Here is a 55,653-nt window from a genome sequence, read left to right as displayed (position 1 = left end):
GTTCCTTGATGTCCAGGCCGCTGCCGAGCCAGGGCTCCAGAAGGCGTGCGGTGGCGGCTTCGTCGACGATCTGACCACTCTTCGTGCCGACGAAGGTCAGCGCGATATCGCGGGCCTGGACGAGGGCCTTTTCCATGTCCAGATTGTCGTCCGGCTTGATCTGAATGGTGACTTCGCGGGAAATCTGGCTTTCCCAGCTCGCTGCCGTCGAGCGAACCATGCTGACGCCGCCGAGCGTTAGGCAGGCGAGGAAGGCCATGATGGCAATGACAACCATCAGCGCATTGCCCTGAATGTTTGATGGCGGCAGGATCGGTGCCGTGGGGCGCACGCGCATCTCCGGCCGCTTGGGCTGTTGGGCGGCAGCGGCGGGCGCCTTCGCGCGGGTCCTGGTGGGCGTTTTAGTCATAAATATCGAGATGCCCTTCCGAGAGGATCATGCGGCGGGCTTCCACCTGGTCCATCAGCGAGAGATCGTGGGTGGCGATCACCACTGCGGTGCCTAGACGGTTGAGTTCCATGAAGAGGTTCAGAAGGCGTTTGGCCATCGGCGGATCGACATTGCCGGTCGGCTCGTCGGCGAGCAGCACTTCCGGCCGATCCATCAGCGCGCGGGCGATCGCAGCACGCTGTTTCTCGCCACCCGAGAGCACCGGCGGCAGCACGTTGATGCGTTCGCCGAGCCCGACCCATTTCAAAAGTTCCAGCACGTCGGTCTTGTAGGTGCTTTCATCCTTGCCGCGCACGCGAAGCGGCAGGGCCACATTCTCATAGGTCGTCAGATGGTCGAGGAGACGAAAATCCTGAAAGACGATGCCGACGCGGCGACGCAGCAGCGGCAGCTCCGGACGAGGGATCTCGGATATGTCGCGCCCGAACATGCGGATCAGGCCGCGGGTCGGCTGCAGCGACATGAAGAGCAGGCGCAGCAGCGTGGTCTTGCCGGCGCCGGACGGGCCAGTCAGAAACTGGAAGGACTTTTTCGGGATGTCGAAAGTCAGGTCCCGGAGAATTTCCGGGCCCATACCATATCGCAAACCGACATTCTCGAAATGGATCAACGGGGTAGCTCAGTCTTTCGTGGTTTCACCGCATGACTTGTTAACCAACACCGTTAACAGCGGGTAAATTTTGCCGGAAAGACGCCCGTTTGATGGCGATCTTTGCGAAGCATTAACCATTGAAATTTACGACTGGGCTGGATTCGTTTCAATGCCAAGATTGTCTTAGGCAGCGAAACCATGTGGACATCCGAGAGGTCGCCACCATGGAAGCATCCTCCTTCAGACGACCGGCCGCCGGCCGGGCCTATGATTTTCTGCCGCCGGAGCGGGTTATCCGCCAACCCCGCCGCATGCCGCGCACGGATGACGTAGCCGATGCCGAATTCGTGGTCGTCGGTGAGGCGCGGCCGCAAGGTGCATCTGCCAGTGCCCGCGACGCGACCCAAAACGACAATCGCCGTCGTAGCGTTCCGCCCGAGACGCAGCCTCCGGTCTGGCTTGCCACCGCTGCCGCGGTCTTGCGTGGCATGGAGGTCTGGCTGCAACAGGCGTCGCTTCGGGGCTTTGCGGCACTGGTGATCTCGCTCTTCGTGCTGGTCTTCGGACTTGCCGGCGGGTTCTCCGGACTTTTGAAGAGTGGAGCGTCGCCGGCTACTACGCTCCACTTTTCGCATGTGACGATTACCCCGCGCGACGCCAATGGCATGCGCATCCTGCTGATCAACGGCATCGTCGAGAATGAAAGCGGCGTGACACAACAGGTCAAGCCGATCCGCGCCGATCTCGTCGCCGACGAGCGATTGACCGCCAGTATCGTCATCGCACCGCCGACGGATGCCATTTATGCAGGCCAGAGCCGCGGCTTTTCAGCCCGCGTGCAGCATGCCGGCGGCAAGGTGCCGGAGGTGCGGCTTTCGTTCATGCCATGAGCGCGAGGCGCGTTTTTGGATTGATCGATGGGAAAAACCTGTCTCTCCGGGGTGTTTCGCCGGAATTAATGTGCTAACGGCTTACCCTTCATTTTACGGAGCAAGCCTTTATGCCTGTCGTGCGCGGAAAAAACATCGAGCCGCTCTTCACTGCCGAGCAGATAGCCGAGCGCAATCATTCCATGGCGCAGGATATCGCCGCCGGTCCGACGAAGGACCTGCTGGTCATCGCCGTGCTCAAGGGCTCCTTTATTTTTGCGGCCGACCTGCTGCGCGCTCTGCATGATACCGGCCTTGCTCCCGAGGTCGAATTCATCACGCTCTCGAGCTATGGCGCGGGCACGGTTTCGCAGGGCGTACGGATCGTCAAGGACATCGACAGCGACGTGAAGGACCGTGATGTCCTGCTGATCGACGACATCCTCGAATCCGGCCGTACGCTGCGGTTTGCCAAGGAATTGCTCTATGAGCGCGGCGCGCGCAACGTGACGATCGCCGTACTGCTCGACAAGCGGGTCAAGCGCAAGGAAGAGCTGGAAGCGGACTATGTCGGCTTCGAATGCCCCGACTATTTCGTCGTCGGCTACGGTATGGACGTTGCCTATGCTTTCCGCGAGCTGCCCTTCGTCGGCGTGGTTACCGGTGACGCGTAAGGCGTCCTGCTTCAAGACGGCTTGTTAACCATTCCGTCGATCCGCCGCGCGTGTTTACCGATCGCTAGGGAACGGCGTGCGATCTCGGTCGCGGGGCATGACGACGGAGCAATGCACAGATGGCAAAAATTCTGATCACGGAAGACGAGGATTCCCTTCGTACTTTCGTAGCCCGGGCACTACGCCTTGACGGTCATGAGACCGATGAAGCCGCCGACGGGGCGGAAGGGCTGGAAAAGTTGAAGGGCGGCAGCTACGACCTGCTGCTTTCAGATATCCGTATGCCGGTCATGGACGGCATCGAACTGGCGCATCAGGCGAAGGACGCCTTTCCGGCGCTGAAAATCCTGCTGATGACGGGCTATGCCGAACAGCGCGAACGGGCCGACGACCTCGCTGAAAAGATCATCGATGTCGTGCCGAAGCCGTTCGCCTTGCCAGACATCCGCAAGGCCGTGGCACGGGCGCTAGTGGCCTGACGTTTATGGCCCGGGCGTGCCTCCGAGGCACGCCAAAAGCCTCATCCTCCCAGCATCACTGAATATCCAGCAGCCGTTCGAGATATTGTCGCTCAATCGCCTGGGTCGGATTGTTGCCGAGCTTTTCGCGGATAGCGTCCAGAATCTCTCGGGCGCGCTGAACGTCGATCTCGTCGGGTATCTTCACATCGTTGTTCATGTCCGGCCCGAGGTCGGTCTGGCGCGGGCGGCCGAGCGGATCGCGGCCGTTCTGGTTGCCCTGGCCGAGTTGGCCGTTCGGGCCCTGCTGTCCTTGTTGACCCTGCTGCGCCTGCATCATCTGGCTCATCATGTCACGTGCGCCCTGTCGCAGGGCTTCGAGAGCCCGGCCCTGGCCTTCCACGGCGCTGCTGCCGTTGCCCTGGCCGAGGTCACGGCCGGCACCTTCCATCTCGCGCTGTGCCTGACCGAAGCCTTCGCCTGGCTTCATACCCATATCGCCAAGGCTCTTCTGCAGTTCCTGCAACTGCTTGCCGAGTGCATCCTGCTGGCCACGGAGCTGCTTTAACGCTTCGCGCAGTTGCTCGGCCGTCATCTGGTCGCCGGGCTGTTGGCCTTGCTGCTCCTGCTGGCCCTGCTGTTGTTGCTGCTGGCCTTCCTCGCCCGGCATCATGTCGTCCATGTTGGGATCGCCGCGCTGCATGCGGTCGCGAAGCTGCTGGTCGAGGCGGAAAGTCTCGTCCATCAGCTTCTGCTGGTCGCGCAGGATCTGGCCGAGCTTGTTCATCTGCTGCGTCAGCTGGCTGTTTTCCTGCTGCTGGCCGCGCTGCGGACGGGCCGTCTGCAGGTTGTTCATCAGCCGCTGCAGGTCGGAGAGCATCTGCTGGGCGGCATCGCGATTGCCGGAGCGTGCCAGGTTTTCGATCTGGTCCATCATGCGCTGCAGATCCTGCTGGCGCAGGAAATTCTGGGCATTCTGGTTCGGCTGCATTGGCATGTTCTGCAGGCGCTGGGCGAGCTCGTTCATATAATCCTGCATCGCCTTGCGCAGCTCATCCATCAGTTTCTTGATTTCGGCATCAGGAGCATTGCGGTTCAGCGCATCGGCAAGGTTCTGCTGGGCGTCGCGCAGTCGCCGTTCGGCCAGCGAAAGATCACCTTCCTCGATGCCGAGGGCGATGTCCCAGAGATATTGGGCTGTATCCTTGAGCTGCTCATCACCCTTGGCGAGCTTCATGCGGGTCAGCGCGGACTCGATCAGCAGGTAATGGGTGGTGTTCGGGATCGTCTCCTCGGGCCGGATTGTCAGGGCTTCGTTGAGCGCGATCGCCTCGGGCATCTTGCGGGTATCGAGAGCGAAGGTCTGGCGCTCTTCGGCGACAGCCGCAGCCAGCGGCTCGCTGAACGGACGCGACGGCATGATCATCTCATAGGGCGGGCTGCGGCCCGTCTGTCCGGCAGCATCCTTGGCGACGAGGGTGATGCGCACGCGTTTGCCGGCCAGCGGATGTTCGGTCAGGTTCTTGCTCGTCAGGCCCTTGCCGTCACGCGCGTTGCGGCGGGGAATGTCCAGCCGGAACTCCGGCAGCGGGTAGAGCGGTGTTGCGGCCGGATCGGATTCGACCGGCACGATCTCGGCATGAGCCTCCTGCACGCCGTAATCGTCCTTCACCGTGAAGCCGATTTCCAGCGCGCCGTTGACGGCGCGGCGCGGCATGCCGTCGAAGGCGATTTCCGGCGCCTTGTCGGGCAGCACGTCGAAATTCCAGGTGCGGTCGTTTGCCTGCAGTGCGCCATTCTCCTCAAGCTTCATGATGTGCGTCTGCGCCATCAACTGAGGTGCGACTGGAGCGCCCGAAACCTGTTGGGCATCGGCATTTGTGGCTGGCTGCTGCGGCCGGGTGTCTTCCTGAACAGCGATTTCCTGGCTTTCGCCATTGGCCTTCCTGAACAGCACCTTCTCGGCCGATTGGCCGCCGCTGACGCGCACCGTCAGGCTGGAAAACTGCGGAACACCGATCGGCGCCTGTTCACTGCCATCGGCCGTCAGATAGATCGGCGCGCGGCCAGTATAGGAGGGCGGGGTCACCCATGCGTCGACACGCACGGCCGGATTGCTCGTAACCTGTGCAGGTGCAGGCTGAAATGCATCGGCGACAGAGCCGCCGTTGATGGACAGCGAATAACCGAAGGCGGTGACAACAAGCAGCGCTGGAATTGCACGCAACGCGAAGCGGTCGTGCCGGGCGATATCGGGTCGCGGCAGGCCGGCGTCCAATGTCGCGATCTTCCGCGCCATGCGCGTCTGGTGTTCACGCCACAGGGCGCGGGAGAAAGGCGTATCGAAGGCGGGCTCATCCCCCTGCACCATGACTGGCTGGTGCGGCAGGCCGTTACGCTCTTCCAGCATGCGGTCGGCATCGACAACCTGTGGCCAGCGAAGATTACGGAACGGCAGCAGGGAAACAAGGAAGCCAGCGGCAAAGGCGATCAGCAGGAGGATGCGCAGCCAGTCCGGTACAAAGCGGAAGAAGCCGAACCAGGAGACCGAGAGATAAATCGCGATGACGGAAAGGGCGGGCACCAGCAACGGAAGGACCTGCTCGGCAAAAAGCACGATCCGGGCCAAGAAACGCTTTGCCGCCACCAGCCGCGCAAGAGAGGGTTGAAGCGCGAATGCGCCTTTCTTCTGCCTTGCGGGGCTTGTCATCAATCCGGTCTCCGCGATCTGGTGTTCAGGGAACAGAGGGCGCTTCCGGCGATTGCTGGGCAATACGCTCACGAAAGAAAAGGATAACACTCTTTGTGGCGAAGGCGAGGGCGAGCACCGGTCAATACCGGTTTTTCGCGTGTGGTCGCCAAAAAGTGATTGCGACTTTTAGTCCAGCCAAGCCGGAACGGAATCGAGACCGATCAACTCCGAATAAGTGCGGCGAGGACGAACCACATGGAATTCGTCACCCTTGACCAGTACTTCAGGCACCAGAAGGCGGCTATTATAGGTGCCAGCCTGGACCGCGCCATAGGCGCCGGCCGTGCTGACGGCCAGGAGGTCGGCCGGCTTCGGGGTCGCCATTTCCCGGTCCAGAGCGAGGTAATCGCCGGTCTCACAGACGGGGCCGACGACATCGGCGCGGATGCGCGGCGCGTTGGCGGCCGAAATCACCACGGGGCGGATCTCATGATAGGCCTCATAGAGTGTCGGGCGGATAAGGTCGTTCATCGCGCCGTCGACGATCACAAAGGTCTTCTCGCCGCCATCCTTCACGTAGATGACTTCGGTCACGAGGATACCGGCATTGCCGACGATCAGGCGGCCAGGCTCGGTAATGATCTTACAGTTCAGCGCGCGAAGCTGGTTCTTGACGATCGCGGCATAGGCGTCCGGCAGTGGCGGCGGGTTGTTGTCGTCCTTGTAGGGAATGCCGAGGCCGCCGCCGATATCGACGTGGTGGATGTTATGGCCGTCGGCGCGCAACGTGTTGACCAGATCGTGCAGCAGCTTGAAGGCATCGTCGAAGGGCTGCAGCTCGGTGATCTGGCTGCCGATATGCATGTCGATGCCGGTTACTTCGATGCCGGGCAGGCTGGCGGCGCGGGCATAGATGGCGCGGGCGCGCTCCCAGGAGATGCCGAACTTGTTTTCCTTCTTGCCGGTCGAAATCTTCGCATGGGTGCGGGCATCGACATCGGGATTGATGCGGAAGGAAACGGGCGCCTTCTTGCCGGCGCGCACGGCACGCTGATTGAGGACTTCGAGTTCCGGTTCGGATTCGACGTTGAAGCAGTAGATGCCGGCTTCGAGTGCGTAATCCATCTCATTCGGTGTCTTGCCGACGCCGGAGAACATGATGCGATTGGCGGGAATTCCGGCGGCAAGCGCGCGGCGCAACTCGCCCTCGGAAACCACGTCGATGCCGGCGCCGAGCCGGCCGAGCGTCTTCAGCACGGCCTGGTTCGAATTGGCCTTCATCGCGTAGCAGACCATGGAATCGACATCGCCGAAAGCCTCGGAGAAGACCCGGTAATGGCGCTCGAGCGTTGCTGTCGAATAGACGTAGAAGGGCGTGCCGACCGCCTTGGCGATCTCGGGAACGGGAACGTTCTCGGCGTAGAGAATGCCGTCGCGGTACTCGAAATGGTTCACGGTAGCCGGGCCTTAGAGAAGGGGATCGAGAATGAAGGGCTTATCGACGGTGCCAGGCTGTTTCGTCGGCTTGGAAACATCGCCACCCTTCGTCGCGTTGGCGCTCGGCGGATCGAGGTCGCCCTTGCGGCCGCATCCGGCAACGGCAAGGCCGATGACGGCAAAAACCACCGTAAGGCGGATGAAATGCGGCAAGCTCATCTGCATGAATATCCTCATATCGGGCACGGGGCACTGGCTGGCATCTTCATAGCGAAGTTTATCAGCCTTGTGCACCCCGATTGTTGAAGCTTCGGCCTGTGTGCATTTCCGGGCGGCGGACGGTCTCCATTTCGCCCGGAAATGACTTAATTGCGAGCGCGCCAATAGGCGATCTGCTTCCTGACTTCCGAAGGTGCCGTACCGCCGAAGCTTTTGCGGCTGGCGACCGAAGCTTCGACCGTCAGCACGTCATAGACCTTGTCGGTGATGGCGGGATTGATCGCCTGCAGATCGGCAAGCGGAAGCTCCGAGAGATCGCAGCCCTTGCTTTCGGCAAGTGCGACAGCACGGCCGGTGACATGGTGGGCGTCGCGGAAGGGAAGGCCCGCCTCGCGCACTAGCCAGTCGGCGAGATCCGTCGCGGTCGAATAACCGGATCCGGCAGCCGCTTTCATTCTGACAGTGTTGATCGTCATGTCGCGCACCATGCCGGTCATGGCGGCAATCGCCAGTTCTAGGTTTTCGGCGGCGTCGAAGACCTGTTCCTTGTCTTCCTGCATGTCCTTGGAATAGGCGAGCGGCAGGCCCTTCATGATCGTCAGCAGGGCGATCAGCGAGCCGTTGATGCGACCGGTCTTGGCGCGCACCAGCTCGGCCGCATCAGGGTTCTTCTTCTGCGGCATGATGGAGGAGCCGGTCGAGAAGGCGTCGGAGAGGCGAACGAAGCCGAATTGCGGCGTCGACCAGATGACGATTTCTTCGGCGAGGCGCGAAAGATGCACGGCGCAGATCGCGGCAATCGCCAGGAATTCGATGGCGAAATCGCGGTCGGAAACGGTGTCTATCGAGTTGCGGGTCGGCTCGCGGAAGCCGAGAGCCTTGGCCGTCATGTGACGGTCAATCGGATAGCCGGTGCCGGCGAGCGCTGCCGCACCGATCGGGCTTTCGTCCAGATGTTCAATCGCATGGCGAACGCGCGAGCGATCGCGGCCGAACATTTCCACATAAGCCATGCAGTGGTGGCCGAAGGTGACCGGCTGGGCGGTCTGAAGATGCGTGAAGCCGGGCATGACGCTGTCGGCATGTTCTTCGGCGCGGTCGAGGAAGGCGGCGATCAGGTTGGTCAGCATGGCCTCGGTTTTCTGCAGCTCTTCTTTCACCCAGAGGCGGAAGTCGAGCGCTACCTGGTCATTGCGCGAGCGGGCAGTATGAAGGCGACCGGCGGCGGGGCCGATCAGGGTCGCGAGCCGGGCCTCGACATTCATATGGATGTCTTCGAGCTGACGAGAGAACTCGAAATTGCCGCTTTCGATTTCTGACAGGATCGTGTTTAGCCCGTGAACGATCTTGTCCTTATCGTCGGCAGAAATGATGCCCTGATGGGCGAGCATCGTGGCGTGGGCGATCGATCCGCGGATATCCTGGGCAAACAGCTTCTTGTCGAAACCGATCGAGGCATTTATCTCCTCCATGATCGCATCGGGGCCGGAGGCGAAACGTCCGCCCCACATCTGGTTGGAGGATTTGGTGTCCGTGTTGTCCTCGGCCATGGAAGATGCCCGTCCTGGAGAATGAAATGACGACGAAAAAACCCTTCGGCCTGCCGTCGGTGAAACTGATCGCAATCGCTGCCGTTGCTGGCATTGTTGCCGGTGCGGCAGCGGTATACGTGAAGGAGACGGGCATTGGCAATGGTATCGGCGATACGGCTTCGGCCGAGTGCCCGCTGACGAAGGAGCGCGCCGCCAATCTGACGCCGCTCATGAAGGGCCAGGTTGCCGCAATGGTTGCCGCCAACCAGCCGAAGAAGCTTGGAACCGTCGCCTTCAACGGCCCTGACGGTAAGCCGATGACGCTCGATCATTTCTCCGGCAAGACCGTGCTTCTCAATCTCTGGGCCACATGGTGCGTGCCCTGCCGTGAGGAGATGCCGGCGCTGAATGCGCTGGAGAAAGAGATGGGCAGCGACAAGTTCCAGGTCGTGCCGGTCAATATCGATACCGGCGACGACGAAAAGCCGAGGGCGTTCCTCAGTGAAATCGGCGTCGATGCGCTACAGCTCTATCGCGACAACACGATCGGCGTCTTTAACAGCCTGAAGAAGGAGGGCCTGGCCTTCGGTCTTCCGGTGACGCTCCTGCTTGATGACAAGGGCTGCCTGATCTCAGCCATGAATGGCCCGGCTGCCTGGGACAGCGAGGATGCCAAGGCGCTGATCAAAGGTGCGGTGGGTTCGTAAGAGCGGCCGTCAGGAGTCGCCGGCGCCGCGAATGAGGAAGACGCCTGCAAGTCCGATCAGGACGCCGCACTGCAGCAGGAACATCGGCAATTCGCTCGACATGGCATTTTCCTTCCGTTCGACGGAAGGAAAGCATGTCTCGGGCGTTTGTTCCATTCACCCGTTCTGATGACGGACGAGCCTAGCGCGTCGGAACCGGCGTTTCGCCACGATAATCGTAGAAGCCGCGACCGGATTTGCGGCCGAGCCAGCCGGCTTCGACATATTTCACAAGCAGCGGGCAAGGGCGGTATTTGCTGTCGGCGAGGCCGTCATGCAGCACCTGCATGATCGAGAGGCAGGTATCGAGCCCGATGAAATCGGCAAGCTGCAGCGGCCCCATCGGATGGTTGGCACCGAGCTTCATGGCGGTGTCGATCGCATCGACCGTGCCGACGCCCTCGTACAGCGTATAGATCGCTTCGTTGATCATCGGCAGCAGGATGCGATTGACGATGAAGGCCGGGAAATCCTCGGCGACTGTGACCGTCTTTTCCAGCGAAGCGACGAATTCCCGGGCGGCAGAGAAGGTTGCTTCCTCGGTCGCGATGCCGCGCACCAGCTCCACGAGCTTCATGACCGGAACCGGGTTCATGAAATGGATGCCCATGAAGCGCTCGGGGCGGTCTGTCGCGGACGCAAGACGTGTGATCGACAGCGAGGAGGTGTTGGTGGCAAGGATAGCTTCCGGCTTCAGTACCGGACAGACCTGCGCGTAAATCTTGCGCTTGACACTTTCATCCTCGGTCGCCGCCTCGATCACAAGATCGGAGGGAGCGAGATCGTTGACATCGGCTGAACCGGTGATGTGCGCAAGCGCTGCGCTGCGCTCTTCATCCGTCATCTTGCCGTTCGTCACCTGACGCGCAAAATTGCCGTTGATGGTGGCAAGGCCGGACTCGATACGATCCTGCGACAGATCGTAGATGTGAACCTTGTATCCTGCGGCGGCCGAAACATGCGCGATGCCGCAGCCCATCTGGCCCGCACCAATGATACCAATATTCTTCAACACCGCGCTCATCTCCAACCCCCGCCCGGCATACACCCCCGCGCTGCCGGTATTTTTATATGAAATTGCCGGACGAAAGATCGCCCGGCAAAAGTAGTAGACCGATAGAAGACAATTTTCCAGTCATTCGCAAGTGCGAAAAGAAGGCAATCTGCCCGATCAGAGGGCTTTTTCGAGCTCCGGCAGGACATCGAAGAGATCGGCGACAAGTCCATAGTCGGCAATCTGGAAGATCGGAGCCTCCTCGTCCTTGTTGATCGCGACAATGACCTTTGAGTCTTTCATGCCGGCGAGATGCTGGATAGCGCCTGAGATGCCGCAGGCGATGTAGAGCTGCGGGGCGACGACCTTGCCAGTCTGGCCGACCTGCCAGTCGTTCGGGGCGTAGCCGGCATCGACGGCGGCGCGCGATGCACCGACGGCAGCACCGAGCTTATCGGCGACCGGCAGGATGACTTCCTTGAACTTTTCGGCTGAACCGAGCGCACGACCGCCGGAAATGATGATCTTGGCGGAGGTCAGTTCCGGTCGCTCGGAGGCCGACAGTGCGTCGGACACGAAATTCGAAAGGCTTGGACCAGAAACCGCCGGAATTACTTCGACGGTAGCCGAGCCGCCCTCGGAAGCGGAGGCGAAAGAGGCAGTGCGCACGGTGATGACCTTCTTGGCGTCGGTCGCCTGCACCGTCTGGATCGCATTGCCGGCATAGATCGGGCGCTTGAAGGTGTCGGGCGAAACCACTTCGATGATTTCAGAGACCTGGGCGGCATCGAGCAGCGCCGCGACACGCGGCATAACGTTCTTGCCGGTGGAGGTGGCAGCGGCGACGATGGTGTCATAGCTGCCAGCCAGCGAAATGATCAGGTCGGCGAGCGGTTCGGCAAGGTTGTTGGCGAGCTCGTCGCTTTCGGCGAGCAGCACCTTGGAGACGCCGGAAAGCTTGGCAGCCGCGTCGGCGGCTGCCTTTGCGCCCTTACCGGCGACGAGGATGTGAACATCTCCGCCGATCTGAGACGCAGCCGTCAGGGCCTTGGCAGTCTGGTCGGAAAGGCTCGCGTTGTCGTGGTCAGCCAGAAGAAGAATGGCCATTATCGTGTTCTCCCTTTCCAGATCTCAGAGTACGCCGGCTTCGTTCTTGAGCTTGTCGATAAGCTCGGCGACCGATTTCACCTTCACGCCTGCCTTGCGGCCGGATGGTTCTTCCGTCTTCAGCACCTTGAGGCGCGGCGCGGTGGAAACGCCGAAATCAGCCGGGCTCGTCTTGTCGAGCGGCTTCTTTTTCGCCTTCATGATGTTCGGTAGCGTAGCATAGCGCGGCTCGTTCAAGCGCAGGTCGGTCGTCACGACGGCCGGAAGCTTGACCTTGATGGTCTGCAGGCCGCCATCGATCTCACGGGTGACCGTCGCCGTTGCAGATTCTCCAGCGCCGGCGATCTCGACCTTGGAGGCGAAGGTCGCCTGGGCGGAGCCGAGAAGGGCTGCAAGCATCTGGCCGGTCTGGTTGGAATCATCGTCGATTGCCTGCTTGCCGACAATGATGAGGCCTGGCTTTTCAGCGTCTGCAACGCCCTTGAGGATCTTTGCGACTGCGAGCGGCTCGACAGCGTCATCGGTTTCAACGAGGATGGCGCGGTCGGCGCCCATGGCGAGCGCGGTTCGCAAAGTTTCCTCGGCCTTGGCCGGGCCGATCGAGACGACGACCACTTCCTCGGCCTTGCCGGCTTCCTTCAGGCGAAGGGCCTCCTCAACCGAAATCTCGTCGAACGGGTTCATCGACATCTTGACGTTGGCAAGGTCGACGCCCGATCCATCCGGCTTGACACGGATCTTCACGTTGTAATCGACAACGCGCTTGACTGGGACGAGAATTTTCATGGGGTCCTTCCTTCGAACAGAGATGGGCCTTCAACAGAGACTTCTGGGAAAATGCGCGCTTGGACGCTGCTCCGATTGTCGAATGGCGACATGGATACGCGTTTTTCCTCCAAATACAACGCTTCCGTGACGCAGCCAGCCGATTTGGATGGCAATATATTAACGTTTACGTTCACGTCAATATTAAAGCTTGTCCCGTCCCCAGGGCAGGCGCGGCGGCACGGGCATGCCGGAGGCGGTGACACGGATGGGGACCGGCCGATCGCGAACGGCACGTGGTGTGACGATCTGCCGGTCGAAGAGCGGCACGCCTGGCCGGCGCAGGATGAAAATGAGCAGGGCGCCAGCGATAATGCCGCCGACATGCGCGCCCCACGAGACATTCCCGTCAGGATCGATCAGCAGCATGAAAAACTGCTGACCAACCCAGAGCAGGAGTGGGATGAAGGCCGGTAGCGGTAGTGGCACGCGGAAGAAGACCAGCACCCAGACCCGCACGCGCGGATGCAGCATCAGATAGGCCGCCACCACGCCGGAAATTGCGCCCGATGCACCGACGAGGGGCGCTTCCGATGTCGTCGACAGCAGGCCGTGGCAAAGGGCACCGGCCGCAGCGCAGGCGAGGTAGAAGACGAGGAAGCGCAGATGTCCCATTGCATCCTCGACATTGTCGCCGAAGACCCAGAGGAAGATCATGTTGCCGGCAAGATGCCAGAAGCTCGTATGGATGAAGGAATAGGTGATGTACGTAGCGGCTTCCGGCACGATCTCCAGTCCCGGCGCCAGCATCGCATGGCCGAAGATGATAGCCGGGATATAGCCGAGGCCGATGGTTGCCGCCTGCGCGACCTGATCGCTTTCGACTGCCGTGAAGATCCAGGCGGCTATGTTTGCCGCCATCAGGCCGAGTGTGACCCACTGAACCTTAATGTGTTTCAGCGTATTGGCATCGTGCAGCGGTATGAACATGAAGGCCTGCCCCCGGGCGATCGTGACGGCTGCGAACCTACCTGTTTTTTCCGGGAACCCAAAGCACATCTGCCTTGCCACCATTATTTGCATGACGGGCGGCTACGAACAGGAAATCCGAGAGGCGGTTGACGTATTGGAGTGCTGCGGCGTTGACGATTTCTCCGTCGCTTCGGGCAAGCGCCACCATCAGCCGTTCGGCGCGGCGCGCGATCGTGCGGGCGAGGTGCAGATGGGCGGCCGCAGCGCTGCCGCCGGGCAAAACGAAGGATTTCAGCGGCTGCAGGTCGGCATTCAGCCCGTCGATATCCTGCTCCAGCCGTGTGACCTGGCTTTCGACGACGCGCAGCGGCTCGTAAGCCGGCGGCTCAGCGGTTTCAGGCGTGGCGAGATCGGCGCCGAGATCGAAGAGGTCGTTCTGGATCAGCGCCAGCATGGCGTCGAGTTCGGCCAGGTCTGCCGTATGCAGCCTTGCGACGCCGATGGCCGAATTGGTTTCGTCGATGGTTCCGTAGGCCTCGACGCGCAGGTCGTGCTTGGCGCGGCGTGGACCGGAGACCAACGCGGTCGTGCCGTCATCGCCGGTTCTGGTGTAGATCTTGTTGAGCTTTACCATCGGCGGCTCGCAGATCAGCTCGGGCGTCCGCCGCCGGTCAGCCAGAGCGTCAGCATGATCAGGACGACGGCGATCGCCTGCAGCAGCACGCGCAGCTGCATCAGCTTGTTGGAAAGGTTCGCATCGCCACCTTTCATCATGTTGAACAGGCCGCGGATCAACACAAGAGCGACGAGGCCCATGACGATGATCGCGATGACATAGGTGACTGTGGACATGGCAGTCTCTTTTCTTCTTCAGTCCGTCCAGCGCATCAGGCGGTAGAAGAGATTGGCCGGAAGCAGCCTCTTCAACAATATGCCCTGTTTAGCCGGAATCGTTACGGGATAATGTGGCTTCGGATTTTTCGAGTTCAATGCACGCGTCAATACTGCATAGACCGCCTCGGGGCCAAGTTTGTGGCGGTTGACCGGACCTGAGCCTTCAAGGCGGGCAAGCTGTCTGCGGTATTCGACCGCATGGGGCGAGTTTTCCAGGTCGACATGTTCTTTGATCTTTGCCAGCGCGTTTGCCGTAAAGCGGCTGGTGATCGGTCCCGGCTCAATCAGGCTCACATGAATGCCGCTTCCCTGCAGTTCCATGCGCAGGGTGATGCTCAAGCCTTCGAGCGCGAATTTCGACGCCGTGTAGGCGCCGCGATAGCGGTAGGGCAGGAGGCCGAGAATCGAGGAACATTGCACGATGCGGCCCTGGCCGCGCCGGCGCATGAAGGGAATGACCAGCCTGGTCAGCTCGTGCCAGCCAAAAACATTGGTCTCGAACTGGTCGCGCAGCGCCTGCGTCGACAGATCTTCCACCGCTCCCGGCTGCCCATAGGCGCCATTGTTGAACAGTGCATCGATCCTGCCTCCGCTGCGCTCGGCCACTGCACCCACCAGTGCCGAGATCGTCTCAGGCTGTGTGTAGTCCATCAGGAAAGCTTCGATGCCGTCTGCTTCAAGCGACGACAGATCCTCCACCTTGCGCACTGTGGCGAAGACACGCCAGCCGTCCGCTTTCAGGGCGCGCGCGCAATAGGCGCCGATGCCGGAAGAGCATCCGGTCACGACGATGGTGCGCTGATCGGCCATTCAATGATTCCTGTACAAAGTGGGACTCGTTTCCCATATTCGCAGGAAGGATACAATTGGGAAGCTGAATGCCGAAATTCCTGCGCACGCTGTACGATGTGATCTATGATGCCATCTGCCACCTCATCGACGATGACGGTTTTGCTATGGCAAGCCATGTAGCGCTTTCCAGCCTGCTTGCAGTCTTTCCCTTCCTGATCTTCGGCACGGCACTCGCCAATTTTCTTGGTGCCGACCAATTTTCGACTTATGCGATCCACTTCATCTTTGACACTTGGCCGGAGGCAATCGCCAAACCGCTTTCGGATCAACTTATCGAAGTTCTGACAATCCCCCGTGGCGGTCTTCTCACGATCTCCGTACTGGCGGCCGCTTATTTCGCTTCGAATGGCGTAGAGGCACTGCGCATCTCTCTCAACCGCGCCTACCGGGTGCAGGAAACCAGGCCGTGGTACCTGACACGTCTTTTCAGCCTCGGTTATGTTCTTGTTGCGGTCATTATTGTAGCCGCCATCAGTATCTTGCTCGTCGCCGTTCCCGTCGGTCTCAATTATGCGCGCGATTGGCTCCTGCATAACGACACTCTCGAAGTGCTTCCAGAAGTCGTGCGCCAATGGTTGCCAACGGCCGTCGACACGCTCGAAATCGTCTTCGGCTGGCGTATTTATGGAACACTGGTGCTCCTGACACTCGGCCTTTTGGTCGTCCATCTCTGGCTGCCTTCGGGCAAACGCCGCGTGTTCGACGTCGTTCCGGGTGTATTTCTGACCCTGCTGCTTTGGCTCGCCGGCGCACTGATCTTTGCTTATTATCTCGCGACCTTCGCCAATTACACCGCCACCTATGCCGGCCTGGCATCCGTCATGATCGTGCTGATCTTCCTCTACATGGTGGGCGTCATCTTCATCGTCGGTGCGGAGATCAATGCGGCATTGATGAAGTTTAGGGTGTTGCGCAATTTCTCACGCACCTTTTCGGTGGTCGGGCGTGACCGCGTTGCCGATTCAAAGCCCGACAAGGCGGCGAATACCGGCAGCTGACAGCCCCTTCGCACGTAGTTCCGCCAGGCCGGTATCGCCCTGGCTTTTGGAAAGCTTCCGGCCCTCTCCATCCACGACGAGGCGATGATGATGATAGGCCGGTTGCGGCAGGTTGAGCAGCCTCTGCAGCAACCTGTGCACCGAGGTGGCGTGGAAAAGGTCGAGTCCACGCACGACATGGGTCACGCCCTGCAGCGCATCATCGATGACGACCGACAGATGATAGCTGGAGGGCGCATCCGAGCGCGAGAGAACGACATCGCCCCAGGCGGCAGGCTCGGCCAGGATTTCACCTTTTCTTTCGTCGCCGGTTTCCGTCCAGAACAGCGGTTCGCCGATCAGATCCATTGCCCGGTGCATGTCCAGACGCCAAGCATGTTTCAAGCCGGAGGCCAGCATTGTGCCGCGCTCGTCCTCGCTGCGGTCGCGGTCGTCAGCTGGATAATGCGGTGTGCCGTCGGGATCACGCGGCCAGGGGCGGTTGACCCGCTCGTAAGCCGCAACGCGGGTTTTGACCTCACCGCGCGTCAGGAAGGAGGGGTAGACCAGTCCGCGTTCGATCAGCGAATCAAGGGCTGCCTGATATTCGGAAAAATGTTCCGACTGGCGGCGCACCGGCTGCTCCCATTCGATCTCAAGCCATTGGAGATCGGCGTAGATGCCGGCTTCGAATTCGGGTGTGCAGCGCGTCAGATCGATGTCTTCAATGCGCAGCAGCAGCCGGCCTTCTATGGCTCTTGCCATGTCGTCGTTGAGGAAAGCCGACAGCGCGTGACCGAGATGCAGAGGCCCATTTGGGCTCGGGGCGAAACGGAAGACGGGTTTTTGACGCGGAGTCGTGATCATGCTTTCTTCTGACATGGATTTGAAGCGATCGCGAGGCAAGGTGCGGGTCATCAGCAATGGAAAGGATATTGAAGAGGGGCTTGCCGCTCTTCTTGTTCTCGATCCACGGCTCGTGGCGATTGCCAGGGAGGCCGGCCCTGTCCCACTGAGGCTGCGCGAGCCGGGCTTTGCCGGCCTTGCTCATATCATCGTTTCGCAGATGGTATCGCGCGCCAGCGCCGAGGCGATCTGGCGGCGCATGCAGCCGGCGAGCGGACTGCTAAGTGCGGAATCCTACATATTGCTTCATCCCGATGCCTGGCGCGAGTTTGGGCTATCGCGCGCCAAGGCCGATACGCTGACGCGGATTGCGCAAGCGGTCGCATCCGGACGAATCAATCTGCAGACCCTGGTCCAAAAACCGCCTGGCGAAGCGCTCGCAGAACTGACGGCTCAGAAGGGAATCGGGCCATGGACGGCAGAGGTCTATCTGATGTTCTGCGGCGGCCATGTGGACGTATTTCCGGCGGGTGATGTGGCGCTTCAGGCGGCGGTCGCTGCGGCATTCGGTCTCGCTGAACGCCCGCAAGCCAAAGTACTTACAGGGCTTGCAGAAATCTGGTCACCCTGGCGTTCGGTCGCAGCCCGGCTTTTCTGGGCTTATTACGCCGCAAAAATGCGTCGCGACGTGCTGCCGATCGGCTAACGGACACTCTCCCTCAATTTGCCTTTATCCCCTGAATTTATTGGACTTCACAATCCTGTAACAACCGGCCTAATATACAGGTGCAGATGCCGAATCGATCCAGGAGGGCTCCTTGACGATTGCAGTCTCACCACAGGCCCTGCCAGCGCTCGTCCTGAACGCTGACTACCGGCCACTGAGTTATTACCCCTTGTCGCTCTGGTCCTGGCAGGACGCGATCAAGGCGGTATTTCTCGACCGTGTGAACATTATCGCGGAATATGAGCATGAGGTTTCCTCACCGAGCTTCTCGATGCGGCTGCCGAGTGTCGTGTGTCTAAAAACTTACGTTCAGCCGTCCCGCAATCCCGCCTTCACCCGCTTCAACGTCTTCTTGCGCGACAGGTTCGAGTGCCAGTATTGCGGCGCTCATGACGATCTGACCTTCGACCACGTCATCCCGCGCGCTCATGGCGGCGAGACGACCTGGGAGAATGTCGTGGCGGCCTGTTCGCCCTGCAATCTGCGCAAGGGCAGCAAGCTTCCGAAGCAGGCAAGCATGTTCCCTGCGCAGAAGCCGTACCAGCCGACCGTGCAGGATCTGCACAATAACGGCCGGCTCTTCCCGCCGAACTATCTGCATGACAGCTGGCTCGACTACCTCTACTGGGATACCGAGCTGCAGCCGTGATGCATTGGTTCGAAGTCCTGGGTTTACGCAGTCGTTAGCTGCGCATTTCTGCGCGACGTGCTTTAAGCGCTTACGCGGTCTTCTTCACGCTCCAGAAGGCGAAGGCTGCGAGGATCAGGCTTGCGATCACATTCCAGCCCGCAAAGGACAGGCCGAGAACGCGCAGCGCCGCATCCGTGCAGGACGGCCCCTTGATCGTGTTCAGCTCGCCCAGCAGATCGCCGGCATTGGTGGTCATGCTGTTTGCGGTGGTCGAGCAGGTGGCCGGGCCTGCCCAGAAGTGCCATTCCACGCCTGCGTGATAGACGCCCATGCCGGCGCCGACGAGCATCAGGATGCCGACGGCAAGAATGATGGCGCGCGTCATCCAGTTCGGCAGGCCGATGAGGGCGGCCACCGCGCCGACGATCGCGATCGGAATCCCATAATAATAGGGCTGGCGCTGCAGCAGGCAGAGCGCACAGGGAATATAGCCGCCAATATACTGGAAGCCGAGGGCCGTTCCGACGACCACTGCCATGGCAACGGCAAGCAGCAGCGAGAGGGTGAAGCCAGGGCGGGCAAACGGCGAGGTGGTGGCATTCATGGCGGAACTCCGCGAAGTTGGCTCAGTGGGCAAAGTATCGGTAGGCGATATATAGCACGATCACGACCGCCGCGCCGATGCCCACGATCTGGCCAAGGCGCTTCTCGATGAAGTGGCGGATCGGCTCGCCGTAACGACGCAGCAGCCAGGCAAGGAACAGGAAGCGGGCGCCGCGGGCGATGATCGCCGAAACGATGAAGAGCGGCAGGCTGACATGGATGACGCCTGATAGAATCGTGACGATCTTGATCGGCGGCAGATGCGCGAGACCCGAGGTGACGAGCAGCAGCAGGATCGTCTCGTAAGTGACGTAGGATTTCATCTGCTCGAATTGATCGAGCTTTCCATAGAATTCCAGAACCGGGCGTGCCACGGTTTCGTAGGCAAAATAGCCAAGCGCCCAGCCGGCGATGCCGCCCAGCACCGATGCGACAGTGGCGACGAGTGCATAGCGATAGGAGCGTTCAGGCTTGGCAAGCGCCATCGGCAGGAAGAGCACATCAGCGGGAACCAGAAAGACGGAGCTTTCGACGAAGGCGATGACGGCGAGCCAGACTTCGGCTGATTTCTTCGAGGCCAGAGACATGGTCCAGTCGTAAAGTCTGCGGAGCATCCGTTCCCTTTCTCTGTTGCGACGCACAAAGCATTAGGGGGCGATCATGACGCTGTAAATGCTCGGGCTGTGCCTTCGCGGCGTTCGCGCTGAAAATTTTCGTGATCTGATGCAGGCATTCCCTCCCAAGATCTTGCGGGATGGCAAAAGCGCCAAACTACGTCAGGCTGGGTTGTCGTTCGACGAATCCGGGCATGTCATGAAATTCAGGGTCATAGAGGGCGGGCTGAGTTCCGCAGGGGAGCGGGATAGGCAAGCGAGCGGTCGGGGGCCGGAGCGCGAGGATATCAGGCGTGAGGCGGCTCGTCGTTTGAACGCCAGCGGCTATCACCGTTCCCGCATTATGGAAGCAGCCGGCGTGCCGATGCCACCGGCGTTCCAATATTTCGCCATGCAGATCGATTTCGCTGCAGATGCTATCTGCCGCCTCGATCCCATCCCGGCCGATTTTCGTTCTGATCTTTACTGGCCGAAGCTGGATGAAACGGCGACAGCGTGATCGAGTTTGCGCTCCGACCGCTTACGACAGGTCCATGGATTTTTCCCACTGCTGGCGCATGACGTTCATTTCGGTGCGCTTCTGCGCCATTTCGCTGACGATGGCGCGAAGGTTGGGGTGGCGAGACATGAACATGTTGAAGTCACGCCGCTCCAGCACTTCGAACTGGCAGAAATCGACGGCGATGACATCGGCCGTGCGGCGTCCGCCGCTCAGCAGCGCCATTTCGCCGAAGAAGGCGCCGGGCTCAAGCCGCACCGCGCCGCTTGCCAACCGCACCTCCACCGCGCCGGAGGAGATGAAATACATGCTGTCGCCGCGGTCGCCGCGGCGGATGACGCGTTCACCGGGCGAGGCGAGTTTGGGGTTGAACAGCAAGAGCAGTTCCTCAAGCGCATCCTCGCCAACTTCGGAGAAAAGCGGGAAGGTCTCGACCAGCTGCTGGATACGCAGATGATGCTGGCGTGCGCGCTCCTCGCCGAGCGCCCTGATCTTTTCCAATTCCCGTGCCAGGGCGTCCTGGTTTTTCCGGCCGTAGCTTTCATGTAGGCGCGGCCATTTCACCCTGATCTTGCGGTTCAGCTTCTCGGCCACGAAGATGACGAGCGGGTTCAGCGTGATGGAAAGGATTGCGGCGGCAAGGATCAGATCCTGTCCTTCATGTGGCAGGAGCCCGAGCGAAACGCCGAGGCCGGCAAGGATGAAGGAGAATTCGCCGATCTGGGCAAGGCCGCCGGCGGCCGTCAGGCCCATGCCGATCGGATAGCGCAACAGGACGACAATACCGAAAGAGATGATTGCCTTGCCGACGATGATCAGTGCCAAAGCACTGATCACAGCCAGAGGATGCTGCACAATGATCGACGGATCGAAGAGCATGCCGACGGAAACGAAAAACAGCACCGAGAAGGCATTCTGCAGCGGCAGGGAATCGGCGGCGGCGCGATGGCTGAGATGGGATTCGCTCATGACTACGCCGGCGAAGAAGGCGCCGAGCGCGAAGGAAACGCCAAAGATTGCCGCCGAACCGAAGGCAATGCCGAGCGCGATGGCGAGCACGGTGAGCGTGAAGAGTTCACGCGAGCCGGTGCGGGCAATCAGCGTCAAAAGCCAGGGCACGATGCGCGGCCCAAGGAAGATCGCCATGGCGGCAAAGGCTGCGACTTTGAGCAAGGTGAGTGCGATGGTGACCGAAAGCGGCAGGTCGAGGCCATGCGAGGCAGTGTCGCTCGCATGCCCGCCCAGAAGTTCGGCGAGGGCCGGCAATAGCACGAGCGCCAGTACCATCGCGAGATCCTCGACGATCAACCAGCCGACGGCCACGCGCCCGCCGGCGGTATTGACGAGGTTGCGCTCTTCCAGCGCTTTCAGGAGCACGACCGTACTGGCAACCGAAAGGCTGAGGCCGAAGACGATGCCGGCGCCGAGGCTCCAGCCCCAGAGTTCGCCGAGGCCGACGCCGAGCAGGGTGGCAAACAGGATCTGGCCAATCGCGCCCGGCACGGCGATGCCGCGAACGGCCAACAGGTCGGATGCGGAGAAATGCAGACCGACGCCAAACATCAGCAGGATCACGCCCATTTCGGCGAGCTGGCTCGCAAGCTCCGTGTCAGCCACAAAGCCCGGTGTGAACGGTCCCATGAGAATGCCGGCGAAGAGATAGCCGACCAGTGGCGGCAGCCGCAGCCTGTCGGCGCAATAGCCAAGAACCGCCGCAAAGACGAAGCTTATGGCTACCGTCGCAATCAATCCCGCTTCCTGATGCATCAGCCCTCTCAAAATGCCTCGCGGCCGGCACTTTAGGATGAAGCACCGGCAAAGTTAAAGAGTTGATTTGGATGGATTAGACCTAAATGGCCGGCTTTTTGAGCCGAACCACTAAGCTCCCGTGTCGTTGCCTATACATGACGACAAGGAGAAGAGAGATGCGAAAGATCATCATCAACTGTGCAATCGCTGTCCTTGCCCTGGGCTCGGCCGCAGCGCCTGCAATGGCAGGCAGCGTGACGGTCATGCGCGAGCGTGCCTATGACGGTTATGACCACTATGACCGTGACCGCGCTCGGCCCGGCGTTACCATCAGTGATCGCGGCATTACGTTCGGCGCGGTGCGCGAACGGGATCGCTGGCGCGATTGGGACCGTGACCGTTGCGTCACGCGCAGCGTGACCCGTCAGACAGATGAAGGCACTGTCACAAAAACGGTCAGACGGTGTGATTGAACAGCAGGCTGAGGGGCCGGCATCCCACTCCGCCGGAACTTCGGCATCGTCTGCCAAGGCTCATGCCCTCGCCCTCTGGGGCGTGGGCGAAGTTTAAAATCCATTTATTTAGAGATATTTGGTGCCCCATGCCGGGGTCGAACCAGCACTTCTTTCGAAACTCGATTTTGAGTCGAGCGCGTCTACCAATTCCGCCAATGGGGCAGCGAAATACGAGGCGGCTGTCTAACATGCGTTCGCCCGCGCGTGCAAGACGGCGGGCGAAGTTTTGGCGTTTGGAAATCGAGGTTTAGTGGGCGACTGCCTCACTTGGGGCAGTGAGGCTGGATTTCTTCAGTGTGATCGCGAGGACCGAGGCCAGCAGGCAGAAGGCGCCGGCAATGAAGAAGGCCGGCAGGTAGCTTTCCAGGGCCGTGCGCGACAGGCCTGCGCCATAAGCCGCGGTGGCAGCACCAAGCTGATGACCGGCAAAGACCCAGCCGAAGACGAGGCCGGCTTTTTCACGGCCGAAGCGGTCGGCGGCGATCTTGACAGTCGGCGGCACGGTGGCGATCCAGTCCAGGCCATAGAAGACGGCGAAGATGGACAGGCCGTAGAAGCTGAAATCGCTGAAAGGCAGGAAGAGCAGCGAGAGGCCACGCAGGCCGTAGTACCAGAAGAGCAGCCAGCGATTGTCGAAGCGGTCGGAGAGCCAGCCGGAGCCGATCGTGCCGAAGAAATCGAAGATGCCCATGACGGCGAGAACGCTGGCGGCTGCGACCGGCATGATGCCGAAGTCGCCGCAGAGTGTGACGAAATGCGTCTGGATGAGGCCGTTGGTGCTGAGCCCGCAGATGAAGAAGGTGGCAAACAGGATCCAGAAGGTCGAGGTCGTCGAAATGTCCCTGAGAACCGTGATCGGCGTTACAAGCGCTGCGCCGAGCGTGCCTCGGGCCGGGGCCGGCGCAACCTGGGTTTCGCCGACCGAGGGCAGGTTTACGTCCGAGGGGCGGTCGCGCATGAAGAGCAGCACGAGAAGAGCGGCGACCATGATCATGGCGCAGACGAAGAAGACGGTGGCACGCCAGCCGTAGCGTTCGGTCAGCTCCGCCATCAGTGGCAGGAAAACGAGCTGGCCGGTTGCCGAACTTGCCGAGAGCATGCCGACGACAAGGCCGCGATGCTTGACGAACCAGCGTGTGGAAATCGTGGCTGCCAGCACCATGGCCGTCAGCCCGGTTCCGAAGCCGACGACGATGCCCCAGAGCGCCAGCAGATGCCAAAGCTTGGTCATGAACAGCGAGCCAACGAAGCCAGCGCCGATGAGGGCCAGCGCAAAGACGATGACCTTGCGGACGCCGAAATAGTTCATGAAGGCTGCCGCAAACGGACCCATCAGGCCGAAGAGGATCAGGCGGATGGCAAGGGCGGAGGAAATCTGCGAGGTTTCCCAGCCGAATTCGTCCTGCAGCGGCTTGATGAGGACACCCGGCGCGCCCATTGCGCCGGCGGTTACCAGCATGGTCAGGAAGGTGGCGCCAACGACCACCCATCCATAGTGAATGTTTCGCCGGGCAAGGGATGATGCAAGGACTGCAGAGACCATGGGCAAATTCCGTTTGTGACGTGAGGACCATATAGAAGGCCGCTTTACATGACGGCCATCATATTTGTTGCGTATTGATGATGGACATCATATAAATTGTCAAGCGACCATTTCCGGAGACGAAAAATGCGGGTCAGCCGCGAGAAATTTGCAGAAAACCGCGAGAAGATCCTGACGGCGGCCAGCGTGCTCTTCCGCGAGAATGGGTTCGATGGCGTCGGCGTCGCCGACATCATGAAGGCTGCAGGCCTTACGCATGGCGGTTTTTACGGCCATTTCGAATCGAAGGACGACCTTGCTCTGGAGGTCAGCCGCAAGCTGATCGAGCGTGTGGAAGAACGTTGGCTTGAGCTGATCGCCGCTGAACCAGACAAGCCGCTTCAGGCGCTGCTCGATCACTACATCCATTGGCGCACGGTTGATGATCCCGGCGGAAGCTGCGTGTTCGCCTCGTTGATCCAGGAAGTCAGCCGCAGCGAAGGTGCGGTTCGTGCGACCTTCAGTGAGGGGTTGTCCGCGCTGGTCGATGTGCTGAAGGAGGTGGTGCCGGGTGCGACCGAGGAAGAGCGCCGCGCCAATGCGACATCGACGCTTTCATCGATGATGGGCGCCGTCATTCTTGCCCGCGCGGTCGAGGATCGGGCGCTCGCCGAGCAGTTTCTGGTCACGATGCGCCGCAAGCTCGACCCGGCGCAGTAATCCCAAAGCATTCACGCAATTCCGGACGCAAAACCGCTCCGCGCTTTTACTGGAATTGCTTAGTTTCGGAAGGCGATCATCGCATGGCCCTCGACGATTTCGGTGAAGGTGCCGTCCGGCGCCAAAGCGGCGAGCTCGCTGCGGAAAGCTGCCTCGAATTCCTCTGTCTTGTCGCCTAGCGCCTGTGGAGAGGTGACGGACATGGAAAAGGCGCGGCCGATGATATCCTCCGTCCCGATTACCCGTTCGTTGACGATGCCGATACGTTCAAGGCTGCGGAAGGGGGAGCGCAGCAGGACCGCCTCATGCGGTCCGAATTCCGGCGTGCGGCGTAGTTTACGCTCGGCGCTTTTTTCCGGCGAATAGGTCTCCGACAGCTGATGCAGCACATCACGCCAATCCGGTGTCGCTGCGATATGCCTGTCGGAGAAGAGAACGACAGCTCCGCCCGGCGCGATGAGCTCGTCGAGCGCTACCAGCGTCGCCGGGCGGTCCATCCAATGGAAGGAGCGGCCCAGGACAGCAAGTTTCAGCGGGGCCAGATCCGGGTTGAGATCGTAAGAGGAGCCCTGGATGAGCCTCATGTTCACGGCGGCTTCGGCCGCATTTTCGCGCGCGGCATCCAGCATTTCCGGCTCGGGATCGACCCCGATCACATCAGCGCCAGCGAGGCGTGCGAAGGCGACGCCGAGCGGTCCTGGTCCGCAGCCGAGATCGAGCACACGATCGCCGGGTTTCAGGCCGGTGCGTTCGGCGACGCGTTCGATCAGCCTGTCCGGATAGGGGACACGGAAGCGGTTGTAGTAGACGGCAGTGGTACGAAAGCGGGGGGCTTCGAAAGGAACGATAGTCATGCGGACGGTCCTCTGTTTGCCGCAAACCGCTAAGGCTCAACTGTGACCGGCTCGTGATGGTTTCTTGGATCGCACACGCGTGGCCTCGAACGAGGCGACGTTTTCGGCCACCCAACGCCAGAGCGGCATGATCTGCTTCAATAGGTCGCGGCCGAACTCACACAGCGGGCAATCGCCTGGAAGTCCGGATATCGGGAAAGGAATGAGCCTCCTCCACATCGGCGGAGAGAGGCTATCACGCGGCGGCTTATTTGAAGCCGGCGACGTTATGCGGGATGTAGGGTGCTTCGAGTGCGGCGATATCATCGGCGCTGAGTTTCACAGTCAGCGCGCCGACGGCGTCCGTCAGGTGTTGCGCCTTGGAAGCGCCGATGATCGGGGCGGTGACTGCGCTCTTCTGTAGGATCCACGCGGTGGCGACCTGCGCGCGGGAAACGCCATGGGCCCTGGCGATTTCGGCAACCTTTTCGACGATCTTGCGATCGGCCTCTTCGGCCTGCTTATAGAGCGTCTTGCCGAATTCATCGGTTTCGCTGCGGTTGGTCTTCTCATCCCAGTCACGGGTCAGGCGACCGCGGGCAAGCGGGCTCCAGGGAATGACGGCGATCTTCTGGTCCTCGCAGAAAGGCAGCATTTCACGTTCTTCCTCGCGGTAGAGCAGGTTTACGTGGTCCTGCATGCTGACGAATTCCGTCCAGCCATTGAGGCGCGAGGTGTAGAGCGCCTTGGCGAACTGCCAGGAATACATGGAAGAAGCGCCGATATAACGCGCCTTGCCTGATTTCACGATGTCATGAAGGGCTTCCAGCGTTTCCTCGATCGGTGTCGTATAGTCCCAGCGGTGGATCTGGTAGAGGTCGACGTAATCAGTGCCGAGGCGGCGCAGGCTGTTGTCTATTTCGTCGAAGATCGCCTTGCGCGACAGGCCGGCGCCATTCGGCCCGGGCCGCATGCGGTTGAAGACCTTGGTCGCGAGTACGATATCCTCGCGCTTGGCGAAATCCTTGATGGCGCGGCCGACGATCTCCTCGGAGGAACCATTAGAATAGGTGTTGGCCGTGTCGAGGAAATTGATGCCGAGATCGATCGCCTGTTTGAGGAGCGCGCGGCTTTCCTCTTCCGGCAGGCTCCAAGCGTGATTTCCGCGGTTGGGATCGCCATAGGTCATGCAGCCGAGGCAGATCTTCGAGATTTCGAGACCGGTCTTCCCGAGTTTTACATATTCCATGAAAGTGCTCCGCGATGATTTTCAGCGACTCCCCAGGCGCATGCACATGATGTAGCGCAGAAATCGCCGAAGTCTCAGCGAGCCTGACGGAGAATGTGTTTTGCAGTTAGCGCAATAATACCTGATGAGCGGGCCGAATGTCGTCTTATCCTTGCGGATTACACCGCTTGCGCATTCGGTCGGTGAGGTGTTAGCTGGTGCAGCATTTTACCGGATCATGCCCATGAAACTGCCGCCCGGCGATCGATATGACACGCTCTACCGCGATTTCTCCTGGCAGATATCAGAGGGTTTCAATATCGGCCGCGCCGTGTGCGACGATTGGGCCGCGCGTGATCCTGATCGCGTCTGCCTCGAACATTTCAGTCCCGACAGTCACCATCTGTCATTGACCTATGGCGAGCTTGCCGCCCGCTCCTCATCCTTCGCCAATGCGCTTTCAGCACTTGGTATCGGCCGGGGAGAGCGTGTAGCGCTGCTCCTGCCGCAATCCTTCGAGACGGTCATTTCGCATGTGGCTATTTACAAGATGGGCGCAATCGCGCTGCCGCTCGCGTTGCTTTTCGGTGTCGAGGCGCTGGAGTACCGGCTGAAGGCCGCAGGTGCGACAGCCGTCGTCACCAATGGTTTCGGGCTTGGACGCATCAACCAGATCCGCGACCGACTGCCTGACGTCAAACATGTCATCAGCGTCGATGGGGCCTCCGCGAGCACGCTCGGCTTTGCCGATCTGGTTTCCGCCCATTCTTCCACATTCGAAATTGTGCAGTCCGGCCCCGACGAGCCAGCGCTGATGATCTTCACGTCGGGCACCACGGGGCCGCCGAAGGGCGCGCTGCATGGCCACCGTGTTCTCGCCGGCCATATTCCCGGCATGCAGTTTGCCCATGAGGGTTTCCCGCGGGCCGGAGACAAGGTCTGGACGCCGTCTGACTGGGCATGGGCCGGCGGGCTGCTCAATGCGCTGCTGCCGAGCCTGCTGCTCGGCGTGCCTGTTGTTTCCTCGCCGGCACAGAAATTCGATGCGGACATGGCCTATCGCATCATGGCCGAAATGAAGGTGCGTAATGCCTTCATTCCGCCGACGGCACTCCGGCTCCTGAAATCCGTCGAGGAGCCGCGTTCGAAATACGATCTCGTGCTGCGCACCATCGGTTCGGCAGGTGAATCCCTGGGGCGCGAAACCTATGAGTGGGTGCGCCGTACGCTCGGCATTACCGTCAATGAATTTTACGGGCAGACGGAGTGCAATTTCGTGCTGTCTTCGAGCGCTGCCTTCGGGGTGACGAAGGCTGGTGCGATCGGGCGCGCTTCGCCCGGCCACAGGGTTGCTGTTGTCAGCGACGAGGGCGACGAAGTGCCGGTCGGCGAGCAGGGGCAGATCGCCATTGCCAGTCCCGATCCGGTGATGTTCCTCGGCTACTGGAACGACCCCGATGCGACCAGCAGGAAGTACGCCAAGGGATGGATGCTGACCGGCGATATCGGCCGGCAGGATGCGGAGGGCTACGTCACCTTTGCCGGCCGTGACGACGATGTCATCACCTCGTCCGGGTACCGCATAGGGCCGGCGGAGATCGAGGACTGTCTCGTCGGCCATCCGGCCGTGCAGCTTGCCGCTGCCGTCGGCAAGCCAGATGCGCTGCGTACGGAGATCGTCAAGGCCTATATCGTGCTTGCGCCAGGCTACAGCCCGAGTGCGGAGCTGGCAGCGGAAATCCGGGACTGGGTGAAAACCCGGCTTTCGATGCACGAATATCCGCGCGAGGTCGAATTCGTCGATGCGCTGCCGCTGACAACCACAGGCAAAGTCATCCGCCGGCTGTTACGGGAAAAGGCTGCGGCGGAAGCTGAAAACTAACCCCGGCCGGCAAGCGACATGATCTTCTCGCGGAGCATCTTCGCCATGTTGCGGGTACTGCGGTACATGTGAAGCTGGGCCGCGACCTGTCGCATGTCGCGGTCGCCGTTCTGGGTGAGGCCGATCACCAACGTGCCCATCTCCTCGCGTTCCTGCCAGAAGCGGCTCATGATCGGATGATCGGAGACGGCGCAGGAATCCGAGCGCACGACATTGGCATCGTCAAGATGCCATTCGGTCAATTCGCTCATCAACAGCTTGCCCGGCGAATAGCGGGAGTAGTTTTCGTCATAGGCGGTCTTCCAGGTATAGGCCTCGCCGCCCATCATAAGCACGACCACGGCGGCGATCGCCTTGCCGTTAATGTCGATCGTGTGGATGCGCACGGCATCGACTTCCGCCAGATTGGAGACGGCCTCGCGGGCGAAGGCGGTGTGATAGCGGTCGGTCACCAGCGCGCTGCGGCGCTTGCCCTTCCAGCCGCCGGCTTCCAGCGCCAGGAATTCCTCGAAACGCATGTGGATTTCGCGCGGCTGGCGGGCGACGGTGTGGACGACATTGCCGAGCTCTTCGAGCAGCCGCCACTGGCGGCGCATCTCGCGCTGGTGAGAGGAAGATACGGTGCGGCCGAGATAAACCATGGCATCGTCATCACTCTGCAGCATCGGCCGCTCATAGGGATTGGCGACGGTCAGCGGCAGATTGCGGCTGAGCGCAACGGCCTTTGCCATGCGCACGAAGATGCCGTTCAGCCGGACGTCCGGCAGCACCAGTGTGCCCGGCAGGCCGAGGTCCGGCGTGATCAGGCCTTCGAAGAGGTTGTCCAGCGTCTCCGCCGCATCCTCGGCGTCGACCAAGGGGGTACCGAGCGGACCGAAGCTGTTTGCCCAGCCGCGGATGATCGACGGGCCGACGGCGAAACCGGGTTTGTCGACAGAGAAGGGCATGAGCAGGCGCATGCGGCTGCGATGTTCGTTCTCGTCGCGGATGATCGCGAAATTGACCTGCCGGTCTTCCAGCCGCGGCATGGCAGGCGCCAGGAAACGGCCGCTGAAGAAGACGTTCGGCTCCATCGCACGGTTGGAGAGGAAGTCCAATTCTTCCTGCAGATCGTAACCCAGCTTACCGGGGTAAAGGCAGAGCTCGCGCCCCAGCCGGCCGATTTCGATCCGTGCTTCAGCCTGCGGGGCTTCGAACTTGAGAGCGGCAAGATCGTGAACCATGCGGTTCGCGTTGCTGTCGGTGCTCTCGGTGATGGGTGGTACACGCACCATCTATCGGGCTCTCATTTCTGGCGTTGCGGCGGAAGGGGTTGCGAAGGCGAAAAGCGTAAAGCCGAGTGCGCGGCGCACGAAGACATGCAGCAGGATCGCTTCCACGGCCATTGCGGAGGCCGTGGCGATCGCCGTGCCGACGATGCCGTAGTGCGGGATCAGCAGGATATTAAGGCCGACATTGGCGGCGAGCGCTCCAGCATAAAGGGCGACGCAGAGGTTCTGCTTGCCTGCCATCATCAGGAGCGTCTCGGCGGGACCGACCAGAGCCTTGGTGAGGATACCGGCCAGCAGGATCGCCATCAGCATATAACCGGCCGTGAATGCGCCGCCGAAAAGCGACAGCAGCAGATGCCCGGCCGCCAGGACCGCGAGACCGACGGCGAGAGCAGGCCAGAAGGTCCAGCGGGCAGCATCGATAGCCGCAACCGCGAGATCGGCCCGGTTGCCTTCGGCGATAATCGAGGAGAAGCGCGGGCCGGAGGCAGCTTTCACCGAGAAATTGATGAAATGCACCAGAGCCATGGTCTTGGCCGCTGCAAAATAGATCGCGACGTCATGCGGCTCCAGGAAGATGCCGACGATCACGACATCGGAATTGGTCAGCAGGAAGCTCACGCCCTCGATCAGGAAGATCGGGAAGGCAACACCCAGCCATTCCACGAAATCCACCTTGCGGGGGCCGGCATCGTAATGCTTGCGCATCCGATAGAGGGTGGCGGCATATTGGCCGAGTGCGGTGACGAAGGTTGCCGCGAGTGCCGCCTGCATGGCGGTGACTGCCGTGTGCGGTGCGCCGAAGAAGATCGCAGTCAGCATGAAAAGGATGATGAGGATCGGCCTGACAATATAGACCGGGCTGAGCGCCATGACGGGCCAATGATTGGCCCGTGACGTGCCTTCAAGGATATCGCCGAGCGCGATCATCGGCATGGCCATAAGGCCGAGGAAGATCGGCACCAGATAATAGCTCTCGATTCTGTCGCCGAAGAAATGCAGACCGAACATGCCGGCGATGAGAACGGTCGTACCCGAGAGCAGCGCGAAAACGCGCGCGGTGGCGGTGAGGCCACGGATTTCGGCGAAGGCGCCGGCGGCGCGATATTGCGGCAGGAAGCGGACGATCGCGGTGTGGAAACCGAGGCAGGAAAGATCACCGCAGAGGACGACCAGCACCCACACGAAGACGAAGATGCCGTATTCATATTCGCCCATCAGCCGGGCGAGCACGATTTGCGACAGGAAGGCGAGGGCCGCGCTCAGGATGCGGATCGAGAAGGCGATCAACGCCATGCGCTGTGCGGCTGCCTTGTCGCCCCGTTCGGTCAGCACGGCGGCGAGCATACGCAGCACGCGGCTGGCGATCGGCCGCAGCCCCGCGGGCAGCATTTTTTCCGCTGTTTCTATGACCGCCATTTTAACACGCAAAACTCTAAGGGCAGGGCATTCGCACCGGCAAGTCTTGCCAGATCAGAGTTAAGAAACGGTATGCCCAACGAGGCGGCATTGCCTGCCACTGTGATCCATAATTGGGCGGAAATACCAAGAAAAATGGCGCCCGAAGGCGCCATTCTCAGACCTGTTCGAAAGCACCATGGCAGTGCTTGTATTTTTTGCCCGAGCCGCAGGGGCAGGCCTCGTTACGGCCGACCTTACCCCAGGTCGATGGATCGTTGGGGTTGCGGTTTTCCGGCGGGACGGTGACTTCAAGCGCCTGATAGGTCGTATTTGTAAACTCATCCTCGCCGGTCGTCGGATCGAGGTGATGGGCCTGCATGACAGGCGGTTCCGGCTGCGGCGGAGCCTGCTGCACCAGCTCGACGCGCATCAGCTGTGCCGTGACGGCCTGACGCAGGTTGTTGAGCAGCGCCTGGAAGAGCTCGAAGGCTTCCGACTTGTATTCCTGCAGCGGATCGCGCTGGGCGTAACCGCGGAAGCCGATGACGGAACGCAGATGGTCGAGGTTGACGATGTGCTCGCGCCACAGATGATCGAGCGTCTGCATGACAACCTGGCGCTCAACATAGTGCATGATATCGGGACCGAAGCGCTCGACCTTCTCGTTGAAGGCGGCGTTGGTGGCTTCCGTCAGGCGTTCGCGGATATCGTCTTCGCCAATGCCTTCTTCCTTCACCCAGTCCTCGATCGGAAGGTCGAGGTTGAGGATGTTGGCGGCCTGCGTCTTCAGGCCGACGGCATCCCACTGCTCGGCGTAAGCGCGTTCCGGAATGTGGGTCGTGACCAGATCGTCGACCACTTCGCGACGCATGTCCGATACGGTCTCGGAAATGTTCGGCGCTTCCATCATCTCGACGCGTTGTTCGAAGATGACTTTGCGCTGGTCGTTCAGAACGTCGTCGTACTTCAGAAGGTTCTTGCGGATGTCGAAGTTGCGAGCTTCGACCTTCTTCTGCGCGCGTTCCAGAGCCTTGTTGATCCAGGGATGGACGATCGCCTCGCCCTCCTTGAGACCCAGCTTCTGCAGCATGCTGTCCATGCGGTCGGAGCCGAAGATGCGCATCAGGTCGTCCTGAAGCGACAGGTAGAACTTGGAGCGGCCGGGGTCACCCTGACGGCCGGAACGGCCACGCAGCTGGTTGTCGATGCGGCGGCTTTCATGGCGCTCGGTGGCGACGACGTAGAGACCGCCTGCCGCAAGCGCCTTTTCCTTGAGCGCCCTGATTTCTTCGCGGATCGCCGCGACCTTTGCGTCGCGCTCCGGGCCTGGCTCGACTTCGGCAAGCTCATGGTCGATGCGCATGTCAAGGTTGCCGCCGAGCTGGATGTCGGTACCGCGGCCGGCCATGTTGGTGGCGATCGTCACGGCGCCCGGCACACCAGCCTGGGAAACGATATAGGCTTCCTGCTCGTGATAGCGGGCGTTTAGAACCTGGAAGTTGGAGAAGCCCTGCTTGCGCATCAGCTCTGCCAGAGACTCCGACTTCTCGATCGAGGTTGTACCGACGAGCACCGGCTGGCCGCGCTTGTGGGCGTCCAGGATCTCGGTGATGATCGCCTTGTACTTCTCCTCGACGGTCCGGTAGACCTCGTCGTCTTCGTCGATACGCAGGATTGGCAGGTTGGTCGGCACCTCGAGAACGTCGAGATTGTAGATGTTGCCGAATTCTTCCGCTTCCGTCTGGGCCGTGCCGGTCATGCCGGCAAGCTTGTTGTACATGCGGAAGTAGTTCTGGAAGGTGATCGAGGCCAGCGTCTGATTTTCCGGCTGGATCTGCACCTTTTCCTTGGCTTCCAGCGCCTGATGCTGGCCTTCCGAATAGCGGCGGCCCGGCATCATTCGGCCGGTGAATTCGTCGATGATGACGATTTCGCCGTTGCGGACGATGTAGTCCTTGTCGCGCTGGAACAGCTTGTGGGCCTTCAGCGCATTGTTGATGTGATGAACGATCGCCACATTCTCGATGTCGTAGAGCGAGGCGCCCTTCAGGAGGCCGGCCTGCTTCAGCAGGTTTTCCAGCTTCTCGGTGCCGACTTCGGAGAAGTTTGCCGAACGTTGCTTTTCATCGATCTCATAGTCTTCCGGCGTCAGCAGCGGAATGTAGGTGTCGATGGTGTTGTAGAGGTCGGAGCGGTCGTCGAGCGGGCCGGAGATGATGAGCGGCGTGCGCGCTTCATCGACCAGGATCGAGTCCACTTCGTCGACGATCGCGAAGTTATGGCCGCGCTGCACCATCTGGTTCGTCTCGTATTTCATATTATCGCGCAGATAATCGAAGCCGAGTTCGTTGTTAGTCGCGTACGTGATGTCGCAGGCATAGGCGTCGCGGCGCTCCTCGTCGGAAAGGCCGTGGACGATGACGCCCGTGGTCAGGCCGAGGAAGCCGTAGAGGCGGCCCATGTTCGCCGCGTCACGCTGAGCGAGGTAGTCGTTGACGGTGACGACATGCACGCCCTTGCCGGCAAGCGCGTTCAGATAGACCGGCAGGGTAGCGACGAGCGTCTTGCCTTCGCCGGTCTTCATTTCGGCGATGGCGTTGGAATGCAGGATCATGCCGCCGACGAGCTGTACGTCAAAAGGTCGCATGCCGAGGACGCGGCGGGAGGCTTCGCGCACGACCGCAAAGGCCGGGATCAGGATATCGTCCAGCGTCTTGCCTTCTGCAAGGAGCGCGCGGAACTCCACCGTCTTTGCGGCAAGCTGCTCGTCCGTCAGCGCCTTGGTCTTCTCCTCAATAGAGTTGATTGCGGCGACGTTCGGCTGGAAGGATCGCACGCGGCGATCGTTGGCTGAGCCAAATAACTTGCGGGCAATACCGCCAAAGCTGACCATATGACTGGCCCTTTCTGAATATTCTTCCCCGACGTTTCTTATTCGCTACCCAGCCGAAAAACAGGCGCACGCTTGAAAACGCCCGGAAACTGTTCTGGACGCGAGGTTGCGTGACAGATAAGAGGGGGGGCAAATGATGTCAACGGATTTGGCTGATATAGAAAGGCCACATTCCGGTGTTGAAGGCTGTTTTCGGGCTGGATTCACGAAAGCTGAAGCCGGCGGGTATAATTGTGAAGGGTTATTTGATGTTGAGCACCAACAAACTTGCTGCGCTGGCGTTTACGGCCTTCGTCGCCTTCCAGGCTCCGGCCTATGCCGATGATGCCGTCGTCGCCAAGGTCGGCAATCTGGAAATCCACCAGTCGGAACTCGATCTGGCTGTGGCCAATCTCGACCCGCAGCTTGCGCAGCTCCCTGACGACCAGAAGAAGGTAGCCGCCCTCTCTGCCGCCATCGATGTGAAGCTGCTTGCTGCCGATGCCACCGCCGAGAAGCTCGACCAGACGGACGACTTCAAGAAGCGCATGCAGTATCTGACCGACCGTGAACTTCACAACGCCTATTTCAAGAAGCATGTCGTTGACACCGTAACCGATGCCGACGTGAAGGCACGCTACGACAAGGAAGTCGCCGCCCTGCCGAAGCAGGAAGAAGTTCACGCCCGCCATATCCTCGTCAAGACCGAAGACGAAGCCAAGGACGTTATCAAGCAGCTCGACGCCGGCAAGGACTTTGCCGAGCTCGCCAAGGAAAAGTCCACCGATCCGAACAAGGATGACGGCGGCGACCTCGGCTATTTCAGCCGTGGCCGCATGGTCAAGGAATTCGAGGATGCCGCTTTCGCGCTTGAGAAGGGCACCTATTCCAAGACCCCTGTGAAGACCGACTTCGGCTATCACGTCATCAAGGTCGAGGATAAGCGCGACGCTCCGCCGCCGGCATTCGAGCAGGTGCAGGACCAGGTTCGTCAGCTCGTCATGCGCGACAAGTATCTTGCGCTCCTCAACCAGGCCAAGGCTTCCTCCAAGGTCGAGATCATGGACGAAACGCTCCGCAAGGGTTACGAAGACGCGAACAAGCAGCCTGAGCCGGGCGCTGCTCCGGCACCGGCCCCCGCGCCGCAGCAGTAATCATCAGCATCTGGGCCCGGTTCTTCCGGGCCCTTCATTAGATCCGGATGATTTTGGGCCTGATCGGCCTAAAATCTGAATCCGGATCTAAATCAAAAAATAGAGCATGACGTCGTCCGAAAACCGCTCACACTTTTCGGCATCATGCTCGAACATCGTTTGTTGTCGCATTTCCGGACGGCGGACCGGTTTCCATTTCGCCTGGAAATGCTCATTGGCAGGTCGCATCTCATGTCCGCTACCGTTTCTCCGCTTGCCCCGAAAACCTTTGCCTCGCTGCCCGCGCTTCGCGGCGTGCGCATGGCGACCGCTTCTGCCGGCATCAAGTACAAGAACCGGACGGACGTGCTGATGATGGTCTTTGATGCGCCGGCTGCCGTTGCAGGCGTCTTCACCAAATCGAAGTGCCCCTCCGCGCCCGTCGATTTCTGCCGGACCAACTTGCCGCATGGCACGGCACGCGCCGTCGTCGTCAATTCCGGCAATGCCAATGCCTTCACCGGCCTGAAGGGCCGCGCTGCGACTGAGCTCACCGCAAAGTCGGCCGCCGCTGCCGTCGGCTGCGGCGAAAATGAAATCTTTCTTGCGTCGACCGGCGTCATCGGTGAACCGCTCGACGCCACCAAATTTGCCGGTGTGCTCGACAAGATGCACGCCGATGCGACAGGCGATTTCTGGTTCGAGGCCGCCAAGGCCATCATGACCACTGACACCTATCCGAAGGTTGCGACCCGCACTGCCGAAATCGGCGGTGTGAAGGTGACGATCAACGGCATCGCCAAGGGAGCCGGCATGATCGCGCCCGATATGGCGACCATGCTTTCCTTCGTCGTCACGGATGCCGATATCGCGTCTTCCGCCCTGCAGTCTTTGCTGTCTGCCGGTGTCGAGCCGAGCTTCAACTCCATGACCGTCGACAGTGACACCTCGACCTCGGACACGCTGATGCTGTTTGCGACAGGTGCCGCAGCAGCCGACGGACAGGCTCGCATCACGAGCGCGGGCGATCCGCAGCTCGGTGCATTCCGCGCAGCCCTCAACGAGCTCCTCAAGGATCTGGCGATCCAGGTCGCCCGCGACGGCGAGGGCGCCACGAAGATGCTTGAAATCACCGTGACCGGCGCCGAGAGCGATGCTGCTGCCAAGACGATCGCCCTTTCCATCGCCAATTCGCCGCTGGTCAAGACGGCGGCTGCAGGCGAGGACGCCAACTGGGGCCGTATTGTCATGGCCGTCGGCAAGGCCGGTGAAATGGCCGATCGCGACCGGCTCGCCATCTGGTTCGGCGATGTGCGCGTTGCCGTCAACGGTGAGCGCGACCCCTCCTATTCCGAGGATGCGGCCTCCGCCGTGATGAAGAAGCAGGATATTCCTGTCAAAGTTGATATTGGCCTCGGCTCCGGCAAGGCTACGGTCTGGACCTGCGACCTCACCAAGGAATATGTTGCGATCAATGGCGACTACCGGAGCTGATCGTTCGTTGATGCAGGCATCCCTTCCGAAGCAGAACCTGCCGCTAGTCCGGCGGCTGGAAGCCGTGGGCTTTCGCGCCTGGCCGGCCGCTTCCGTACAATATGACGGAAGCTGGCAGGTTCGCCTGACGGCGGGCCATCCCTCCAACCGCCTGAACTCCATTGTGCCGCTCGATCCCTCCGACCATCGCGATGTCGAGATCAGGCTGGAGAAGGCAAGCCGCAAATTCGAGGCCTATGGCCGTCCTGCCGTCGTGCGTGAGACTCCACTTGCCTCGCCTGTTCTGATCGACCTGATTAGGGAGCAGGGATGGAAGCGTTTCGATGAAACGGCCGTCATGGTCTGCGATCTCTCGCAGGCCGATCTGCCCGATACGCTCGATCATCTTCCGACCCACGATGTTGGCCGGTTCGTTGATGCCAATCTCGCCGTCGATCAGGCGCAGCTTTCTCTGAAACCGGCGCTTGCCGAGATCATCTCGGCAATCAAGCCGCCATCCGGCCTTTTCATGATCGAGGATACCGTCCAGGGCTCGCTGGCAACGGTCCTTTGCGTGCAGGACAACGATCTTGCGGGCATCATGTCGCTTTCGGTCGCTGACAGCCATCGCCGCAAGGGGCTCGGCATCGAGATCCTGACTTCGGCACTGCGCTGGGCGCGGATGCGCAGCGCCCGTACCGCCTGGCTGCAGGTGAAGCTCTCCAACGCACCGGCGATTGCTCTCTATGAGCGTCTCGGCTTCCGTGATGCCTATCACTATTGCTATTGGCAGGAGCGCTGCGAATGAGCGACGCCGGAAGGAAGCTGCTCCTGGTCGCAGCCTGTGCGCTGATCGATGCGGACGGGCGTATCCTTCTGGCACAGAGGCCGGAAGGCAAGTCTCTTGCCGGCCTGTGGGAATTCCCCGGCGGTAAGGTCGAACCCGGCGAGACGCCGGAGGAAACGCTGGTGCGTGAACTGAACGAAGAGCTCGGCATTTCGACGAAGGTGGCGTGTCTTGCGCCGCTGACCTTCGCCAGTCACAGCTATGATACGTTCCACCTGCTGATGCCGCTTTATGTCTGCCGCCGTTACGAAGGCGTTCCGCATGGCCGTGAGGGCCAGGCAATCAAATGGGTGCGCCCGCAGGCGCTGCGCGATTATCCGATGCCGCCGGCCGACGAGCCGCTCATCCCGGTACTGCAGGATCTACTTTAGCTTTTGCTGATTATTGAGGCGAAACGTCGATTTCGCCTGTGGATATTAATCGATCATTTAGCACCTTCTGGCAATGATCGGCCTCACTCAAGCAACTGGCGTGTGTGTATTTAAGGGCTTGACGTCATGGACGACGATTTCTGGAAAGCTGTGCGCGAAAAGGAACGTGCTTCTTCGTCTGCTTCACGCAGGACGGGGGCGCTCAATATTGCCCTTCTCTTCGGTACAGCCGTAGTGGCGCTGACCCTTATCCTGACGCCGATGCTGGCGGATTCTTCCAAGAAGAGCGTGCTCGCCAGCGCGCCGGCGGATTTCGACACGATCACCACCGGCTCTATCCCGAAGACCGAGAATGGCCCGAAGAGCGAGAACGGCAAGCGCTATACAATCCGCCGCAGCGTGCTCCAGGATACGCCTGGTTCGGTCTGTGTCGTCCAGGGCTACGGCGTCGGCGCCGGCTGCTGAGGAAATGAAGCTCCCGTCCCTGGGGGCCATGAGTTTCATTGCAGTCTTGCGCGCAGAAGGGTTGGGTTGATGAATTTGCTGAAGAAATTTCTGGCAGACAGAAGCGGTGCGACGGCGATCGAATATGGATTGATTGCAGCGCTGATGGCGGTTGCCCTCATTGGGGGCCTGGGTGTGTTCACCAATGGCCTGCGCGGCGTGTTCAACACCGTCGAGAATAACCTGACGATCAACTGAGCTATTCGTTAGCTCACTGCCTGAGCTTCTGCTCTTCCACCTTCAGTGCGTCAGCAAGCCGCGCCTTGGCCGTTCCTGGCTTCAGCGGCTGCTGCTGGCTTTCATGCGGTGCCCATCCCGACACATAGATCACTGAAAATGTCGCGCGGATGCGGCCGTCGGGGTCCGAATAGCGCTCGGCATAGATTTCAGCGGTGCGCAGGAAGAAGGCGCGCGTCAGCGGCTTGCGGCTGCGCGCAACGAGCGGATTGGCCATGCCCATCGCTCTCAGGTCGCGCATCAGCGGAAAAATTGAATCATAGCGTACCGTATAATTCTCCGCGTCGATGACGGGCAGCGCAAAGCCTGCGCGCTGCAGCAGACCGCCCACATCGCGGACATCGGCGAAGGGGATGACGCGCGGGCTTGCACCGCCGGTCATCTCGATCTCGGTCGCGAGCAGCGCCTCGCGCAGTTCCTGCAGCGTACCGGCGCCCGGAATGGCGGCCAGGAACAGGCCGTCCGGCTTCAACGCGCGGCGGATCTGGATGAAGACGCCGGGTGTGTCGTTGGTCAGGTGCAGGTTGAGCGGTGCAATTACCAGATTGGCCGATTGGGGCGCGAGCGGCACGTCTTCGAGCGGTGCTTCGAGAAAAGGTTCGCCCGGCGCGACATAGTGCATGTCGCTTTCCACGCGGGTGAGGCTGCCGACCTTGCCGGTCGCGATCGCCGCACGGGCGGCCGCGCCCGTGGTGCCGTGCAGTTCCACCGCGTGTTCGAAGCTGCGCTCCACGACGGCCAGGCGATCTGCCAGTTCCTCGGCGGCGATATCGAGCAGGAAGCCCGCTTTCGGGTCGTTATTTGCGAGCGCGCGCCGACGGTTCGCGGCGATCTGCGCCTTGTCGAAGATGATATCCATGGCGATGTCCATATTCCCCTGTCCGGCAGGCGGCAAGGCGATTTTCCTTTGGCTCGCGACGCGCTAGTCTGCCTCATATGGGGACGAGCGAGATGAAAAGTGAGACGGGGCGGATATTCGCGCAGCTTCTGCGGCCCGTTTCCATGCTTGCCGATCTTGTCTATCCGCCGTCCTGTGCGGCTTGCGGTGTTTCGACAGGCGGCCATCGCGGGCTCTGTGCCAAATGCTGGTCCGAGGTCCGCTTCATCGAGCGGCCCTATTGCGAGGTGCTCGGCCTTCCCTTTTCCCATGATCTCGGGGCCGGCATTCTGAGCGCAGAGGCGATCGCCAATCCGCCGCCCTTCGATCGGCTGCGTTCAGCAGCCGCCCTCGACCATGCCGTTCGCACTCTTGTACACGGCCTCAAATACCGCGATCGAACCGATCTCGCGCCGATGATGGCCGGCTGGATGCTGCGCGCGTCGGACGGCATGGTCGAACGCTGCGATGCCGTCATTCCGGTTCCGCTTCATCGCACCCGCATGGTCTCGCGCAAATTCAACCAAGCCGCGGAGCTTGCCCGACATTTGGCGGGGCTTGCAGGAAAACCGCTGTTGCCGGGGACGCTTCTGCGTGTGAAGCGTACCAGCCAGCAGGTTGGTCTTGGTATACGGGCGCGCGAGGACAATGTCCGTGGCGCTTTTGCGGTCGCCGCGGGCAGGGAAAGCGATGTCTTCGGCAAACGCATCGTGCTTGTCGACGACGTCTTTACGACAGGGGCGACGGTTGGTGCGGCAACGCGCGCGCTGCGAAAGGCGGGGGCTGCCGATATAACGGTTTTGACCTTTGCAAGGGCTATTGCAGAAACTATATGACAGAAAGAAAACAGCACTGTCTGGAGACCTTCATGGTACCCGTTGCCATCTATACGCGTCAATTCTGCGGCTATTGTGCACGCGCCAAATCTCTTCTTGAAGAGAAGGGCGTCGACTATGTCGAACATGACGCGACCTTCTCGCCCGAGCTTCGTCAGGAAATGCTTGGCAAGTCGAACGGCCGCACCACCTTTCCGCAGATTTTCATCGGCAGCACGCATGTCGGCGGTTGCGACGATCTCTACGCGCTCGATCGGGCAGGCAAGCTCGATCCGCTGCTGGCGGCCTGAGGAAGAGCGATGAGCTTCACAGCCGCCGCCATCCAGATGTGTTCCGGTGTCGATCCGGAGCGGAATGCCGCTTCGATGGCGCGCCTCGTCCGAGAGGCTGCTGCAAAGGGCGCAACTTACGTGCAGACGCCTGAAATGACCGGCATGTTGCAGCGTAACCGCGCTGCGGCAAAGGAAGTGCTGCGTGACGAGAGCAATGACATCATTGTCAAAACCGGCTCGGCGCTTGCGGCCGAACTCGGCATCTTCATGCATGTCGGCTCGACGGCGATTGCGCTCGACGATGGCAAGATGGCCAATCGCGGTTTCCTCTTCGGACCTGACGGCAAGATCCTGAACCGTTACGACAAGATCCACATGTTCGATGTCGATCTCGACAATGGCGAGAGCTGGCGCGAAAGTGCGGCTTACAGACCGGGTTCGGAGGCGCGCGTTCTGTCGTTGCCGTTTGCCGAGATGGGGTTCACCATCTGTTACGACGTGCGTTTCCCGCAGCTTTTCCGAGCGCAGGCGGTTGCCGGTGCCGAAGTGATGACCGTTCCGGCCGCTTTCACGAAGCAGACAGGCGAGGCGCATTGGGAAATCCTGCTGCGGGCGCGCGCCATTGAAAATGGTGTCTTCGTCATCGCCGCAGCGCAGGCGGGCCTGCATGAAGACGGACGCGAGACATTCGGCCATTCGATGATCATCGACCCCTGGGGCAAGGTGCTGGCGTCCGCCGGTCCGACCGGCGAGGCGGTCATTTTGGCGGAGATCGATCCGGCGGCTGTGAAAGCCGCCCATGACAAGATTCCGAACCTTAAGAACGGCCGGGAGTTTTCCATCGAGAGGATTGCGGGGGAAATTACAGGAGGCGTAGCAGCTTGATCCGCTATTCCCTTATTTGTGAGAATGCCCACGAATTCGAAGGCTGGTTTTCTGAAGGCGCCGATTTTGACCGGCAGGTCGCAAGCGGCTTTCTGACCTGCCCTGTCTGCAATTCCGCTTCCATCTCCAAGTCACTCATGGCTCCCTCCGTCTCGACCGCGCGCAAGAAGGAAGAGATGCAGACAGTCGCGATGGACACGGCCCGCCGCGAAGCCTTCCTGAAGCTCAAGGAAGCTGTCGCTGCGATCAAGGCGAATTCCGAGGATGTCGGAACCCGATTCCCCGAGGAAGCTCGCAAGATCCACTACGGTGAGGCGGATGCCCGCGGTATCATCGGCCAGGCAACGCCCGACGAAGCTGAAGCGCTGGTGGAAGAAGGCATCGAGATCGCTGCCCTGCCGGTCTTGCCCGAAGACGTGAACTGATATGCGGGCGGCCGGTCTTTTATAATTTTGGCCTGCGGCGCGATCAGGCCGGCCGTTTTGCCAGCAGCATGTAATTCACATCCATGTCCTTCGACAGGTTCCACTGGTTTGCCAGCGGATTGAAGAAGACGCCCGTGCGATCGACAATCTCGAGACCGCTTGCGGCAAGCGGCTTTTCCAGTTCTTCCGGGCGTACAAGCTTCTCATACTGATGCGTGCCGCGCGGCAGCCAACGCAGGACATTTTCGGCAGCGAAAATGGCAAGTGCTGCCGCCTTCATGGTGCGGTTGATCGTGGCGACGAACATCAGGCCGCCCGGCCTGACCATGCTGGCGCAGGTATTCATGAAAAGCTCGACATCGGCCACATGCTCCACCACTTCCATGTTGAGCACGATATCGAAGGTCTCACCTGCCTCGGCAAGCTGCTCGGCGGTGACGGCGCGATAGTCGACCGCAACACCCGATGCCTTGGCATGGGTGGAGGCGATGCCGATATTCTTTTCCGAGGGATCGGCGCCGACGACTTCAGCGCCCATACGGGCGACCGGCTCCGACAAGAGGCCGCCGCCGCAGCCGATATCGAGCACGCGCAGGCCTTCAAGCGGCTTGGCACTCTTCGGACTGCGCGAAAAATTCTCTGCTGCCCTGTCGCGGATATAGGCCAGGCGAACAGGATTGAACTTGTGCAGCGGCTTGAACTTGCCCGTCGGGCTCCACCACTCGGCTGCCATGGCGGAAAAGCGATCGACTTCGCTCTGGTCGATGGTGGTCTTTGCCGCTTCGTTCATCTGCCGCTCCTTCATGTCCTTTCAGTGAAGTCGGACGATCGAGGCGATAAGTCAAGGGCGCTCAGGTCGCACCGGGGGGCTTGGCAAGGACCGTAAAAAATAGAGTAAGTCTGAAGGCAATAAAAACCCCGCGTCTTCGCGGGGTTTCGGATCCAAGATGATGCCGATTTAGCGGCACTGACGGCGCGGGCCGTACGTGGGCTGGTATGTGTTATCGTATGCGCGGTACGAGCGATAACGGCTGTAGCAGTATTCGGCATGCGAACTGCCCGCACTCACGCGCGGCTGCGAGGCTATTATACCACCGATGATCGCGCCGGCGGCCAGGCCACCGATAATGGCGCCAGTATTGTCATGGCGGCGATAGTAGCGGTCGCGGTAGTAGCGGTCCCCATTATAGCGGTCGCCGTAATAGCGGCGGTCCCTGTCCCACCCGCGGTCGTAGCGATAACGGTCCGAATAGCGGTAATTGCGGCCCCAGCCTTGGTTATAACGAGGGCATTTCGTGAAGTTGTTGCAGCCCACCTGAAGAAGCTCGGCCTGGTCGCCGGCGGTTTGGGGTTGCGCTGCCGACTGAATCGGGTTTGCCGTGTAGGCCGGCCCTGCCCAGGCAGGAATTCCGGAGAATGCGGTCGCTATCGACAGTGCAATTATCGCTAATCTTCTCATTCTACTCACCAGCTTTCTTGACACATCTATTCCGGTTTAAACGCATTTGGCGCCTTTAAGTTCAACGCCTCCATGCCCTCGCGTTACCGACATGGTAGATAGGGCGCTTTGCAGCAGTCGCAGGGACCATTTCTGACGAAATCCTGCCACTTCCACTTCACCCTTTGCCCGCCCTTGCCACCCCCTGTCAAACTCGCTAAGAGACGCGCCAACTTTCGTCCTTGGTTGGCGGGGCTTTAGAAGCGTTCCAGAAACCAGTATTTCCGGGCTCTTCGGCCATTTGACAGCTGGGGTTTTCTGATGTCCGGGAGGGCAACGCGTCTCCCGGCGGTTTGTGAATGGCGCGTGGCGTGCCGGGGAAGCAAATCCCGTTTTCCGGCAATCGCGCGCGGGTCGTGGTAGAGGCTTATGGCACGCATCGTTATGAAATTCGGCGGAACCTCCGTCGCTGATCTGGATCGCATCAAGAACGTTGCCCGCCATGTGAAACGTGAAGTCGATGCCGGCCATGAGGTGGCGGTCGTCGTTTCCGCCATGTCCGGCAAGACCAACGAACTGGTCGGTTGGGTCCAGAATACGCCGAAGGTGATCGGCGCCAACTCGCCCTTCTACGATGCGCGTGAATACGACACCATTGTCGCTTCCGGCGAGCAGGTCACGTCAGGCCTTCTGGCGATTGCGCTGCAGAGCATGGGCATCAATGCCCGTTCCTGGCAGGGCTGGCAGATCCCGATCCGCACCGACAACGCACATGGCGCGGCGCGCATCATGGAAATCGACGGCGCCGATATCATCAAGCGCATGGGCGAGGGGCAGGTTGCTGTCGTCGCCGGCTTCCAGGGGCTCGGTCCTGATAACCGTATCTCGACGCTCGGACGCGGCGGATCAGACACGTCGGCAGTGGCGATTGCGGCCGCCGTGAAGGCCGATCGTTGCGACATCTATACCGATGTCGACGGTGTCTACACGACCGACCCGCGCATCGAGCCCAAGGCACGGCGCCTGAAGAAGATCGCTTTCGAAGAAATGCTGGAAATGGCGTCGCTCGGCGCCAAGGTTCTTCAGGTGCGCTCGGTCGAGCTTGCCATGGTGCACAAGGTACGCACCTTCGTGCGTTCGTCTTTCGAGGATCCCGATGCTCCGGGCATGGGCGACCTCTTGAACCCGCCCGGAACGCTGATTTGTGACGAGGATGAAATCGTGGAACAGGAAGTAGTCACCGGCATCGCCTATGCCAAGGATGAGGCTCAGATCTCGCTTCGCCGTCTTGCTGACCGGCCGGGTGTTTCCGCCGCGATCTTCGGGCCGCTTGCCGAGAGCCACATCAATGTCGATATGATCGTCCAGAACATTTCCGAAGACGGTTCGAAGACCGATATGACCTTCACCGTGCCCTCGGGCGATGTGGAGAAGGCCATCAAGGTTCTCTCCGACAATAAGGACAAGATCGGCTACGACGTCGCGCAGAGCGAATCGGGTCTGGTAAAGGTCTCGGTCATCGGCATCGGCATGCGCAGTCATGCGGGCGTTGCAGCGACTGCCTTCCGGGCACTTGCCGAAAAAGGCATCAACATCAAGGCAATTACAACCTCAGAGATCAAGATTTCGATCCTGATCGATGGTCCTTATGCAGAACTCGCTGTCAGAACTTTGCATTCCTGCTACGGTCTGGATAAGAATTGATTCCCAGCGGGCGGTCTGCCCCTTCAGGTTGAAGATGTGGCCGGTTTTTCTGGCCGCATTAAGCGTTTGTTTCGGGGAGCTTGAGACGCAATGAGAGACCTTTCCGGCGGTCCGCGCGTGCTGCTCAAGCGGCTGCGCGAATTGATGGCGGAACCGCTGGAGCCGCAGGAGCGACTCGACCGGATCGTGCGCCAGATCGCCAGCAACATGGTGGCGGAGGTTTGCTCCGTTTACGTGCTGCGCGCCGATGGCGTTCTCGAGCTTTATGCTACCGAAGGTCTCAATAAGGAGGCCGTCCACCTCTCGCAACTGAAAATGGGACAGGGCCTCGTCGGCACGATCGCCGCATCGGCCCAGCCGCTCAATCTCTCCGACGCGCAGTCGCATCCGGCGTTCCGCTACCTGCCGGAAACGGGCGAAGAGATCTATCATTCCTTCCTCGGCGTGCCGATCCTGCGTACGGGACGCTCGCTCGGCGTTCTCGTCGTGCAGAACAAGGCGAGCCGCAATTATCGCGACGAGGAGCTGGAAGCGCTCGAGACGACGGCTATGGTTCTCGCCGAGATGATCGCGACCGGTGAACTGAAGAAGATCACGAAGCCGGGCCTGGAGCTCGATCTTACCCGCTCGGTCACGGTCGATGGCGATACGTATAATGACGGGATCGGCCTTGGTTACGTCGTGCTCCACGAGCCGCGCATCGTGGTCACCAATCTGCTCAACGAAGATGCGGAGAAGGAAATCCGGCGGCTGGCGGAAGCCATGGGCTCGCTTCGGATTTCCATCGACGACATGCTGTCGCGTCGCGATGTGTCGATGGAAGGGGAGCATCGCGAGGTACTCGAAACCTATCGCATGTTCGCTCACGACCAGGGCTGGGTGCGCAAGCTGGAAGAGGCGATCCGCAACGGCCTGACGGCGGAAGCAGCGGTCGAGAAGGTCCAGAGCGACACCAAGGCGCGCATGATGCGCCTGACCGATCCCTATTTGCGCGAACGCATGCACGATTTCGAGGATCTGGCGAACCGGCTGCTGCGTGTGCTGACGGGTTATACCGGCCGCACGACGGCCGAGGGTTTCCCGACCGACGCCATCATTCTGGCGCGGGCCATGGGTGCCGCCGAATTGCTCGATTATCCGCGTGCCAATGTGCGCGGGCTGGTGCTGGAAGAAGGCGCGGTGACGAGCCATGTGGTGATTGTCGCGCGGGCCATGGGCATTCCCGTCATCGGCCAGGCGGCGGGTGTCGTGGCGCTTGCCGAAAACGGCGACGCCGTCATCATCGATGGCGACGAAGGGCATGTGCATATCCGGCCGATGCCGGAGCATCAGCGCTCCTACGAAGAAAAGGTCCGCTTCCGCGCCAGGCGGCAGGAGCAGTTCCGGGCGCTGCGCTCCGTCGAGCCGGTCACCCGGGACGGGCAGCGCATCCAGCTTCTGATGAATGCCGGCCTGTTGGTCGATCTGCCGCAGCTGGCGGAATCTGGCGCCGAGGGTATCGGCCTATTCCGCACCGAGCTGCAATTCATGATCGCATCGACCATGCCGAAGGCGGAAGAGCAGGAAATGTTCTACCGCAATGTGCTGAAGCAGGCAGGCGGCCGTGTCGTAACCTTCCGTACGCTCGATATCGGCGGCGACAAGGTTGTTCCCTACTTCCGCGGCCATGAGGAAGAGAACCCGGCGCTCGGCTGGCGGGCAATCCGTCTGTCGCTCGACCGGCCGGGATTGTTGCGCACGCAGCTGCGCGCCATGCTGAAGGCTGCGGCGGGCGCCGAGCTGAAGCTGATGGTGCCGATGGTGACTGAGGTTTCTGAACTCCGGCAGGTGCGCGAACTCCTGCAAAAAGAAGTGCAGCATCTTTCGCGTTTCGGCCACGGTCTGCCGCGCAAGCTGCAATTTGGCGCGATGCTGGAAGTGCCGGCGCTGCTCTGGCAGCTCGATGAGCTGATGGATGCGGTCGATTTCGTCTCCGTCGGCTCCAACGATCTCTTCCAGTTCGCCATGGCTGTTGATCGCGGCAATGCACGGGTTTCCGAGCGCTTCGATCCGCTGGAACGGCCGTTCCTGCGTCTCCTGCGCGATATCGTGCGCGGTGCGGATCGCAACAGGACGCCGCTGACGCTCTGCGGCGAACTGGCAGGCAAGCCGCTTTCGGCCATGGCGTTGCTTGGCGTCGGGTTCCGCTCCATCTCCATGTCGCCGGCTTCGATCGGACCTGTCAAAGCGATGTTGCTCGGCCTTGATGCCGAGGCTCTGACGAAGGCTGTCAATGAGGCGCTGGACGACCGGAATGCGACCGTGCCGATGCGCGAGGTGCTTGCCCGCTTCGCCGAGAGCCACAATATTCCCCTTTAGACATACATAAGAAGAATTGGAGTAAGGGGTGGCGAAGCTTCCCATTGAAAAGATGCGCGAGCTTGAGCGCCGCTTCGGCGAGATCGAAGCGCGCATGTCGGCCGGCCCTTCGGCCGACGTCTATGTAAAGCTCGCGTCTGAATATTCAGAACTGCAGCCCGTTGTCACCAAGATCCGCGCCTATCAGAAGGCCGTCGGCGAGCTTGCCGATCTGGAGGTGCTGCTCGAGGACAAGTCCGTCGATCGCGACATGCGTGAGCTTGCCGAACTCGAGCTGCCTGACGTGAAAGAGCGGATCGAGGTGCTGGAGAACGAAATCCACATCCTGTTGCTGCCGAAGGATGCGGCCGACGAAAAGAGTGCGATCCTGGAAATCCGCGCCGGCACCGGCGGCAATGAGGCGGCCCTTTTCGCTGGCGACCTTTTCCGTATGTATGAGCGCTATGCGTCAACGCACGGATGGAAGGTGGAAGTGCTGTCGTCAAGCGAAGGTGAAGCCGGTGGCTACAAGGAAATCATCGCGACGATCACCGGCAAGGGCGTCTTTGCCAAGCTGAAATTCGAATCCGGCGTGCACCGTGTGCAGCGCGTACCGGAGACGGAAGCGGGCGGGCGCATTCACACCTCGGCTGCGACGGTTGCCGTTCTTCCCGAAGCGGAGGAGATCGATATCGAAATCCGGCCGGAAGATATCCGCATCGATACGATGCGCTCCTCGGGGGCGGGCGGCCAGCACGTCAATACGACGGACTCGGCGGTGCGTATCACCCACCTGCCTACGGGTATCGTTGTCACCAGCTCGGAAAAATCGCAGCATCAAAACCGCGCCAAGGCCATGCAGGTGCTTCGCTCGCGTCTCTACGATGCCGAGCGGCAGAGGGCCGATAGCGAACGTTCGGCCGACCGTAAAAGCCAGGTTGGTTCCGGCGACCGTTCGGAGCGCATCCGAACCTACAATTTTCCGCAGGGGCGCGTGACCGATCATCGCATCAATCTGACGCTCTACAAACTCGACCGGATGATGATCGGCGAGATCGACGAAGTGGTGGATGCGCTGCTTGCCGACTACCAGGCGAGCCAGCTGGCGCAGCTTGGCGAACAGCAATGACCGCATCCGGGCCGACGGTTTCCGAGCTGCTTGTCGAGGCTCGGCGCCGCTTCACGGAAGCCGGCATTGCCGATCCACAGACCGATGCGCGGTTGCTGATTTCGGGACTGCTGAAGCTTTCGCCGACCGAGATGCTGACGGCGGGTCGCGAGCCGGTTTCGGAGGAGCAGGCAGGCAGTATCGGCCGCGCTATCGAAAGGCGGCTGAAGCACGAGCCGGTGCATCGCATTCTCGGAGAGCGGGAATTCTACGGCCTGCCGCTTTCGCTGTCCGCCGGCACACTGGAGCCGCGGCCCGATACGGAAATCCTCGTCGATACGATCATTCCTTATCTGCGCGATCTTGCAAAGACGGAAAGCAGTATCCATATCCTCGACATAGGAACCGGGACTGGAGCGATTTGCCTTGCGCTCCTCAATGAATGTCCGGAAGCATCAGGCATCGGCAGCGACATTTCGACCGATGCACTTGAGACGGCAAGATCAAACGCAGAAAGAAACGGATTGCAGGACCGATTCACGACGATTCGATCGAACTGGTTCGAGAACATCCACGGGACGTTTCATGCGATTGTCTCAAATCCGCCCTATATTGCTTCCAATGTCATTCACGATCTCGCTCCCGAAGTGACGAAATTTGATCCGGCTGCAGCTCTGGACGGCGGCTCGGATGGGCTTGACGCCTACAAAGCCATAGCAAAGGATGCGGGAAGGTTCGTACGGCCAAATGGAATCGTCGGACTGGAAATTGGCTATGATCAACGAAGCGATGTGACGGCGATCTTCGAAGCGGAAGGCTTCAAGTGCCTCAAATCCGTGAAAGATTATGGCCAGAATGACAGAGTGCTCGTGTTCTCGCTGGCATGACCGGCGACAAATTGCAGCATCTAACTGGACATTATTGCTATTGCGAAGAAAAGGCTTGGATTTCCCGAGGAAGCAATATAGGTTGCCCTCACGCGTTGGGCGCATAGGAATGGACGAGATTCGTTCGGTACTTGCTCAGCCTCGGGGGTCTGCTCTTTTAAACGAGAGTTTCAAAGGTTGAACACGACCCAATGCGTGAATCAGTCAAACTGACTTGAAGACAAGCGGCAGGTCGGCGCGAAGGCGCACTATGCTTGCGGCACGAAGGCCCTGATCCGGATGGACCGGTCTTGGCGGTTGGTGCCATGTATCCAATCACAAACAGAGAATTCAGGTGAACGATCGATGAGGCCAGGACAGCAGAACAAGCGCGGTCGAGGGCGTGGCAATAACAACAACAATAACAATGGCGGCGGTGGAAATAACAACAATAATAATTTCAACCGTAAGGGTGGGAACCCGCTGACCCGGACCTACGACAGCTCCGGCCCAGATGTGAAAATCCGCGGCACTGCCCAGCACATAGCTGAAAAATATGCGCAGCTCGCCCGTGACGCCCAGAGCTCCGGCGACCGCGTCATAGCTGAGAATTACCTGCAGCACGCCGAACACTATAACCGCATCATTGCCGCCGCTCAGGCGCAGATGCAGGAACGCTTCCAGCGTGACGACCGCAACGATTACAATGATCGTGACAACGCGGACCGTGACGGCGACGAAATGGATACGGGTGACAATGACGACGTCGTCATCGTTCAGCCGCCTCATCAGCAGCATCAGCGCGAACAGCAGCAGGCTGCTCCGGTAGCGGCGCCGGTGCAGCAGTCGGAAGCGATTGACGGAAGTGGCCCGCAGCCGGAAATCGACGGTATTCCCGCCGAAGTCGCGATGGAAGACGAAGGCTCTGCTGCACCGCAGCGCGAGCGCCAGCCCCGCCGTCGCAATGCCGGCAGCCGCCCGCGCCGTCCGCGTCGCGGTGCTGAAGGTGAGGCCGCCGGTGAGGAAGGCGCTTCCGCGGAAGCCCCTGTTCTCGCTGAAGCTGCTTCCGAATAAGATTACTTCAATCGTAGAATTTGAAAGGCCGCCTTTCCGGGCGGCCTTTTCTTTTGCGGGGCGCCTGCTGCTTTCGGTTGCTGCGACTATTGCCAGAGCGCGTTTACACGCGAATTTACAGTAACGTACTTCCGCATTCAGCCCTCGAGGCATTCACTCCAGGACACCTGTCGGGACCGGAGGAACGCCATCATGAAGTATCTTATGTTCTTGTTCATGCTGCTGGTCGCAGCCTCCGCCCATGGCGCGGAGAAGGCAGCACAGCAAGCCTTCGACAATGAGATCGAGCGGAAGGCCGTCCAGGCTGTCGTATGGGGAATTCCTGTCGTCAATTATGACCTGATGCGCCAGGAGATGCTGACCAAGACGCCAGGCAAGGTTGGGCAGGTCATCTATTGGGGCCGGCCACTGGATTGGAAGAACCAGACGCTGACGCCCAATCCCGATGCTCTCTATTTCATGGCTTTCTTCACCACGAGGGATGGTCCCGTTGTTCTCGATCTGCCGGCTGCAGAGAGCGGCGCCTCTTTCAACGGCAACATCGTCAATGCCTGGCAACTGCCGCTCGAGGACGCCGGCTTGCTCGGAATCGATAAGGGCAAGGGCGGAAAATTCGTGATCCTGCCGCCCGGCTACAGGGACAGAGTGCCGGACGGATTCATTCCGCTGCAGTCGGAAGTCTATGGCGGCTACATGCTCTTTCGTTCGAATCTGAAGAGCCACGGCGACGCCGATGTGCAGGCATCGATCGACTATGGCAGGAAGCTGAAAGTCTATCCGCTTTCGGCGGCAGGCAATCCGCCGGAAACCGTCTTCACCGACGTGAAGGACATTCTGTTCGATTCCACCATCAAATGGGATGCGAGCTTTTTCGACAATCTGAACCGCATCGTCCAGGAAGAACCGTGGATCACCCGCGATCGGGTGATGATCGATCAACTGAAATCTCTCGGTATAGAGAAGGGCAAGCCCTTTATGCCGGATCAGCATGTGAAGTCACTGTTGACCGTGGGCATCAAGGAGGCGCAGGCGCTTCTGGAGGCGAAATACGATGCCGGGCTGCCGCCCTTCTTCACTGACAAGAGCCGCTGGACCTTCCCGGCCTATCCCGATCTCATCAAGGCCGCCCAATTCAATTTCGATGAGCCGGGCGCCTATCCCGTCGATCATCGCGGCGTTGCCTATAGCTATGCCTATATCGGCATCAAGCGGCTGGGCGCAGGCCAATTCTATTCGATCTCGATCCGCGACAAGGACGGGGATGATTTTGACGGTGGCAAGACCTATCGCCTCAACGTTCCGCCAAATGTGCCCGTCGAGCAGTACTGGTCGGTGACGGCCTATGACCGGCAGACGCATGCGCTGATCAAGAATGTTTCGCGCGCGAGCCGCTCATCGCAGATTTCTGAGCTCGTTAAGAACGAGGACGGCTCCATTGACCTCTATTTCGGACCAAGCGCGCCGAAAGGTAAGGAGGCCAATTGGGTACCGACCGACCCGAAGCGGAAGTTTGAGCTGATGTTCCGCGCTTATGGTCCAACCAAGGACTTCTTTGACAAGAAATGGGTGCTGCCGGATGTCGCGCCGATGAGCAAGTAAGGCTGAGAGGCAATCTGCTCTCACAAGCGGGCAATCAAAGCTACCCTGGAGATAGGTCGATGATTAGCGGACTACATTTGGCGAGATGCGGGATTGGGCTTTTCCTGTTCGGGTCTTTCCGAGCTTCGGCGTCATCGCTCATTACTGCGTGGGTGCGCGATGGCCGACCGGCGAATTGTTCATGCAGAATATTACGCTCTGGTGGGCATGCCCATGGACATTGTCGATCGCGGCGGTCCAGGCCGGTGGCCTTGGCATGGTCGCGATCGGGCTGACCATGACGGTGATGGAGCGTGCATCCCTACCGCTTCGAGCATCCGGCTTGCCGCCTCTTCTATGTGTGGTGGGTCTGCTCAGCTTTTTGATGGGACGTCAAATTGGATGACGGCGCGGAACACTTCAAGGCGTCATCGGCTGTTCTTTCGGGAGAAACCGATGGGGAGCCAGGAAGACATGGCTGCAGGGGGAGGCCGCTTTGAACTGCTGGTTTTTCCCTTGCCCGCCCCTTTAAACTATTGGGATTCTCCACCATATCCTGCCCAGGTTGTTTGCCGCAAATCCCAATGGCGACAAACAGGGGCTTGCCTTTTGAGGGAGCTCAATCTCAATCATCGGTCTGTGCCTTATGAAGGGCAGGGCGATTCATGGAGGTAGCATATGAATATCGAAAAATACTCCGAGCGGGTGCGCGGTTTCGTTCAGTCCGCCCAGACCTATGCGCTTGCGCAGGGGCACCAGCAATTCACCGCAGAACATGTGCTCAAAGTCCTGCTCGATGACGATCAGGGGATGGCCGCTTCGCTTATCGAGCGCGCCGGCGGCGATGCAAAGGCTGCGCGGCTCGCCAATGATGCCGCACTTGCCAAACTGCCGAAAGTTTCCGGCGGCAACGGCAACATCTATCTTGCCCAGCCGCTCGCCAAGGTCTTCTCCACTGCGGAAGAGGCCGCGAAGAAAGCCGGCGACAGCTTCGTGACGGTCGAGCGTTTGCTGCAGGCACTGGCGATCGAAACCTCTGCCTCGACTTATCAGTCGCTGAAGAATGCCGGGGTGACAGCACAGGCGCTCAACCAGGTCATCAACGAAATCCGCAAGGGTCGCACCGCCGATACGGCGAGTGCTGAGCAGGGTTTCGACAGCCTGAAGAAATATGCGCGCGACCTGACGAGCGATGCCCGCGAAGGCAAGCTCGATCCGGTTATCGGCCGCGACGACGAAATTCGCCGTACGATCCAGGTTCTCTCGCGTCGCACCAAGAACAATCCTGTCCTGATCGGTGAGCCGGGCGTCGGTAAGACGGCGATCGTCGAAGGCCTTGCGCTGCGCATCGTCAATGGCGACGTACCGGAAAGCCTGAAGGACAAGAAGCTGATGGCGCTCGACATGGGTGCCCTGATTGCCGGTGCGAAGTTCCGCGGCGAGTTCGAAGAGCGCCTGAAGGCTGTGCTGAACGAGGTTCAGTCGGAGAACGGCGAGATCATCCTCTTCATCGATGAAATGCACACGCTTGTCGGTGCCGGCAAGGCGGATGGGGCAATGGATGCCTCCAACCTGCTGAAGCCTGCGCTTGCCCGCGGAGAGTTGCACTGCGTTGGCGCAACCACGCTCGACGAATACCGCAAGCATGTCGAGAAGGATCCGGCCCTTGCCCGCCGTTTCCAGCCGGTCATGGTCGAAGAACCGACGGTCGAGGATACGATTTCGATCCTGCGCGGCCTGAAGGAAAAGTATGAGCAGCATCACAAGGTGCGCATCGCCGATGCTGCGCTGGTTGCTGCTGCAACGCTTTCGAACCGTTATATCACCGACCGGTTCCTGCCGGACAAGGCGATCGATTTGATGGACGAGGCGGCTGCCCGCCTGCGCATGCAGGTGGATTCGAAGCCGGAAGAACTCGACGAGCTCGACCGTCGCATCATCCAGCTGAAGATCGAGCGCGAGGCGCTCAAGAAGGAAACCGACGTGGCTTCCGCTGACCGGCTGAAGCGGCTGGAAGGCGAGCTCGTTTCTCTCGAGGAAGAAGCCGATGCGCTGACGGCCCGCTGGCAGGCGGAAAAGCAGAAACTCGGCCTTGCCGCTGACCTCAAGAAGCAGCTCGACGATGCCCGCAACGAACTGGCAATCGCCCAGCGCAAGGGTGAATTCCAGCGCGCCGGTGAGCTCGCCTATGGCGTGATCCCCGATCTCGAAAAGCAGCTGACCGAGGCTGAAAGCAAGGAAGACAACAGCCGCAACGCGATGGTGCAGGAGGTCGTGATCCCTGACAATATCGCCCATGTCGTCTCCCGCTGGACCGGCATTCCTGTTGACAAGATGTTGGAGGGCGAACGCGACAAGCTGCTCCGGATGGAAGACGAACTGGCGAAGTCGGTGATCGGCCAGGGCGATGCGGTTCAGGCCGTATCCCGCGCCGTGCGCCGTGCCCGCGCAGGCCTTCAGGATCCGAACCGGCCGATCGGCTCGTTCATCTTCCTCGGCCCGACCGGCGTCGGCAAGACGGAACTCACCAAGGCGCTCGCCCGCTTCCTCTTCGACGACGAGACGGCGATGGTGCGCATGGATATGTCCGAGTACATGGAGAAGCACTCCGTTGCCCGGCTTATCGGTGCCCCTCCCGGCTATGTCGGCTATGATGAAGGTGGTGCGTTGACGGAAGCTGTCCGTCGCCGGCCCTACCAGGTCGTTTTGTTCGACGAGATCGAGAAGGCGCATCCCGATGTCTTCAACATCCTGCTGCAGGTGCTGGACGACGGTCGCCTGACCGACGGGCAGGGCCGGACGGTCGACTTCCGCAACACGATGATCATCATGACCTCGAACCTCGGTGCTGAATACCTGACGCAGCTGCGTGAGGGTGAGGACAGCGAGACCGTTCGGGAGCAGGTGATGGATGTCGTTCGCGGTCATTTCCGGCCGGAGTTCCTGAACCGTATCGATGAGATCATCCTCTTCCACCGCCTGAAGCGTGAGGAGATGGGCGCGATCGTCGATATCCAGCTGAAGCGGCTGATCTCGCTGCTGTCCGAGCGCAAGATCACACTCGATCTCGACGAGGATGCCCGCAATTGGCTGGCGAATAAGGGATACGATCCAGTCTACGGCGCTCGTCCGCTGAAAAGGATGATCCAGAAGTTCGTCCAGGATCCGCTCGCCGAGCAGATCCTCTCGGGTGAGGTACCGGACGGATCGACGGTGACGATCACCAGCGGCTCGGACCGATTGCTGTTCCGGTCGAAACAGACGGTCAACGAAGCGGCATAAGGCTGCGCAGACGAGAATTGAAAATGGCGGCCATCGGGCCGCCATTTTTGTTCTCCGCAGAAGGGGAGAATTATTTGCTCGCGACCTGATCCGTGGCAGGCTGGTTGTTCAGCAGCGTATCGATGCGCTTGCGCTCGTCCTCGAATTTGGCGAGCGCATCACCCTGGAGCGACTTGCCGCCAGGCAGGCGGATGCGCAGCGGGTCGACCTTGGTGCCGTTGACGATCAATTCGTAGTGCAGGTGCGGGCCGGTGGATTCACC

At 60.4% G+C, this 55,653-nt stretch carries 56 protein-coding genes and 1 tRNA gene (2 of these 57 only partly in view); 29 read left to right on the top strand and 28 right to left on the bottom strand.

The window, feature by feature from the left end:
* Together AB8B33_RS20605 and ftsE are read right to left on the bottom strand one after the other, a co-directional pair.
* On the bottom strand, window positions 1–337 hold the 5' portion of the coding sequence (locus AB8B33_RS20605; RefSeq protein ID WP_405049741.1) for a cell division protein FtsX. Its footprint begins 611 nt before the window's first position; the window shows 337 of its 948 coding nt (coding positions 1–337); the start codon lies at window positions 335–337; its stop codon lies off the left edge, out of view.
* Between the two features lie 64 nt (window positions 338–401).
* A complete protein-coding gene (gene ftsE / locus AB8B33_RS20600; protein ID WP_007825071.1) occupies window positions 402–1,061 on the bottom strand; it encodes a cell division ATP-binding protein FtsE in 660 nt (219 codons plus the stop codon).
* Between the two features lie 206 nt (window positions 1,062–1,267).
* Here ftsE and AB8B33_RS20595 point away from each other — a divergent pair, with 206 nt between their 5' ends.
* The 3 genes from AB8B33_RS20595 (at window position 1,268) to AB8B33_RS20585 (ending at window position 3,065) form a co-directional block, all read left to right on the top strand.
* The gene (locus tag AB8B33_RS20595) at window positions 1,268–1,933 is read left to right on the top strand and encodes a hypothetical protein (RefSeq protein ID WP_439016723.1); all 666 of its coding nucleotides are present in this window, start codon (window positions 1,268–1,270) and stop codon (window positions 1,931–1,933) included.
* 110 nt (window positions 1,934–2,043) lie between these two features.
* Window positions 2,044–2,586, top strand: coding sequence for a hypoxanthine phosphoribosyltransferase (gene hpt, locus AB8B33_RS20590; RefSeq protein ID WP_007825075.1), 543 nt, complete (start codon window positions 2,044–2,046; stop codon window positions 2,584–2,586).
* Between the two features lie 119 nt (window positions 2,587–2,705).
* On the top strand, window positions 2,706–3,065 hold the full coding sequence (locus AB8B33_RS20585; RefSeq protein ID WP_112545534.1) for a response regulator: 360 nt from the start codon (window positions 2,706–2,708) through the stop codon (window positions 3,063–3,065).
* A gap of 55 nt (window positions 3,066–3,120) precedes the next feature.
* Here AB8B33_RS20585 and AB8B33_RS20580 read toward each other — a convergent pair whose 3' ends face one another.
* From AB8B33_RS20580 to argH, 4 genes are all read right to left on the bottom strand, one after another.
* Window positions 3,121–5,754 carry a TIGR02302 family protein gene (locus AB8B33_RS20580; RefSeq protein WP_439016722.1) on the bottom strand — a complete coding sequence of 878 codons (2,634 nt, stop codon included), beginning with the start codon at window positions 5,752–5,754 and terminating at the stop codon, window positions 3,121–3,123.
* A gap of 168 nt (window positions 5,755–5,922) precedes the next feature.
* Entirely contained in the window at window positions 5,923–7,191 is a 1,269-nt protein-coding gene (lysA, locus tag AB8B33_RS20575; protein WP_439016721.1) for a diaminopimelate decarboxylase, read from the bottom strand.
* Between the two features lie 12 nt (window positions 7,192–7,203).
* Window positions 7,204–7,398 carry an LPS translocon maturation chaperone LptM gene (gene lptM, locus AB8B33_RS20570; RefSeq protein WP_113319692.1) on the bottom strand — a complete coding sequence of 65 codons (195 nt, stop codon included), beginning with the start codon at window positions 7,396–7,398 and terminating at the stop codon, window positions 7,204–7,206.
* 140 nt (window positions 7,399–7,538) lie between these two features.
* The gene (argH, locus tag AB8B33_RS20565; RefSeq protein WP_439016720.1) at window positions 7,539–8,942 is read right to left on the bottom strand and encodes an argininosuccinate lyase; all 1,404 of its coding nucleotides are present in this window, start codon (window positions 8,940–8,942) and stop codon (window positions 7,539–7,541) included.
* Between the two features lie 26 nt (window positions 8,943–8,968).
* On the opposite strand from argH, the gene tlpA reads away from it, so the two are divergent.
* The gene (tlpA, locus tag AB8B33_RS20560) at window positions 8,969–9,631 is read left to right on the top strand and encodes a thiol:disulfide interchange protein TlpA (protein WP_439016719.1); all 663 of its coding nucleotides are present in this window, start codon (window positions 8,969–8,971) and stop codon (window positions 9,629–9,631) included.
* Window positions 9,632–9,812: 181 nt separating this feature from the next.
* On the opposite strand, the gene AB8B33_RS20555 is transcribed toward tlpA, so the two are convergent.
* The 7 genes from AB8B33_RS20555 to AB8B33_RS20525 form a co-directional block, all read right to left on the bottom strand.
* On the bottom strand, window positions 9,813–10,694 hold the full coding sequence (locus AB8B33_RS20555) for a 3-hydroxybutyryl-CoA dehydrogenase (protein ID WP_310384840.1): 882 nt from the start codon (window positions 10,692–10,694) through the stop codon (window positions 9,813–9,815).
* Window positions 10,695–10,841: 147 nt separating this feature from the next.
* Window positions 10,842–11,771, bottom strand: coding sequence for an electron transfer flavoprotein subunit alpha/FixB family protein (locus tag AB8B33_RS20550; RefSeq protein WP_113319689.1), 930 nt, complete (start codon window positions 11,769–11,771; stop codon window positions 10,842–10,844).
* Between the two features lie 24 nt (window positions 11,772–11,795).
* Window positions 11,796–12,557, bottom strand: coding sequence for an electron transfer flavoprotein subunit beta/FixA family protein (locus tag AB8B33_RS20545; RefSeq protein ID WP_439016718.1), 762 nt, complete (start codon window positions 12,555–12,557; stop codon window positions 11,796–11,798).
* 183 nt (window positions 12,558–12,740) lie between these two features.
* Window positions 12,741–13,526 carry a rhomboid family intramembrane serine protease gene (locus AB8B33_RS20540; protein ID WP_113319687.1) on the bottom strand — a complete coding sequence of 262 codons (786 nt, stop codon included), beginning with the start codon at window positions 13,524–13,526 and terminating at the stop codon, window positions 12,741–12,743.
* Window positions 13,527–13,563: 37 nt separating this feature from the next.
* Window positions 13,564–14,142, bottom strand: coding sequence for a cob(I)yrinic acid a,c-diamide adenosyltransferase (locus tag AB8B33_RS20535; protein WP_439016717.1), 579 nt, complete (start codon window positions 14,140–14,142; stop codon window positions 13,564–13,566).
* A gap of 14 nt (window positions 14,143–14,156) precedes the next feature.
* Window positions 14,157–14,360 carry a twin transmembrane helix small protein gene (locus AB8B33_RS20530; RefSeq protein WP_112571731.1) on the bottom strand — a complete coding sequence of 68 codons (204 nt, stop codon included), beginning with the start codon at window positions 14,358–14,360 and terminating at the stop codon, window positions 14,157–14,159.
* Between the two features lie 18 nt (window positions 14,361–14,378).
* The gene (locus AB8B33_RS20525; RefSeq protein WP_439016716.1) at window positions 14,379–15,212 is read right to left on the bottom strand and encodes an SDR family oxidoreductase; all 834 of its coding nucleotides are present in this window, start codon (window positions 15,210–15,212) and stop codon (window positions 14,379–14,381) included.
* A 68-nt stretch (window positions 15,213–15,280) separates the two neighbouring features.
* On the opposite strand from AB8B33_RS20525, the gene AB8B33_RS20520 reads away from it, so the two are divergent.
* Window positions 15,281–16,252 (top strand): YihY/virulence factor BrkB family protein, encoded by a 972-nt coding sequence (locus AB8B33_RS20520; RefSeq protein ID WP_439016715.1) that lies wholly within the window; start codon window positions 15,281–15,283, stop codon window positions 16,250–16,252.
* Here the strand turns inward: AB8B33_RS20520 and gluQRS are convergent.
* On the bottom strand, window positions 16,217–17,098 hold the full coding sequence (gluQRS, locus tag AB8B33_RS20515) for a tRNA glutamyl-Q(34) synthetase GluQRS (RefSeq protein WP_439016714.1): 882 nt from the start codon (window positions 17,096–17,098) through the stop codon (window positions 16,217–16,219). The genes AB8B33_RS20520 and gluQRS overlap by 36 nt on opposite strands.
* On the opposite strand from gluQRS, the gene AB8B33_RS20510 reads away from it, so the two are divergent.
* A complete protein-coding gene (locus AB8B33_RS20510) occupies window positions 17,097–17,783 on the top strand; it encodes a DNA-3-methyladenine glycosylase family protein (protein ID WP_439016713.1) in 687 nt (228 codons plus the stop codon). The two genes, gluQRS and AB8B33_RS20510, sit on opposite strands and share 2 nt — an antisense overlap.
* 112 nt (window positions 17,784–17,895) lie before the next feature.
* Window positions 17,896–18,453, top strand: coding sequence for an HNH endonuclease (locus AB8B33_RS20505; RefSeq protein WP_007825539.1), 558 nt, complete (start codon window positions 17,896–17,898; stop codon window positions 18,451–18,453).
* Between the two features lie 70 nt (window positions 18,454–18,523).
* Here the strand turns inward: AB8B33_RS20505 and AB8B33_RS20500 are convergent, their stop codons facing one another.
* Both AB8B33_RS20500 and AB8B33_RS20495 read right to left on the bottom strand, forming a co-directional pair.
* Complete coding sequence (locus AB8B33_RS20500) at window positions 18,524–19,039, bottom strand: disulfide bond formation protein B (RefSeq protein ID WP_439016712.1); 516 nt, start codon at window positions 19,037–19,039, stop codon at window positions 18,524–18,526.
* A 22-nt stretch (window positions 19,040–19,061) separates the two neighbouring features.
* Window positions 19,062–19,652 (bottom strand): YqaA family protein, encoded by a 591-nt coding sequence (locus AB8B33_RS20495; protein ID WP_113183918.1) that lies wholly within the window; start codon window positions 19,650–19,652, stop codon window positions 19,062–19,064.
* A 199-nt stretch (window positions 19,653–19,851) separates the two neighbouring features.
* On the opposite strand from AB8B33_RS20495, the gene AB8B33_RS20490 reads away from it, so the two are divergent.
* Entirely contained in the window at window positions 19,852–20,151 is a 300-nt protein-coding gene (locus tag AB8B33_RS20490) for a hypothetical protein (protein ID WP_439016711.1), read from the top strand.
* Window positions 20,152–20,172: 21 nt separating this feature from the next.
* Here the strand turns inward: AB8B33_RS20490 and AB8B33_RS20485 are convergent, their stop codons facing one another.
* The gene (locus AB8B33_RS20485; RefSeq protein WP_439016710.1) at window positions 20,173–21,918 is read right to left on the bottom strand and encodes a cation:proton antiporter domain-containing protein; all 1,746 of its coding nucleotides are present in this window, start codon (window positions 21,916–21,918) and stop codon (window positions 20,173–20,175) included.
* Window positions 21,919–22,076: 158 nt separating this feature from the next.
* Between AB8B33_RS20485 and AB8B33_RS20480 the strand changes: the two genes are divergently transcribed.
* A complete protein-coding gene (locus tag AB8B33_RS20480; RefSeq protein ID WP_439016709.1) occupies window positions 22,077–22,373 on the top strand; it encodes a hypothetical protein in 297 nt (98 codons plus the stop codon).
* Between the two features lie 119 nt (window positions 22,374–22,492).
* Here AB8B33_RS20480 and AB8B33_RS20475 read toward each other — a convergent pair.
* A tRNA-Leu gene (locus AB8B33_RS20475) sits at window positions 22,493–22,577 on the bottom strand.
* Between the two features lie 85 nt (window positions 22,578–22,662).
* Window positions 22,663–23,958 carry an MFS transporter gene (locus AB8B33_RS20470; RefSeq protein WP_439016708.1) on the bottom strand — a complete coding sequence of 432 codons (1,296 nt, stop codon included), beginning with the start codon at window positions 23,956–23,958 and terminating at the stop codon, window positions 22,663–22,665.
* Window positions 23,959–24,084: 126 nt separating this feature from the next.
* Here AB8B33_RS20470 and AB8B33_RS20465 point away from each other — a divergent pair, with 126 nt between their 5' ends.
* On the top strand, window positions 24,085–24,657 hold the full coding sequence (locus tag AB8B33_RS20465) for a TetR/AcrR family transcriptional regulator (RefSeq protein ID WP_439016707.1): 573 nt from the start codon (window positions 24,085–24,087) through the stop codon (window positions 24,655–24,657).
* A 59-nt stretch (window positions 24,658–24,716) separates the two neighbouring features.
* On the opposite strand, the gene AB8B33_RS20460 is transcribed toward AB8B33_RS20465, so the two are convergent.
* The gene (locus AB8B33_RS20460; RefSeq protein WP_439016706.1) at window positions 24,717–25,511 is read right to left on the bottom strand and encodes a class I SAM-dependent methyltransferase; all 795 of its coding nucleotides are present in this window, start codon (window positions 25,509–25,511) and stop codon (window positions 24,717–24,719) included.
* 247 nt (window positions 25,512–25,758) lie between these two features.
* Entirely contained in the window at window positions 25,759–26,739 is a 981-nt protein-coding gene (locus tag AB8B33_RS20455) for an aldo/keto reductase (protein ID WP_439016705.1), read from the bottom strand.
* Between the two features lie 223 nt (window positions 26,740–26,962).
* Here AB8B33_RS20455 and AB8B33_RS20450 point away from each other — a divergent pair, with 223 nt between their 5' ends.
* Entirely contained in the window at window positions 26,963–28,600 is a 1,638-nt protein-coding gene (locus AB8B33_RS20450) for an AMP-binding protein (protein WP_439016704.1), read from the top strand.
* Here AB8B33_RS20450 and AB8B33_RS20445 read toward each other — a convergent pair.
* From AB8B33_RS20445 to secA, 3 genes are all read right to left on the bottom strand, one after another.
* Entirely contained in the window at window positions 28,597–29,874 is a 1,278-nt protein-coding gene (locus tag AB8B33_RS20445) for a GNAT family N-acetyltransferase (RefSeq protein ID WP_439016703.1), read from the bottom strand. The two genes, AB8B33_RS20450 and AB8B33_RS20445, sit on opposite strands and share 4 nt — an antisense overlap.
* Window positions 29,875–31,290 carry an oligosaccharide flippase family protein gene (locus AB8B33_RS20440; RefSeq protein ID WP_439016702.1) on the bottom strand — a complete coding sequence of 472 codons (1,416 nt, stop codon included), beginning with the start codon at window positions 31,288–31,290 and terminating at the stop codon, window positions 29,875–29,877.
* Window positions 31,291–31,447: 157 nt separating this feature from the next.
* Window positions 31,448–34,165, bottom strand: a complete 2,718-nt coding sequence (gene secA / locus AB8B33_RS20435; RefSeq protein ID WP_113319667.1) for a preprotein translocase subunit SecA — start codon at window positions 34,163–34,165, stop codon at window positions 31,448–31,450.
* 248 nt (window positions 34,166–34,413) lie between these two features.
* Between secA and AB8B33_RS20430 the strand changes: the two genes are divergently transcribed.
* From AB8B33_RS20430 to AB8B33_RS20405, 6 genes are all read left to right on the top strand, one after another.
* Complete coding sequence (locus AB8B33_RS20430) at window positions 34,414–35,298, top strand: peptidylprolyl isomerase (protein ID WP_113319666.1); 885 nt, start codon at window positions 34,414–34,416, stop codon at window positions 35,296–35,298.
* Between the two features lie 231 nt (window positions 35,299–35,529).
* Window positions 35,530–36,771 (top strand): bifunctional glutamate N-acetyltransferase/amino-acid acetyltransferase ArgJ, encoded by a 1,242-nt coding sequence (gene argJ / locus AB8B33_RS20425; RefSeq protein ID WP_113319665.1) that lies wholly within the window; start codon window positions 35,530–35,532, stop codon window positions 36,769–36,771.
* Window positions 36,752–37,558, top strand: coding sequence for a GNAT family N-acetyltransferase (locus AB8B33_RS20420; RefSeq protein ID WP_439016701.1), 807 nt, complete (start codon window positions 36,752–36,754; stop codon window positions 37,556–37,558). The genes argJ and AB8B33_RS20420 overlap by 20 nt, the downstream gene beginning before the upstream one ends.
* Complete coding sequence (gene mutT, locus AB8B33_RS20415; protein ID WP_439016700.1) at window positions 37,555–37,968, top strand: 8-oxo-dGTP diphosphatase MutT; 414 nt, start codon at window positions 37,555–37,557, stop codon at window positions 37,966–37,968. The genes AB8B33_RS20420 and mutT overlap by 4 nt, the downstream gene beginning before the upstream one ends.
* A 126-nt stretch (window positions 37,969–38,094) precedes the next feature.
* Window positions 38,095–38,433, top strand: a complete 339-nt coding sequence (locus AB8B33_RS20410) for a hypothetical protein (RefSeq protein ID WP_007825505.1) — start codon at window positions 38,095–38,097, stop codon at window positions 38,431–38,433.
* Between the two features lie 69 nt (window positions 38,434–38,502).
* Complete coding sequence (locus AB8B33_RS20405) at window positions 38,503–38,670, top strand: Flp family type IVb pilin (RefSeq protein ID WP_007825504.1); 168 nt, start codon at window positions 38,503–38,505, stop codon at window positions 38,668–38,670.
* 13 nt (window positions 38,671–38,683) lie between these two features.
* Here the strand turns inward: AB8B33_RS20405 and AB8B33_RS20400 are convergent, their stop codons facing one another.
* Window positions 38,684–39,568, bottom strand: coding sequence for a methyltransferase domain-containing protein (locus AB8B33_RS20400; protein WP_439017283.1), 885 nt, complete (start codon window positions 39,566–39,568; stop codon window positions 38,684–38,686).
* Window positions 39,569–39,660: 92 nt separating this feature from the next.
* On the opposite strand from AB8B33_RS20400, the gene AB8B33_RS20395 reads away from it, so the two are divergent.
* Genes AB8B33_RS20395 through AB8B33_RS20380 form a run of 4 tightly spaced genes read left to right on the top strand, consistent with a single transcriptional unit; the run spans window position 39,661 to window position 42,004 of the window.
* The gene (locus tag AB8B33_RS20395; RefSeq protein WP_439016699.1) at window positions 39,661–40,422 is read left to right on the top strand and encodes a ComF family protein; all 762 of its coding nucleotides are present in this window, start codon (window positions 39,661–39,663) and stop codon (window positions 40,420–40,422) included.
* Between the two features lie 32 nt (window positions 40,423–40,454).
* Window positions 40,455–40,712, top strand: coding sequence for a glutaredoxin 3 (gene grxC, locus AB8B33_RS20390; protein ID WP_007825499.1), 258 nt, complete (start codon window positions 40,455–40,457; stop codon window positions 40,710–40,712).
* Window positions 40,713–40,721: 9 nt separating this feature from the next.
* Window positions 40,722–41,579 carry a carbon-nitrogen hydrolase family protein gene (locus AB8B33_RS20385; RefSeq protein WP_113319663.1) on the top strand — a complete coding sequence of 286 codons (858 nt, stop codon included), beginning with the start codon at window positions 40,722–40,724 and terminating at the stop codon, window positions 41,577–41,579.
* Window positions 41,576–42,004, top strand: coding sequence for a DUF1178 family protein (locus AB8B33_RS20380; RefSeq protein WP_037101528.1), 429 nt, complete (start codon window positions 41,576–41,578; stop codon window positions 42,002–42,004). Before AB8B33_RS20385 ends, AB8B33_RS20380 begins: the two co-directional genes overlap by 4 nt.
* 43 nt (window positions 42,005–42,047) lie before the next feature.
* Here AB8B33_RS20380 and ubiG read toward each other — a convergent pair whose 3' ends face one another.
* Together ubiG and AB8B33_RS20370 are read right to left on the bottom strand one after the other, a co-directional pair.
* Window positions 42,048–42,794, bottom strand: coding sequence for a bifunctional 2-polyprenyl-6-hydroxyphenol methylase/3-demethylubiquinol 3-O-methyltransferase UbiG (gene ubiG / locus AB8B33_RS20375; protein ID WP_113319729.1), 747 nt, complete (start codon window positions 42,792–42,794; stop codon window positions 42,048–42,050).
* 168 nt (window positions 42,795–42,962) lie between these two features.
* The gene (locus tag AB8B33_RS20370; RefSeq protein WP_310384776.1) at window positions 42,963–43,463 is read right to left on the bottom strand and encodes a BA14K family protein; all 501 of its coding nucleotides are present in this window, start codon (window positions 43,461–43,463) and stop codon (window positions 42,963–42,965) included.
* A gap of 408 nt (window positions 43,464–43,871) precedes the next feature.
* Between AB8B33_RS20370 and AB8B33_RS20365 the strand changes: the two genes are divergently transcribed.
* The 8 genes from AB8B33_RS20365 (at window position 43,872) to clpB (ending at window position 55,391) form a co-directional block, all read left to right on the top strand.
* On the top strand, window positions 43,872–45,146 hold the full coding sequence (locus AB8B33_RS20365) for an aspartate kinase (protein ID WP_007825494.1): 1,275 nt from the start codon (window positions 43,872–43,874) through the stop codon (window positions 45,144–45,146).
* Window positions 45,147–45,236: 90 nt separating this feature from the next.
* On the top strand, window positions 45,237–47,504 hold the full coding sequence (gene ptsP, locus AB8B33_RS20360; RefSeq protein ID WP_439016698.1) for a phosphoenolpyruvate--protein phosphotransferase: 2,268 nt from the start codon (window positions 45,237–45,239) through the stop codon (window positions 47,502–47,504).
* Between the two features lie 28 nt (window positions 47,505–47,532).
* A complete protein-coding gene (gene prfA, locus AB8B33_RS20355) occupies window positions 47,533–48,612 on the top strand; it encodes a peptide chain release factor 1 (protein WP_439016697.1) in 1,080 nt (359 codons plus the stop codon).
* Window positions 48,609–49,478, top strand: coding sequence for a peptide chain release factor N(5)-glutamine methyltransferase (gene prmC / locus AB8B33_RS20350; RefSeq protein WP_439016696.1), 870 nt, complete (start codon window positions 48,609–48,611; stop codon window positions 49,476–49,478). The genes prfA and prmC overlap by 4 nt, the downstream gene beginning before the upstream one ends.
* 345 nt (window positions 49,479–49,823) lie before the next feature.
* Window positions 49,824–50,531 carry a DUF4167 domain-containing protein gene (locus AB8B33_RS20345; protein WP_439016695.1) on the top strand — a complete coding sequence of 236 codons (708 nt, stop codon included), beginning with the start codon at window positions 49,824–49,826 and terminating at the stop codon, window positions 50,529–50,531.
* 192 nt (window positions 50,532–50,723) lie between these two features.
* Window positions 50,724–52,130 carry a DUF1214 domain-containing protein gene (locus tag AB8B33_RS20340; RefSeq protein WP_439016694.1) on the top strand — a complete coding sequence of 469 codons (1,407 nt, stop codon included), beginning with the start codon at window positions 50,724–50,726 and terminating at the stop codon, window positions 52,128–52,130.
* A 181-nt stretch (window positions 52,131–52,311) separates the two neighbouring features.
* Window positions 52,312–52,515, top strand: coding sequence for a hypothetical protein (locus AB8B33_RS20335; protein WP_310384764.1), 204 nt, complete (start codon window positions 52,312–52,314; stop codon window positions 52,513–52,515).
* 272 nt (window positions 52,516–52,787) lie between these two features.
* On the top strand, window positions 52,788–55,391 hold the full coding sequence (clpB, locus tag AB8B33_RS20330; RefSeq protein WP_439016693.1) for an ATP-dependent chaperone ClpB: 2,604 nt from the start codon (window positions 52,788–52,790) through the stop codon (window positions 55,389–55,391).
* A 70-nt stretch (window positions 55,392–55,461) separates the two neighbouring features.
* On the opposite strand, the gene AB8B33_RS20325 is transcribed toward clpB, so the two are convergent.
* Window positions 55,462–55,653, bottom strand: partial view of a M23 family metallopeptidase gene (locus tag AB8B33_RS20325; protein WP_439016692.1) — the 3' end only. 1,752 nt of this gene lie beyond the right edge of the window; 192 of the gene's 1,944 nt are visible here — the last part of the coding sequence; the start codon falls outside the window, past its right edge; its stop codon occupies window positions 55,462–55,464.

This window comes from Rhizobium sp. 768_B6_N1_8 (genome assembly GCF_051811225.1).
Lineage (GTDB): Bacteria > Pseudomonadota > Alphaproteobacteria > Rhizobiales > Rhizobiaceae > Rhizobium.
Note: the sequence above shows the minus strand (reverse complement) of the source record. Positions and strands in the feature narration are given on the sequence as shown.

Bases quoted from the DNA above. Each gene is read 5' to 3' on its own strand.
- AB8B33_RS20595 (WP_439016723.1), top strand. From the start codon at position 1,268: ATGGAAGCATCCTCCTTCAGACGACCGGCCGCCGGCCGGGCCTATGAT.
- hpt (WP_007825075.1), top strand. From the start codon at position 2,044: ATGCCTGTCGTGCGCGGAAAAAACATCGAGCCGCTCTTCACTGCCGAG.
- AB8B33_RS20585 (WP_112545534.1), top strand. From the start codon at position 2,706: ATGGCAAAAATTCTGATCACGGAAGACGAGGATTCCCTTCGTACTTTC.
- AB8B33_RS20580 (WP_439016722.1), bottom strand. From the start codon at position 5,754: ATGACAAGCCCCGCAAGGCAGAAGAAAGGCGCATTCGCGCTTCAACCC.
- lptM (WP_113319692.1), bottom strand. From the start codon at position 7,398: ATGCAGATGAGCTTGCCGCATTTCATCCGCCTTACGGTGGTTTTTGCC.
- argH (WP_439016720.1), bottom strand. From the start codon at position 8,942: ATGGCCGAGGACAACACGGACACCAAATCCTCCAACCAGATGTGGGGC.
- tlpA (WP_439016719.1), top strand. From the start codon at position 8,969: ATGACGACGAAAAAACCCTTCGGCCTGCCGTCGGTGAAACTGATCGCA.
- AB8B33_RS20555 (WP_310384840.1), bottom strand. From the start codon at position 10,694: ATGAGCGCGGTGTTGAAGAATATTGGTATCATTGGTGCGGGCCAGATG.
- AB8B33_RS20550 (WP_113319689.1), bottom strand. From the start codon at position 11,771: ATGGCCATTCTTCTTCTGGCTGACCACGACAACGCGAGCCTTTCCGAC.
- AB8B33_RS20545 (WP_439016718.1), bottom strand. From the start codon at position 12,557: ATGAAAATTCTCGTCCCAGTCAAGCGCGTTGTCGATTACAACGTGAAG.
- AB8B33_RS20540 (WP_113319687.1), bottom strand. From the start codon at position 13,526: ATGTTCATACCGCTGCACGATGCCAATACGCTGAAACACATTAAGGTT.
- AB8B33_RS20535 (WP_439016717.1), bottom strand. From the start codon at position 14,142: ATGGTAAAGCTCAACAAGATCTACACCAGAACCGGCGATGACGGCACG.
- AB8B33_RS20530 (WP_112571731.1), bottom strand. From the start codon at position 14,360: ATGTCCACAGTCACCTATGTCATCGCGATCATCGTCATGGGCCTCGTC.
- AB8B33_RS20525 (WP_439016716.1), bottom strand. From the start codon at position 15,212: ATGGCCGATCAGCGCACCATCGTCGTGACCGGATGCTCTTCCGGCATC.
- AB8B33_RS20520 (WP_439016715.1), top strand. From the start codon at position 15,281: ATGCCGAAATTCCTGCGCACGCTGTACGATGTGATCTATGATGCCATC.
- AB8B33_RS20510 (WP_439016713.1), top strand. From the start codon at position 17,097: ATGCTTTCTTCTGACATGGATTTGAAGCGATCGCGAGGCAAGGTGCGG.
- gluQRS (WP_439016714.1), bottom strand. From the start codon at position 17,098: ATGATCACGACTCCGCGTCAAAAACCCGTCTTCCGTTTCGCCCCGAGC.
- AB8B33_RS20500 (WP_439016712.1), bottom strand. From the start codon at position 19,039: ATGAATGCCACCACCTCGCCGTTTGCCCGCCCTGGCTTCACCCTCTCG.
- AB8B33_RS20495 (WP_113183918.1), bottom strand. From the start codon at position 19,652: ATGCTCCGCAGACTTTACGACTGGACCATGTCTCTGGCCTCGAAGAAA.
- AB8B33_RS20490 (WP_439016711.1), top strand. From the start codon at position 19,852: ATGAAATTCAGGGTCATAGAGGGCGGGCTGAGTTCCGCAGGGGAGCGG.
- AB8B33_RS20485 (WP_439016710.1), bottom strand. From the start codon at position 21,918: ATGCATCAGGAAGCGGGATTGATTGCGACGGTAGCCATAAGCTTCGTC.
- AB8B33_RS20480 (WP_439016709.1), top strand. From the start codon at position 22,077: ATGCGAAAGATCATCATCAACTGTGCAATCGCTGTCCTTGCCCTGGGC.
- AB8B33_RS20470 (WP_439016708.1), bottom strand. From the start codon at position 23,958: ATGGTCTCTGCAGTCCTTGCATCATCCCTTGCCCGGCGAAACATTCAC.
- AB8B33_RS20465 (WP_439016707.1), top strand. From the start codon at position 24,085: ATGCGGGTCAGCCGCGAGAAATTTGCAGAAAACCGCGAGAAGATCCTG.
- AB8B33_RS20460 (WP_439016706.1), bottom strand. From the start codon at position 25,511: ATGACTATCGTTCCTTTCGAAGCCCCCCGCTTTCGTACCACTGCCGTC.
- AB8B33_RS20455 (WP_439016705.1), bottom strand. From the start codon at position 26,739: ATGGAATATGTAAAACTCGGGAAGACCGGTCTCGAAATCTCGAAGATC.
- AB8B33_RS20450 (WP_439016704.1), top strand. From the start codon at position 26,963: ATGAAACTGCCGCCCGGCGATCGATATGACACGCTCTACCGCGATTTC.
- AB8B33_RS20445 (WP_439016703.1), bottom strand. From the start codon at position 29,874: ATGGTGCGTGTACCACCCATCACCGAGAGCACCGACAGCAACGCGAAC.
- AB8B33_RS20440 (WP_439016702.1), bottom strand. From the start codon at position 31,290: ATGGCGGTCATAGAAACAGCGGAAAAAATGCTGCCCGCGGGGCTGCGG.
- secA (WP_113319667.1), bottom strand. From the start codon at position 34,165: ATGGTCAGCTTTGGCGGTATTGCCCGCAAGTTATTTGGCTCAGCCAAC.
- AB8B33_RS20430 (WP_113319666.1), top strand. From the start codon at position 34,414: ATGTTGAGCACCAACAAACTTGCTGCGCTGGCGTTTACGGCCTTCGTC.
- argJ (WP_113319665.1), top strand. From the start codon at position 35,530: ATGTCCGCTACCGTTTCTCCGCTTGCCCCGAAAACCTTTGCCTCGCTG.
- AB8B33_RS20420 (WP_439016701.1), top strand. From the start codon at position 36,752: ATGGCGACTACCGGAGCTGATCGTTCGTTGATGCAGGCATCCCTTCCG.
- mutT (WP_439016700.1), top strand. From the start codon at position 37,555: ATGAGCGACGCCGGAAGGAAGCTGCTCCTGGTCGCAGCCTGTGCGCTG.
- AB8B33_RS20410 (WP_007825505.1), top strand. From the start codon at position 38,095: ATGGACGACGATTTCTGGAAAGCTGTGCGCGAAAAGGAACGTGCTTCT.
- AB8B33_RS20405 (WP_007825504.1), top strand. From the start codon at position 38,503: ATGAATTTGCTGAAGAAATTTCTGGCAGACAGAAGCGGTGCGACGGCG.
- AB8B33_RS20400 (WP_439017283.1), bottom strand. From the start codon at position 39,568: ATGGATATCATCTTCGACAAGGCGCAGATCGCCGCGAACCGTCGGCGC.
- AB8B33_RS20395 (WP_439016699.1), top strand. From the start codon at position 39,661: ATGAAAAGTGAGACGGGGCGGATATTCGCGCAGCTTCTGCGGCCCGTT.
- grxC (WP_007825499.1), top strand. From the start codon at position 40,455: ATGGTACCCGTTGCCATCTATACGCGTCAATTCTGCGGCTATTGTGCA.
- AB8B33_RS20385 (WP_113319663.1), top strand. From the start codon at position 40,722: ATGAGCTTCACAGCCGCCGCCATCCAGATGTGTTCCGGTGTCGATCCG.
- ubiG (WP_113319729.1), bottom strand. From the start codon at position 42,794: ATGAACGAAGCGGCAAAGACCACCATCGACCAGAGCGAAGTCGATCGC.
- AB8B33_RS20370 (WP_310384776.1), bottom strand. From the start codon at position 43,463: ATGAGAAGATTAGCGATAATTGCACTGTCGATAGCGACCGCATTCTCC.
- AB8B33_RS20365 (WP_007825494.1), top strand. From the start codon at position 43,872: ATGGCACGCATCGTTATGAAATTCGGCGGAACCTCCGTCGCTGATCTG.
- ptsP (WP_439016698.1), top strand. From the start codon at position 45,237: ATGAGAGACCTTTCCGGCGGTCCGCGCGTGCTGCTCAAGCGGCTGCGC.
- prmC (WP_439016696.1), top strand. From the start codon at position 48,609: ATGACCGCATCCGGGCCGACGGTTTCCGAGCTGCTTGTCGAGGCTCGG.
- AB8B33_RS20345 (WP_439016695.1), top strand. From the start codon at position 49,824: ATGAGGCCAGGACAGCAGAACAAGCGCGGTCGAGGGCGTGGCAATAAC.
- AB8B33_RS20340 (WP_439016694.1), top strand. From the start codon at position 50,724: ATGAAGTATCTTATGTTCTTGTTCATGCTGCTGGTCGCAGCCTCCGCC.
- AB8B33_RS20335 (WP_310384764.1), top strand. From the start codon at position 52,312: ATGCAGAATATTACGCTCTGGTGGGCATGCCCATGGACATTGTCGATC.
- clpB (WP_439016693.1), top strand. From the start codon at position 52,788: ATGAATATCGAAAAATACTCCGAGCGGGTGCGCGGTTTCGTTCAGTCC.